We start from the raw sequence: 57,149 nt of genomic DNA on the forward strand, positions 1-57,149 counted from the left end.
GCCGAGCGCGAGAGCGAGGGGGAGGCCGGCCATGGCGGAGTCACCCGGTGAGGGCGGCGACCTTGTCCGCGAGCCCCGCTCCGCCGAGGAGAACGCCCCGGTAGACGGTCTTGCCACCGGCGTCGAGGAGTACGTAGTAGCTCTGCCGGGTGACCTCGAACCGCTTCCACACCTCGCCGTTCTCGTCGGACAGATGGGGGAAGGAACCGGTGCCCGTGTCGGAGACGAAGGCGCTCATGGCGGTGTTGTCGTCCAGCCCCGCGACGCCGACCACGTCGACCCGGCCCCGGAAGCCGGCGGCGACCCTGGCGGTCTCGGCGGCCTGCCCCCTGCAGGTGGGGCACCACGGTGCCCAGAGCCACAGCACCGTGGGCCTGCCCGCGAGCGACTTCGCGTCGAACGGCCTGCCGTCCACGGTGGTGGCGGTGAAGTCCAGCGTCTCGGGCACCGTCGCCCCTCGCGAACCGCTGCCGCCGTCCTGGGAGCCGGCCGGCGAACCGGCCGGGGCGGACGCCTTCGACGGTGCGCCGCCCGCGTCGACGGCGGACGCGGAGCCGTCGTCCGAGCCGCAGGCGGTCAGAGCGAGGAGGGCGGCGGCGAGGGCGGCCGGGAGGAGGGTGCGAGGGCGCAACGAGGGCTCCTGTAGGTCGTGACTGGTGGTGAGGGTAGCCGTGGCGGGCGGGGAGAGCGGCGGGCCGGAGCCTTACGGTTGCATGACGTCCGCCGGAGCGGCTCGGCACGAAGAAGGCACGACCCCGCTGATCGCGTCCGTCCGTGGTCGTCCGCGTCCGTCCGCGGCCGTCCGCGGTCGTCCGGCCCGCGCAGCCTTCTCGCGGGAGGGGCCCGCCGGCGTGCCGGGTCCGCTCCGCCGTGTCCGGTTGCCGGAGACGGGCCGGGATGGGTTCATGGACCTGTCGCCCCGGAACGGCCCGCCGGACGCCCGCCGTGCGCCCGCCGGACGCCCGCCGGACGCACGGCGGCGGACCGCACGGTGTGCGCTCCGCGCACCGCCGGCCCGGGGACCCGGAGCGGCAGGTGACCGGCACGCCGACGAGAGCGAGAAGGGCCATGGCGTTCGACGAGGGACTGGCGGAACGCGTCCGCGCATCGCTCGGTACGGACCCCGGCATCACGGAGAAGCGGATGTTCGGCGGGCTGGCGTTCCTGCACGAGGGCAACATGGCGGTCGGGGTGATCGGGGACGAGCTGATGGTCCGAGTGGGCCCCGACGCCACCGAGACCGCCCTCGCACGGCCCGGAGCAAGGCCCTTCGACTTCACCGGGCGCCCGATGCGGGGCTGGGTCGTGGTGGCCGCGTCCGCCGTGGCCGAGGACGACGCCCTGGCCGACTGGGTGGGCCGGGGGTACGCCTTCGCCGCGAGTCTGCCGCCCAAGCCGCCCGGCGGACGGCACGCTCCCTGACCCACGGCCCCGCTACCGAGGCCTGCGCTCGGCGATGAGCAGCCCGTAGCCGAGAGCTCCGTCCGCGACCGCCGCCCGGGCGGCCGCCAGCACGGCGGGGGCGGCCCCGACGTCGAGACCGGCGGCGGACAGCCGGTCCGGAGCCGTCATACGCAGCAGGTTCAGCCTGGCCTCGATCCGGTCGGTCATCCGCAGCACCGCCCCGTCGTGTCGCTCGGTACGCACCGTGCGCAGGCCCGCACCGGCCAGGATGCCGGCGTACTCCCCGAGCGGCCGGGCGTCGGCGACGCAGGCGATCCGGGCGCCGAGGCCGGTGAGTCCGGCGGGCAGACGGGCGGGGTCGGCCGTGACGTCGGTGACGCCGAGGCGGCCGCCCGGCCGCAGGACGCGGGCGAACTCGGCCGCCGCGCGCGCCTTGTCGGGGAAGGTGCACAGCGCGCACTCGCACACCACGGCGTCGAAGACGGCATCGGCGTACGGCAGCCGTTCCGCGTCCCCGGCGGCGAACCGCACCCGGCCGGCCAGGCCGGCCGCCCGCGCGGCGTCCCGGGCGAGGGCGGAGTGCGCCGGCGCGTAGTCCACCCCGTCGACGACGGCGCCGTAGGCGTCGGCCAGCAGCAGGGCGGTGGTGCCGCGGCCCGAGGCCACGTCCAGCACCCGCGCCGCGGGCGGCAGGCCGAGTCCGTCCGCGAGGCGGCGGGTCAGCGCCGCGCCCCCCGGATGGTACGACTCCCCGAGCAGCAGGACGGCGACGTCGGAGGAGTACGCGGCGGCGCAGCACGCCTTCAGCTCCTCACCGCCGGGCGACCCCGTCATGACCCTGGTTCTCCTTCCCGGCCGGGGACGCCGGCGGTCTTCGAACCGTACGGAGTCGTCGTCAGGCGGCCGGCGAGCGGCACGGCGTTCGGGGCGACCGGGGCGACGGGAGTGCCGGACAGCTGCGCGCGGACCTGCTCGCGGTAGCCGACCGAGTTGTACGCGCAGAAGGGGATGAGGCGTCCGTCGGGGGTGATCTCCTCCACGCAGCACTTCATCAACTGTCTGACGTTGAGGGTGTAGGGGTCCTGGAAGTCCTGTACGACGATCATGAACGCCCTGTCGGCGAGGTCCTTCACCGCCTCAGGCAGGTCGATGCCGCAGGCTCCGGCGCAGTCCAGGGCCTCGGCGGTGGCCCGCAGCTTCTCCTCGGTGGTGGCGGTGCCCATGAACGCGGAGGCCGACCACAGTTTCTCCAGCGCCTCGCGGACCGCGGGGTCCGGCATGACGCGGTTGGTGACGTAGTCGAGGTGGTCCTCGACGTTCAGCAGGCGCGGGACGGGGACGACGGTGCGGTCGCCCGGCTCGCCGTCGACCAGGCAGTAGGTGACGGAGCGGCAGGCCGGGAAGCAGCAGGGCACGGGGAAGAAGTCGCCCTTGGCGAACCACCGGGGGCGCTGGGCGCTGAGCAGCCGGATCACGTCGGGGTTGGTGAGCCGCTGCAGGGGGTCGAACGGTACGTGCCGGCCCGAGTGGGTGACCGGCTGGAACGCCACCGCACGCACGGCGGGGTGGTCGATCCCGAACTCGGTGATCGCCCCCAGCTCGTGCTCGTTCAGCCCGCGCTCCACGGCGGCGACCAGGGTGACGGTCAGTCCGTGCTCCGCGCAGTTGTCCAGCGCCCGCTGCTTGAACGAGCGCAGGTCACGTCCCCGGAGCACCAGGTGCGTCCGTTCGTCGAAACCGTCGAACTGGAGGTAGACGTTGACCGACCTGCCGTGCCGCCGGTTGCGCCGGCCGAGTTCGGCGACGAAGCGGTGGTCGGTGGCCAGGCGGATGCCGTTGGTGTTGAGGGTGACGTTCCTGATCGGGCGGGCCTGGGCGAGGTCGACGAAGTCCAGGATGTGCCGGTGGATGGTGGGCTCCCCGCCGGAGAACATCACCACCTCCGCCTCGCCCTCGCCGGCCACGAAGGCGTCGAGCATGCGTGCGCACTGCTCGCGTGTGAGGGAGTAGCCGTCACCGTGGTGGCCCGAGTCGGCGAAGCAGACCGGGCAGTCCAGGTTGCAGCCGGTGTTGACCTCGATGATGCCCAGGCAGGCGTGCTGCTTGTGCTCCGGGCACAGCCCGCAGTCGCTGGGGCAGCCGTCCCGCACCTCGGTCTGGAAGGCGAGGGGAAGGGTGCCGGGCTTGTTGAACCGGGCCGAGCCCAGGTACTCCTCCGCGTCCCCGTAGACCAGGGCCTCGAACTCGCCGTGCTCGCGACACCTCTTGCGCAGATAGACCTTGCCGTCGCGGATGTTGACCTGCGCGTCGACGGACGCCTTGCACAGGGGACAGACGGACCTGGTGAACTCCACGAACACCTCGTCGCGGTCCGTCCTGCCCCGGGGCGCGGGCGCCCCGGTCTCGCGGGCCTCTTCCATCAGGGAACCTCCCTCTCGCTCAGCCGCGCGCCGCGCGCCGCTCGGCCTCTCGCCGGACGGCGGCCAGCGTGGCGGCGACGGCCGCCTCCCAGCGGGGCGCGACCACCCCGCCCCACCAGCGGCCGAGGCCCCACAGGTCGGTGCCCAGCTCGCCGCGGTACATCAGGCGCGTACCCGTCGGCTCCTCCGTGAGTTCGAACGTCTCGGTGACCGCCGGCACCGGACCGCGCACCAGACGGAACTCGACCCGCTCCGGCCGCACGAACCGCACCGTCTCCACCGTCGTCGCCGTCAGCCGCCCGCCCGCGACAGGGGTGCGGTGCGCCGCGAGCACCAGGTCGCTGCCCCGCTCCAGCACGGTGACCTTCTCGCGCACCGCCCGGGTCGTCCGGCCCAGGTAGGGTTCGGCGATCACCTCGAAGACCGTCTCGCGCGGTGCCGCGACGTCGACGCCGCGCGGCCCCAGCGGGCGCGTCCGCCGGCCCGCCCCGAGATCCGCCGTCACGGCTCCGGTCACCACCCCCAGAGCACCCGCCGCCGTGCACACGCCTGCCGCGGCCGCCGCCGTGAGCGCACCGATCCGCACCATCGCCGCCACCTCTCCACCCGTCCGTCCCGGTCTCCCGACGACTCTCCCCCTGTCTCTACCGTCTTCCCCCTGTCTCTCCTACGAGGCGGGGCCGGGCCGTCGCACATGGCCGCGGGCGCGCTCCCCCCACCCCCGGCGCGCCGGGCCTACCCTGAGAGGCATCCCCGCGGAGGAGAACGGAGGAGCGTGGAGTCGCTCTCAAGGACCACCGACAGCCGGGCCGCCACGAACGCGCTGCTCGCCGGGTTGCGTGAGCACGGCCGCGGTCCGGGCACCGTCGCGCGCTTCCTCGCACGCGCCGCGCACCGGTCGCTGCGCCAGGCCGTCCGCCGCCCCCGCGCCCTGACCGAGCTCACCGCCCTGCACGGACTGCTGTACGCGTGCGCGGCCGGCCGACGGCCCGGGCGGCGCTGGGTGGCCGCCGGCTGGGGTCTCGCCGCCTTGCACCTGGGGCTGCTGGAGCATCGCACCCGCCTCACCTCCGCGGACGTCGTGACGCTGGTGCGCGCGAACCTTCCCGCCCTGCCCGGCGGGGCCGGCCGGGCCGCCGGAGTCCTGGCGGTCGGTCTGGACGTGACCGACGGGCGCCTGGCCCGCCGGCAGGGCACGACGACCCCCTTCGGCGACTACGCCGACACCCTCGCCGACGCCGCGTTCTGGACGTGGTTCACCCTGCGCCACGAGCCCCGCCGCGCCGTCCGGGTCGCGGCCGTCGCCGCCTGGGTGCTGCCCGTCGTCGCCGTCACCGGCCTCGCGCTCCACCGCGGCGCCATGCCCGAACGGCCCCGCCCGGCGTGGCTGCGTCCGGCCGCCGCCCTCCAGATCGTCCTCGCCGCACGGCACGCCGTCCGCCGCCGCTGACCGGCAGGGACGCCGCCGGCGCTCGGCCCGCTCTCCGCCCCTGGCCTGTCAACTGCCGCTGCACCAAAGGGGGATGGGGCCGCCGGTGCCGTCCGGCGGACGGATCCGCGACTCTTACGTGAGTGTGACGCCCCGCCGGTACGGCTTGTCCCGGCGGGGCGGCGGCTTGTGGACTGCGTTGCGTTGCCGTCAGGCAGCCGGACGCGCCGACGCGCGGTCCGATCCCGGGCGAGAAGGGTGCGCGGCTGTGAGTCAGCAGATATGCAGCGGAACCGCGGGAGCGGCGGAGCAGCGGGTCGGGGAGGCCGGCGAGCGGGTGGCCCGCGCCGGGCGGGCGCCGGCTCCACGGGCGCTGCCCGCCTTCGGCCGGGGCCCCGCCGTCGGCCTCACCTGCGACCAGGTCCACCGGGCGATAGCGGCCCGGGCGGCCCTCCGGCCGGACTCGGTGGCGGCCGAACACCTCGGGGAGTCCATCACCTACGGGGAGCTGGAACGCCAGGCCGACCGCCTGGCCTCGGTGCTGGCGGGCGCCGGAGTCGGTCCCGGCCAGTACGTGCCGCTGTTCACCAGCAGGGGCATCCCCCTGCTGGTCGGACTGCTGGCCGTGCTGAAGACGGGAGCCGCCTACGTACCGCAGGACGTACGGGTCTGCCCGGCCGGACAGCTGCGGCACATCATCGCGGTGACCCGGGCCCGCGTGGTGCTGACGACGGCGGAGCACGCCCACCTGGTCCCGGCCGCCGACGGTGTGCGGGTGACGGCCGTCGACACCGTGATGGCCCGGCCCGCCGACGGGGACGGCCCGCCGTTCGTCCCCGTCCGGCCCGCGAGCGGGGACGACGCCTGCTACGTCCTGTTCACCTCCGGCACCACGGGCACGCCGAACGGCGTCGTGGTGACGCACCGCAACGTGTGCAACCTGCTGCTGACCGAACCGGGCGACCTGGGCATGGGACCGGGCACCAGGGTGGCGCAGATCCTCAGCATCGCCTTCGACATGGCCGCCTGGGAGATCCTCGGCGCCCTCACCCACGGGGCGACCCTGGTCATCCGCGGCAAGGACATCGCGGCAGCGGTCCGCCGGGCCGACGTGGTCATCTCCACGCCCACCATCCTCAGCGACATCGACCCGGCGTCCTGTCCCTCGGTCAAGGTCGTCGCCGTGGCGGGGGAGCCCTGCCCGCGGGCCCTCGCCGACCGCTGGGCCGACCACTGCGCCTTCTACAACTCCTGCGGCCCCACCGAGACCACCATCGTCAACACCATGCAGCGGCACCGCCGCCGCGCCCCGCGACTCACCATCGGCCGGCCGACCCCCAACAACACCGTGTACGTGCTCGACGAGCGCCTGCGCCCCGTACCGGCCGGCGAGACCGGCGAGATGTGGGCCGGCGGCGACGGTGTGTCCGCCGGATACCTCGGGGACCCGGCCCTCACCCGGGAGCGGTACCTGCCGGACCCGTTCCTCGGGCCCGGCCGCCTGATGTTCCGCACCCGCGACCTGGGCCGCTGGACCGCGGACGGCGAACTGGAGATCCTCGGCCGCACCGACGACCAGGTGAAGGTCCGCGGATTCCGCGTCGAACTCGACGCCGTCTCCGCCGTCCTGGAGGCGCTGCCCGGATGCCGGCGCGCCGCCACGCTGAAGGTCGACGACCGCACGCTGGTGTCCTTCGCCGCGGGGACCGGACTCGATCCCGAGGCCGCCCGCCGGGCCGTGGCCCGCGCGCTGCCGTACTACTGCGTACCGGAGACGGTCCGGGTCCTGGCCGACCTGCCCCGCACCAGCCGCGGAAAGATCGACAAGGCGGCGCTCCTGCACCTGGCCGAGCACCGGGTCCCGGAGACCGGACGATGAGCGCGCCGCAGCCGCAGGTCCTGCCGCAGGACGTCCGCCTGCCCCCGCCCGCCCCGCTCGTCCGCCGGATCTGGAAGCACCCCCGGCTGATGCACCACAACCGGCTGGCGGCCCTGGTCGTGGCGGCCGACCTGGTGGTGCTCGGCGTCCTGCACGCCCGGGGCGCGGTGGACGCGCACACCCTGGGACGCCTGGCGCTGACCGACTTCACCCTCGCGGTCCTGGTCCGCCAGCAGTACGTGATCAACCTGCTGTTCCGGATCGCCGTCGCCGCGCCCCTGCACTGGCCGCTCAGGATCCGCTGGACCCTCGGCAAGGTCTACCACTTCGGAGGTCTGCACGTCGGGGGCGCCCTGGCCGGCACCGTGCTGTTCCTCGCCCAGACCGCCGCCCTGACGGCCGAAGGCGCCCCGGCGGCGGTACTGGCGGTCTCGTATCTGCTGGTCGCCCTGCTGGCCGTCGTCGTGGTGATCGCCCTGCCGCCGGTACGGGCCCGCCGCCACGACCTGTTCGAGCGGACCCACCGGTTCGGCGGATGGGCGGCCCTCGCGCTGTTCTGGGCCCAGTCGTTGCTGTCGCTGCGGGCGGCGGGCCGGTCCCCGCTGACCGATCCGGCCGTCTGGCTGCTCGCCGTGGTCACGTTCAGTGTCGCCCTGCCCTGGCTGCGGCTGCGCCGGGTCCCGGTGCGGATCGAACGGCCCTCCGGGCACGTGGCCATCGCCCACTTCGACCACGGTGAGACGCCGTTCGCCGGCTCCTCGACGGCCATCAGCCGCAGCCCGCTGACCGAGTGGCACTCCTTCGCCAACGTACCCGCGCCCGGCCGGCGGGGGTTCCGGCTGACAGTGTCCCGGGCGGGCGACTGGACCGGCGCCTTCATCGACGACCTGCCCTCCCACGTCTGGGTCAAGGGCATCACCACCGCGGGTGTCGCCAACATCGAGACCCTGTTCCGCAAGGTCGTCTACGTCGCGACCGGCAGCGGGATCGGGCCGTGCCTGCCCCATCTGCTCGCCGCCGAGGTGCCCTCCCTCCTGGTGTGGGCGACCCGCAGTCCCCGGGCGACGTACGGTGACGCGCTGGTCGACGAGATCCTCACCGCCCAGCCCGACGCGGTCGTCTGGGACACCTCCGAGCACGGCAAGCCGGACATGGTGCGCCTGGCCTACGCGGCCTACCGCGACTTCGGCGCCGAAGCCGTGATCTGCATCTCCAACAAGAAGCTGACCTGGCAGGTCGTCCACGGCCTGGAACGGCTCGGCATCCCCGCCTACGGCGCCATCTGGGACTCCTGAGAGGAACCGCACGGACATGACCGACCGTCAGTACCGCACCCTCCGCGTGGACCGCGACGACCGGGTCGTCACCGTCACCCTGGACAGACCGGCCGTGCTGAACGCCCTGAGCAGTGAGCTCCTGGGCGAACTCGTCGACGCCCTGACGCCGCTGGACCGTGACCCGGAGGTCGGCTGCTTCGTGGTCGCCGGTTCCGAGCGGGCGTTCGCGGCCGGCGCCGACATCTCCGAGATGGCGTCCCGGACGGCGCCCGAGATGGCCGCGGACGACTACTTCGCCGGCTGGGAGGCGTTCGCCGCCCTGCGCACTCCGAAGATCGCCTCGGTGGCCGGGTACGCGCTCGGCGGCGGCTGTGAACTCGCCATGATGTGCGATCTCGTCATCGCCGCCGACACCGCCGTGTTCGGACAGCCGGAGATCCGGCTCGGGGTCATCCCGGGCATCGGCGGAACGCAGCGCCTGACCCGCCTGATCGGCGCCGCCCGGGCCATGGACATGATCCTCACCGGTCGCACCATGGACGCCGCCGAGGCCGAGAGGGCCGGCCTGGTCTCCCGGACCGTACCCGCGGACCGGCTCGCCGAGGAGACCGCCGAGGCGGCGCGGACCATCGCCGGGCACAGCAGGCCCGCCGTGCTCGCCGCCCGCGAGGCGGTCCAGCGGGCCCTGGAGACGGGCCTGCGCGACGGGCTGCTGTTCGAGCGCCGGGTCTTCCACGCCCTGTTCGCGACCTGCGACCAGAAGGAGGGCATGCGGGCGTTCCTGGAGAAGCGGGACCCGGTCTTCACCGGCCGGTGACCACCCGCCCGCACCGGCCGGCGGCCCGCCCGCCACCGGACCTTCGCGCCTGACCCGAGGCCGTACCGGTGCGGGGCGGGACGGGCGCCGAGGACGACGGCAGCCGCCTCGGGGCCGACCGCGGCGCCCTCCCTCGCAGCACGCCCTAGGTGACTGGTGTTAATCGTGTGAGCTCGCGTCGGTTCTTCAACGTGTGCCAGGCTGCTTGGTGTTGGTCGCTGGGTGTGGGGAGAGGTTGAGCGATGGCAGTGGGCCGGACCCCGATGCAGCCGGGGTTGCTCTCCTCCACGGCGGGTTTCTGCGAGGGTCGGCTGGCGCCGAACTCGATCTACGCGGTGCTGCACCGCGAGTGCCGGGCGTTGTTCCCCGATGAGATGTTCGCCGATCTGTTCGCCGAGGACGGCCGCAGGTCGGTGCCGCCGGTGATCGTGGCGGTCGTGATGGTCCTGCAGCGCCTGGAAGGCTTGTCCGACCGTGAAGCGGTCGAGCGGTTCGCATTCGATGTCCGCTGGAAGTACGCCGCCGGCGGGCTGGACTTCGATCATCCCGGGTTCGTGCACACCGTCTTGGTGGACATGCGCGCGCGGCTGGCCGCGTCCGCCCGCCCGGACCGGATCTTCGAGCGGACGGTGGACGTGGCCGCCCAGGCCGGGCTGGTGGGTCGTCGGCGGGTGCTGGACTCGGCTCCGGTCTATGACGCCGTGGCCACGCAGGACACCATCACGCTGATCCGCTCGGCCGTCCGCGGCCTGCTGCGGGCGGCCGATCACGGGCTGCGGGCCGAGCTGCGGGCGCAACTGACCAGCGGCGATGCCTACACCGACACGGCCAAGCCGGTCATCGACTGGACGGACGCCGGTGAGCGGGAGGCGCTGATCGATTCGCGGGCCCGGGACGGGTACGCGCTCTTGGCCGTGCTGGAGGGCCGGGTGCTGGAGCCGGAGGCGGACCAGGCCGCGCGCCTGCTGGCCACCGTGCTCGGCCAGGACCTGGACCAGGACGGTGACGGAGTGTTCCGGATTGCCCGGAAGGTGGCCACGGACCGGGTCATCTCCACGGTCGATCCCGAGGCCCGGCACGGGCACAAAACCGTCAACCGGTCCTTCGACGGCTACAAGGGGCACGTGGCCGAAGACCCCGACAGCGAGGTCATCACCGCAACCGCAGTCACTGCGGGCAACGCCGGCGACGCCGAGCCCGCCGCCGAGCTGCTGGCCGACGTCCTGAACGCGCCCGCCCCGAACGAAGGGGCCGCGGGTGAGCGGGCCGAGGTCTACGGCGACGCCGCCTACGGGACCGGACCGCTGCTGGCCGAGCTGGACGGGGCCGGCGTCGAGGTGATGGTCAAAGTGCAGGCCGCCAACGCGCCCGGCGGACGGTTCTCCAAGGACGCCTTCACCGTCGACCTGGGGGCGGGGCAGGTCACCTGCCCGAACCAGGTGACCGTCCCCATCCGCCCGAAGTCCGACGGCCGTGGGGCGGCCTGCTTCAAGGCCGCCTGCGCCGCCTGCCCGCTCGCGGCCCAGTGCACGACCGCCAGGGACGGACGCGTCATCACCATCGGCCCGCACGAGGAACACCTGGCACGCGGCCGGGCACGCAGCGCCGACCCGGCCTGGCTGGCTACCTACCGGGCCACCCGGCCCAAGGTCGAACGCAAGATCGCCCACCTCATGCGGCGGCGACACGGCGGACGCCGGGCCCGGGTGCGGGGGCGGGCCAAGGTCGCCGCCGACTTCTCCCTGCTGGCCGCCGCCGCCAACATCGCGCGGCTCGGCGTGCTCGGAATCATGTCCACAGCCGCTGGAAACTGGGCCATCGCCACCGGCTGACCGGCCAGCAAGGCCCAGGGCACACACGAACGACCGCACCCGGACGCACCAAACCCTCAACAGCCTCAAGACCAGGCCACGGGCCGCCCGGAGCACCGCCCCGGCGACACGCCCCTGACGCCCCAGTGACGACACCGCACGCCCAGGAAGCCCCGCTTAACACCAGCTACCTAGGGCGTGTTTCGAAAGTCCCGCCTGCCTGGCGGCGTCTGGCACGCACGCTCGCCGCGTTGTCGGGCTCGCCCCGATACATCCAGTATCGGGGCGACCCTCCGCCTTGCGATCGCACGCACCAGACGCCGCCAGACCTGCCCTTCGGGCAGACGACGCTACTTTCGAAACACGCCCTAGCGGGCGCGCCCCTCGGCCGGCCGGCCGGCCGGAGTCGCCGACGGCCGGCCGGTGTCGGTCTGCTGCAGTTCGACCAGGAGCTGGTTCTGCCCGGCCAGCAGTTCGGTCAGGATCCTGCGGGCCGCGCGAAGCAGTTCGGCCACGTCGCCGCCCGCGAGTGCGTAACTGACGGTGGAGCCCTCGCGGATGGACACGACGATGCCCGCGCGGCGCAGGACGGCCAGTTGCTGAGAGAGGCTGGACGGCTCGATCTCGATGTCGGCGAGCAGGTCCCGCACCGGGAGAGGCCCGTGCTGCAACAGCTCCAGGACCCTGATGCGCGCCGGGTGCCCGAGCATACGGAAGAACTCCGCCTTCGCTTGATACAGAGGGACTCGCATGTCGCTCTTCCTGCCGTGTCCGGATGGCTGCCCACGGCGCGGCCGCGCCCGAAGCGGCCGCGCCGTGGGTTCCTCGTTGCTCATGTTCCCTCGGCCCGGGCGACTTCCGTTCGCGAGTTGGGGCCTTTCCCATGTGATGACTTGAAGAAGTCTTCACATGGTGGGCAGAAGTCGGCCCGGGCGCGGGCAGGTCAGACCTCGAGCTGGGACTCGACCCGCTTGAGCTGATGGCGGGCCATGGCCAGATTCGAGTTGGACCTGTCGATCACGAGGTAGAGGAACAGGTCGTTGCCGTTCCGGCCGGTCACCAACCGGATGAGGTGGTACTGCCCTCCGAGCGTGATCAGGATGTCCTCGATCTGGCTCTTCAGGCCCAGGTGCTCCATGGTGCGGACCTTGGCCCGGATCACGTCCGTGTTCCCGGCCGCCGCGACCATCAGGTCCAGGTCGTTGCCACCGCCCAGGGTTCCGAGAGCCATGCCGCTGGTGTAGTCGACGACGGCCGCTCCCAGCGCGCCCTCGACCCCGGTCATGAGCTCCTTCAGCGACACTTCCACGCTCGCCATCGGCGCCTCCCCTTGATTGCTGCAACGGGAACCGGCTTCTGGTCCCCGCCTCGTGACCAGCACCGTAGGCCGACCGAAGGGGCATCAGGCGGATCTGCCCGACAATGCCCCACAGTGATCGATAAGTTGTTTATACGATCATCTCGGAACGGGGGGTGAGGCTTTCGGGAAGGGACGGGCGCGGTCCGGTTGCGGGGGGCGGGTCTCGCGCACCGGGCAGCGGAACCCGTGCGGATGTGATGCCCGGTCAGGGGGGAGCGCCGGCCGCAAGGTGGACTTGGCGCTTCCGTCGGTGTGTGTTCACGTCGCGTTCGTGACGTGATCGTCGATCGCACGTACGTTCTCGCCCACTTGTGCTTTCTCTGTGAGGAACGGGATCGATGAGGTCTGCGACGGAACGGCCGTGGCCTTCGGCCTGCGGGGCGCCGCCCACAGCGCCGGCGTCCCGGACGGCAGCACCGTCACCTACCGCGAGGCCGGCCCGGCCGCGGACCTCTCCTTCGTGGCCGGCAGCGACACCGTCAAGGAGCTGCCGACCCTGCACGACCGCACCGCCCCCACCGAGTGGGTGTTCCCGCTGGCCCTGACCGGGCTGACCGCCACGCTGGACGACTCCGGCACGGTGCTGCTCACCGGCGCCGAGGGCATCGTACGCGCCGCCGTCCTGGCCGGCTGGACGGAGGACGCGGGCACCGACCCCGACGCCCACCAGGGCGAGGTCTCCAGCGGCGTGCGCTACGTGCCGAACCTCATGAACACACCCTCTGGATGGAAGAATCTGGGCACCGTCGTGGACTCCCGAACCGGGATGGAGGTCCCGACCCGATGACCACGCCGATCCGACCGACAGCTCGTTGAGGTCAGTTGAGGAGTGCCGATGCACCGGGCCGTCGAAGAGATGCGACGGATCATGCCGCCGCCCGAAGCCGGTGACCCGGTCGACTGGGACAGCGTGCGGCCGCCTGAGTACGAGTCATGGCGGGACGAGGAACGCCGCCTGCTGGCGGAAGAGGACTGAGGGGGCGTCCTTCTCCGCGTGGCGTCCACCCGGGGGAGGGTGCCTGCGGCGGCCGTTCTCCCGCTGACGGGGCGGCACCAGCCGGTGATCCGTACGGGGTGCCGCGGTCGGCGGCATGCTCTGCACGGACGCCTCACCCGGCGCCGCGCACGGGGTTGCCACCCGCCGCGCGGCCGTGCCTGGCGGACCGGGCACCAAGGTCCGAGGGTCCGCCCGGTGCGGCCCCCAAGACCGCGGTGTCAGCCGCTCCGGCGGGCGTAGGCGCGGGCGGCGCGCGCCCGGTCGCCGCAGCGGGTGGAGCACCACTGGCGGCGTCCGTGGCGGAGCAGGTAGCGGTTGCAGGGGGCGGAGCCGCAGGCGGTCAGCCGCTGGGCGTCGGGGCCGGTGAGGAGGTCGGCGGCGTCGGCGGCCAGCGCGGCGAGGGCGTGGTCGACGATCTTCGTGGTGGGGTGGGGTGCCGCGCGGTAGGGGCCGGTCCTGTCGTCCCACCGCAGCACGGCGGCGGTGGAGACGCGGGTCATGGCGTCGTTGACGGCGGTGAGGGCGGCGGGAAGGGCGGGAACCTCCGCGGCGTAGGCGGCCAGCAGGGACCTGATCTGTTCGCGCAGTGAGCGCAGTTGCGCCGCGCACATGTCCTGCATGCCGATGTCCACGGGGGCGAGCCCGTGTCCGGTCAGCCAGCGGTTCGCCTGCGCGGGAGTGCCCAGGAGGTCGACCGTGTGACCGCCGGGCAGCGCGACCGCGCTGTTGGCCAGAGCGAGGGAGAGGTGTTCCTCCTCCCCCTGCGCGGGCGGCAGTACGGGTTCTTCCATCACCGGCTCATCCATGGCTCTCATGTTAAGGCTTGCGCGTATCCGTGAGAAGCGACTACGGTCATCTCACGGTTCAAGCGACTCTATCCGTGAGGTGTCTTTCGTCGTGTCCTCCGCCGCGTCTTCTCTCCCGGCAGTTCCCGGTCAGTTCCCGGTCCGTGTCCTCGGTGGCCCGACCGCCGTGTTCGAGTACGGCGGCCTGCGCTTCCTGACCGACCCGACCTTCGACGGCCCCGGTGACTACCCTCCGCGCCTCGCCAAGACGGCCCCCGCGGCCGCCACCCCCGCCGAAGTCGGCCCCGTCGACGTGGTCCTGCTCTCGCACGACGAGCACGCCGACAACCTCGACATCTCCGGCCGGGCCCTGCTCGCCGATGTCCCCCTGACTCTCACCACACCCGGTGGCGGACAGCGGATCGGCGGGAACGCCAAGGGTCTGCACGACGGGGAGTCCGTCGTGCTGGAGCGCCCCGGCGGCGGCACGCTCACCGTGACCGGCGTCCCGGCGATCCACGGACCCGGCCCGCGCGAGGCGGTGGAGAGCCTCCTCGGCCAGGTCGTGGGCTTCGTCCTCACCGGTGAGGGGCTGCCCACCGTCTACGTCAGCGGCGACAACGCCTCGCTCGACGCGGTCGAGGAGACGGCCCGCCGCTTCGGCCCGGTGGACACCGCCGTCCTCTTCGCCGGCGCGCCGCGCATCCCCGTCCTGTTCGACGGCCGCTGCCTCGTCCTGGACAGCGCCCAGGCCGCCGAGGCCGCGCGGATCCTCGGGGCCCGCCGTGTGGTCCCGGTCCACTACGACAGCTGGGCCCACTTCACCGAGGGGCGTGAGGACCTGGCGGCGGCCTTCGCCGCCGCGGGGCTGGCCGACCGCCTGGACTGGGGCCGGCGCGGCTGACCCCGGCCGGACGGCTCGGGCCGGCCGCCGTGCCGGACCCTGTGCGGCGGCCGGTGCCGGGCTCCGTGCGCGCCGGCTCCCCGGCCGGGCGGAAGGGGGTCCCGGCCCGGCCGGCGGTGGCGCCCCGAGGCGGGCCGCCCGTGCCGGGTGAGCCGTGTCTCACCGTCGCGGCGTTGCTATGCAACGAGGTGCATAGCAGGATGGCGGGCATGGCGCTCGACCACGCGATCCTCGTCTCCCTGCTGGAGAAGCCGGGTTCCGGCTACGAGCTGGCCAGACGGTTCGAGCGGTCGATCGGGTACTTCTGGACCGCCACCCACCAGCAGATCTACCGCGTGCTCAAGCGCATGGAGAGCGACGGCTGGGTGGACGTCCGGGACGTCCCGCAGTACGGGCGGCCGGACAAGAAGGAGTACTCCGTCGCCGGGCCCGGCCGGGACGCGCTCTCCGCCTGGCTCCACGAGCCGACCCAGCCCGAGAGCGTGCGGCACGACCTGGCGGTGAAGATCCGGGGCGCCGCCTTCGCCGACCCGGCCGTTCTGATCGGCGAGGTCGAGCGGCACCGGCAGACGCACACGGACCGCCTGGCCCACTACCTCGCGGGCGAGGCCCGTGACTTCGGGACACCCGCGGCGGACGGACCGCTCGACGCCGAACGGGAGCTCCAGCACGTGGTGCTGCGCGGCGGCATCGCGTACGAGCGCATGATGATCGCCTGGCTCGACGACTGCCTCGCCACCCTCGCCCGCTTCGGCCCCGCTCGCTGACCGGCCGAGCAGGCGCACCGGGTCCCGTGTCCGGACCCGCCCTCACCCCTCCCAGCCGAAAGGCGGCACTCATGGCCGATGCGCTGCTCTTCAACCCGCGGACGTACGACCCCGCGCACTTCGACCCGGAGACCCGCAGGCTGCTGCGCGCCACCGTCGACTGGTTCGAGGGGCGGGGCAGGCGCCGGCTGACCGAGGACTACCGGAGTCGCGCCTGGCTCGGCGACTTCCTCGCCTTCGCCGCCGAGGAGGGACTCTTCGCGACCTTCCTCACGCCCGCCTCCGCCGCGGGCGCGGGCGAGGGCGACAAGCGCTGGGACACCGCCCGCATCGCCGCCCTCAACGAGATCCTGGGCTTCTACGGCCTCGACTACTGGTACGCCTGGCAGGTCACCGTCCTCGGCCTCGGTCCCGTCTGGCAGAGCGGAAACCCCGCCGCCCGTGAGCGCGCCGCGGAACTGCTCTCCCGGGGCGAGGTGTTCGCCTTCGGCCTGTCCGAGAAGGCGCACGGTGCCGACATCTACTCCACCGACATGCTGCTGGAGCCCGACGGCGCGGGCGGCTTCCGGGCGACCGGCTCCAAGTACTACATCGGCAACGGCAACGCCGCCGGTCTCGTCTCCGTCTTCGGCCGCCGCACCGACGTCGAGGGCCCCGACGGCTACGTCTTCTTCGCCGCCGACCGCCGCCACCCGGCGTACCACCTGGTCAAGAACGTCGTCGACTCGTCGAAGTACGTCAGCGAGTTCCGCCTGGAGGACTACCCCATAGCCCCGGAAGACGTCCTGCACACCGGCCGCGCCGCCTTCGACGCCGCGCTCAACACGGTGAACGTGGGCAAGTTCAACCTGTGCACCGCCTCGGTCGGCATCTGCGAGCACGCCATGTACGAGGCCGTCACGCACGCGCAGAACCGCATCCTCTACGGCCGTCCCGTCACCGCCTTCCCCCACGTGCGGCGCGAGTTGACCGACGCGTACGTCCGGCTCGCCGGCATGAAGCTGTTCAGCGACCGCGCCGTCGACTACTTCCGCACCGCGGGCCCCGACGACCGCCGCTACCTCCTGTTCAACCCGATGACGAAGATGAAGGTGACCACCGAGGGCGAGAAGGTCATCGACCTGATGTGGGACGTCATCGCCGCCAAGGGCTTCGAGAAGGACAACTACTTCGCCCAGGCCGCCGTCGAGATCCGCGGCCTGCCCAAGCTTGAGGGCACCGTCCACGTCAACCTGGCGCTGATCCTGAAGTTCATGCGCCACCACCTGCTCGACCCGGTCGCCTACGAGCCCGTCCCGACCCGCCTCGACGCCGCCGACGACGTCTTCCTCTTCCGGCAGGGGCCGGCCCGCGGCCTCGGCTCGGTGCGCTTCCACGACTGGAGGCCCGCCTTCGACGCGTACGCCCACCTGCCCAACGTCGTACGGTTCCGCGAACAGGCGGACGCCCTGTGCGAGTTCGTGCTCACGGCCGCCCCGGACGAGACGCAGAGCCGGGACCTCGACCTCCTCCTGGCCGTCGGACAGCTCTTCGCGCTCGTCGTCCACGGACAGCTGGTCCTCGAACAGGCGGCCCTGACGAGCCTCGACGAGGACGTCCTGGACGAGTTGTTCGCCGTCCTGGTGCGGGACTTCTCCGCGCACGCCGTCGAACTCCACGGCAAGGACTCCGCGACCGAGGAGCAGCAGAGCTGGGCGCTCGGAGCGGTCCGGCGCCCGGTCGTCGACGGGGAGCGCTCGGGCCGCGTCTGGCAGCGGGTCGAGGCCCTGTCGGGGGCGTACGAGATGGCGCCCTGACGCCCCGGCGCATCCCCGGACCGGCCCGCCGGGTACGACTGCTGCCGTGCCCGGCGGGTCGGACCGCACCCTGCCGTCCCGCCGTGCTGCCCGCCGGGGCTCACTGCCCGGGGGTCAGCGGGTGAGGGCCAGGAAGCGCTCCACCGCCGTCCGGGCCTGGGCGCGGACGGCCTCCCTGCCGGGCGCCCGCTCGCCCAGGAGGACGCGGATCTGGAGGTCGCGGACCGTCAGGCCGTAGAGCAGCTGGAACGCCTCCTCCGGGTCGTCGATGCGGAGGTGTCCCTCGTCGGACAGGCGGCCCAGGAAGGCCGCGACAAGAGGGCCGGTCGCGTGGCGGCCGTGCCGCAGCACCAGTCCGGCGAGTTCCGGCGAGGTCATGGCAGCCCGGTTGAGGGCCACCGAGACGTCACCGACGAGCAGCGTCAGCAGGTTCTCGGCGACGGAGGTGAGCACGGCCTGCGGGTCGGCCGGAGTGCTGATCGCCCGTGTCACCGCCGAGTTCACCTGCTCGGCCTGCTGCTCGATGAGCGCGGCGAGCATCCCCTGGCGGCTGCCGAACCAGGTGTACAGGCTCTCCTTCGAGGAACCGGCACGGCGGGCGACGGCCTGCATCGTGGTGCCCGCGACCCCGTGTTCGCGCAGCTCGGCGAGTGCCGCGTCGAGCGCGGCCTGACGCCGCAGCTCCCCTTCGCCCGACCTGGGGCGGCCCCGGCGTGGGCGATGCTCCGCAGCCATGTGAACCTCCGGTGTTCCCAATATCCGAACCGATGGGTACGATTAAAAGCGTACTCACTGGTTCGATTCTAGTCGGCTCTGGAGGCCCTCCATGTCGCAGCCTCTGTCCCTTCCCTCACCGCGCACGACGTCCGCTCCTGCGGCCGCCAGGACCGCGGACGGCGCCCGGCGGGCCCGTGGTCCGGTACTGGCCGCGGCGACGCTGGCCATGGGGCTCATCGCGGGCTTCTTCTACGCCTACGCCTGCTCGGTCATGCTCGGCCTGGCACGGGTGGACGACCGTACGTTCATCGACACCATGCAGTGGATCAACGCCACGGTGCGGAACGGGTGGTTCGCCCCCAGTTTCTTCGGTGCGCTCGCCCTGACCGGGGCGGCCGTGGTGCTGCACCTCCCGCGCGGCGCGAGGCCGGTCCTGCTGTGGACCGCCGCCGCCTTCGTCCTGTACGCGACCGCCTTCGGCATCACCTTCGGGGTCAACGTCCCGCTCAACGAGGACCTGGCCGCAGCCGGCGACCCGGCTTCCCTCGGCGACGCCGCCGCGGTGCGGGCCGCCTTCGAGGAGCGCTGGGTGGCCTGGAACACCGCCCGCACCGTCGCCTCCGTCGCGGCGCTTGCCTGCCTGCTCCGCGCGCTGGTCCTGCACGGCCGCACCACGCGACGGCAGGGGCGGACCTCCTCGGGCGACCGCCCGGCCCGATGAGCCGCTCGGCTGCCGCCCCACAGCAGGCGGGGCTCCGGGAACCGGACGGCCCCTCCGGCGGGTCGCACCGCGACTCCCGCCGCAGCGAGCCGCCGAGGCCTGCGTGCGCGTGCTCGGTCACCTCCCGCTCGCATGCTCGGGGCGACACCGGCGCCGAGGTGTTCTTGGCAGCGGGCAGACGCAGGGTTAACGTGCCTCGACCGCGTTCTCCCGTAGTTCTCCCGCAGTTCTCCCGTACCGTCGATCCGTCTGTCGACCTGCCGTGAGAGGACCTCCATGTCCGCACGTCGTAGCGCGGCGGTGACCGCCACCCTGGCCGCCGCCGCACTGGTCTCCCCCCTGCTCGTCGCCGGCCCCGCCACCGCGAGGGCCGAGCATCCGAGCTGGTCCCACCGGGGCGACGCACTGGCCAGAAAGCTCGTCAAGCAGTCCACGGCCGTGGGCGCCTTCCGCCATCTGAGGGTCTTTCAGGCGATAGCCGACCACAACGGCGGTACCCGGGTGGCCGGTTCGAAGGGCCACCAGCAGTCGGCCGCCTACGTGGAGGCGCTGCTCAGGGCCGTCGGCTACAAGGTGTCACGCCATGAGTTCGACTTCGTCTTCACCGACGAGATCGCCGAGTCCCTCTCGGTGGTCTCGCCCGCGCCGCGCGACATCCCGATCCAGCTGATGACGTACACCGCCAGCGGCCCCGAGGAAGGGGTGACCGCGGACATCGCCGTCGCTCCCGTGGACGCCGACAACACCCACGGCTGCGAGCCGGGCGACTTCGCCGCCGGCGCCTTCACCGGCAAGATCGCGTTGATCAAGCGCGGCGGCTGCACCTTCGCCCTCAAACAGGCCAACGCCCACGCGGCGGGCGCGGTCGGCGCCGTCGTCTACAACAACACCGCGGGCACGCTCAACGGCACGATCGGCGACCCGGCGCTCGGCAGGATCCCCACCGGCGGCATCACCCAGGCGGACGGCGAGGCGCTGGCCGCCGAGGCGGCCGACGGCCCGGTGCGGGTCACGCTCGACATACGCGAGCTCCGGGAGAACCGGAAGACCTTCAACGTCGTGGCGGAGACTCGCGGCGGCGACGCGGCCGACACGGTCTTCCTCGGAGCGCACCTGGACTCGGTCTCCGACGGCCCCGGGATCAACGACAACGGCTCCGGCTCGGCCGGCATCCTCCAGGTCGCGCTGAAGCTGGCCAAGTCCCAGCACAAGATCGAGAACAAGGTGAAGTTCGCCTGGTGGTCGGCCGAGGAGTTCGGACTGCTGGGCTCGGAGGACTACGTCGCCTCGCTGACGGAGGAACAGAGGAAGCAGATCAAGCTCTATCTGAACTTCGACATGATCGCCTCGCCGAACGCCGCCTACTTCGTCTACGACGGCGACGACTCGGACGGCACCGGCGCCGGTCCCGGCCCCGAGGGCTCGGCCCAGCTGGAGAAGGGGATCAACGACTTCCTCGACTCGAAGCACATCCCGCACGAGGGCACCGACTTCACCGGCCGCTCCGACTACGGCCCGTTCATCGAGGCCGGCATCCCCTCCGGCGGCACCTTCACCGGTGCGGAGGGCATCAAGACCGAGGCACAGGCGGCGAAGTTCGGCGGCCGGGCGGGCGTGGCGTACGACGTGAACTACCACGCCCCCGGCGACGACATCGACAACATCGACATGCGTGCGCTCGACGTCAACGTCGACGTCATCGCCGACGCGGTCGGCCACTACGCGTACGACCTCGGGCCGCTCACCCGGCCGGTGGACTCCTCCCCGACGGACGGGAGCTCCGGAAGCGGCGGCGGCCTCCACGACGGCCACGATCGCGCGGCCGAGTAGGCGGCCCGCTCACCCGCCCGGTGCGGCCCCGTCACGAGGCCGCACCGGGCCGGACATCCGCACCGGGCGAGGAGCCCGTCCCTTCTCAGCGCCGGGCACCGTCCCGGTGGCCGCGGCGGCAGCCGTGGGGCGGGCCCGCGGCGTCACCGCCTCGGGCCTGCCCGCCTCGGGCCTGCCCTCCTCCGGCCGGCCCGCCGCTTCTCCGGCTCGGAGCGGGGCCGTCCGGGGCGGAACCCGCGTCGCCTCGCCCGGGCGGGACCACACGGCCGGGATCACGCGGCCGGGCGAGGGAACGGCGCCGGTCCGGCAACCCTGCCCCGGCGGGGTTCGGTCCCGGCTGCGACGGACCTGGTCCCGAGTGTCCTGTCCCAGTCAACTGTGGGCAGGGCGGGGGTCTGATCTGCGGTGCCTACGGTTGAGTGGGACAGAGCGGGTGGTTGGTGTCCCGATCAACGGTAGGCAGCCGCAGCCGTGGTGTCTGTCGAGGGGGCCGGTCAGGTCAGTTTGGCACTGTGAGGCTGTAGCGGAGTTTCGCCTTGGAGTTCCCGCCGAGGCGGTCGTAGAAGCGGACGGCTCCTTCGTTCCAGACGGGTGTCTGCCACTGGATCTCGGTGAGGCCGAGGTTGCGTGCCTCGGCTGTCACGGCATCCATGAGCAGTGCACCGAGACCGGAGCCCCGGCTGTCGGAGTTCAGGAAGAGGCAGTCCATGTGGAGGAATTCGCGGCCCTCCCAGGTGGAGAGTTCGGGCGTGCAGGTGGCGTAGCCGACGACCTCTCCGTCGGGCAGCTCTGCCACCAGGCAGCGCAGCCGTGGTGTCGGGGTGTCGAAGAGCAGGGCTCTGAGTCGGTGCGCGAGGTCGGGGGCGGGTGGCGAGGCTTGTTCGTAGGCGGCGTGCTCGGCAGCCAGTTCGGCGATGCGCGGCAGATCGTCGGGGCGTGCATGCCGCACGTTCGGGGCGTTGTTCACTTGATGGTTCCGGTCAGGGTGTCCGCACCCCAGGCGGCAAGGCGCTTCGTGATCGGGCCGCTGCCGTCGAGGACATGCAGTGAGAACGCGTCGCGTTCGTGGGCCAGGACGGCGGCTTCCCAGACACACGGGGCAAGGCCGGTGCGGCCCGGGCGGAGCTGGTCTGGGTGTCCGGCCGGTCCGGTGAAGATGGCCAGGTCGGACATGTACCCCTCGATCCAGCTGTGTACCAGGACGTAGTCGCCGTCGCCGCCGGCATGCATGATCAGGACAGCGAGCCCGAGCGACCCGCGGGTGCGGCCGAGCTCCAGGTGTGCCGCGGCGATCCGCAGGGCGGCGGCGATGTCCTGTTCCGTCACCGTGCGGCCTGGAGCCTGAAGGGAGTAGGTCTTCACCAGGTGGCCGCCGACATCTCGAGTGCCTGCACTCCGTGCGGTGCGCTCGTGGTGCCCCTGGGCCAGGGTGAGCAGTGCTTCCGTGTCCACTGCCGCCGGCAGTTCCTCGCGATCACTCATTCGTCCATCATGCAGTACGCGTTTTCGACCGGATCCTCGAACCGATTCAAGGACAGTCGTCAGAGGCTGGCCGGGCGCTACGAAGAAGGTAATGGGCAAGAGGCCCTCGACCGGTCTGGCTGTGGCCTCGATGCTTGTGCTCCGCCACTCGGTGTTGAGGGGGGAAGGGGCCGGCGCGGACGAGGACGCAGCCGCCGGCGAGCTGCTTGTTCGGTGCTGCGTCCCTTGTGGCCGGGAAGGTGCTGGACGGACATCGAGGCCACCGAGCCCAGCGTCCGCTCGACATGCGGCTGAAGGAGATCCCCAGCGACTGACAGGCCGAGCGGAAGGTGTCGGAGATGTAGGCCTTGCCCCGGTCACAGACGATCGTCTCCGGCGTGATCACCGGAACGGCCGCCGCCTGGGCCAGCCGCTCGTCCAGAACCATGAGCGAGGCGTGCGGCAGCACCGAGCGGGACATCCGCACAGCATCCGCCCAGCCCGGCCGCATCGGCTCCGGCGTCATCGCCCTCGCCGGCAGCAGCGCGGCGTCCACGGCCTTCGTCGACGGCCGCAGCACCGCCGCGGCCGGCGTGCGGGTCGCGATGTCCACGATGCCGGTCGGTTCGACGGTGTCCACCGTGCCGTCGTCGTGAACGACCAGCACATCCAGTGGAGTCGAGTCGATCTCCATCACCTCGCCCGGCCGGGCCGCGGTCAGCCGGCCGAACATGCCGTCCGGCTGCTTGGGCAGCGAACGGCGGGTGGGCCGAACCCCATGTGTGACGGCCGGAGGCGACCGTCTTCAGCAGCCGGTGGAAGGCTGTGCGCGACGGCAGCGGCACCATCCCGGGTCCGTGTTCGGCCTCCGGCTCGCGTTCCATCCGGCGCCGCGGCACCTGTGCGGAGACCGTGGACCGGCCTGCCGCAGGTCGCCGACCAATACCAGCGGCACCAGTTGCCCTGACCTCGGAAAGCCGGGAACCGGCGCTCGGGCCGTACGGACTCGAACCGGGCCGGCCACAGACGTCCCGAAGATCCGTGCTCATGGATGCCGGTCGCGCCGACGTACTCCGGCTCGACCGGCATCCGCCGACACCTCGCGCACACCCATCCAGGCCTCCGGTACGGCGCCGACCAGCCGCTTCGACCGTGGAATCGCCGTGACCGCCGTACCTGCACAAGACCGGCACTCTCCGCAAGCTGCCTACACACGACCCGGACGCAGCCGCACATGCCTGCAGAAGTGCGGGACTGCCCACACATCGCAGAGACAGGACACCGAGCGCGTTCCTACCGCTGAGTAGTTACGTGCGTGCGCAATCGTGATGCTCAAATCCAGCTCAAATCTGATGACGCTGGTCATCCCGGCTCCCTACTGTCCTCCGCAGCCGAGGAGGACGGAGTCGTACGGCGATGACCGGAGCACCGGGGCCGGGGAGGCGGGGGCTGCCGCGCACAGCGCGGCCGGCGGTGCCGGACTCTCCGTAGGTCCCTCACCTTCCCCGGAACCGGCGCGGATCGGGCTTCCCGCCATCCGCGACGAACCGGATGTCTCTCGTAGAGACGGAAGTTCTCCCGGCGAGGTTGCGCGCGGACCCCTCCCCGGTGCTGCGCACCGTGGCGCCGAGACCTCGCGTCGACGATCCGGCGGCACGGGCCTCGTCGTGCCCGCGACCTCGTACGTGATCCCGCCCCACGGCATCGCCCTGATCACACACCTGATCAACAAAGGAAGTTCACCATGAAGCTCCACAGAGTTCCCGTCGCGGCCGCGGCAGTGCTGGTCCTCTCCGTGACCGCGACGGCGTGTATGGGTGACGATGATCAGGGCGCCGGTTCGGGGTCCCACAGCGGCGAGACGATCAGGATCGGCATCAAGTTCGACCAGCCGGGGCTGGGCCTGAAGGAGCCCGGCGGAGAGTTCTCCGGCTTCGACGTCGACGTGGCGAGATACGTGGCCGAGGAGCTCGGCTACGACCCCGCCCTGATCGAGTTCGTCGAGACCAAGAGCGCCGACCGCGAGAACGCGCTGACCAGGGAGGACGTCAAGTTCATCGTCGCGACCTACTCGATCACCGACGAGCGCAGGGAGAAGGTCGACTTCGCCGGCCCGTACCTGCTGGCCCACCAGGACCTGCTGGTCAAGGCCGGCTCCGACATCAAGGACGGCCGCGACCTCGACGGCGGGAAGCTGTGCTCGGTGGCCGGTTCCACCTCGGCGCAGAACGTCAAGAACGACATCGCGCCGAACGCCCAGCTCAAGGAGTACACCTCCTACTCGGAGTGCCTCGCCGGCCTGCAGAGCGGGGCCGTCGACGCGGTGACCACCGACGACTCGATCCTGGCCGGCTTCGCCGCGCAGAAGCAGTACGAGGGCCAGTTCCAGCTGGTCGGTCTGAAGCTGAGCAACGAGAACTACGGCATCGGTGTGAAGAAGGGCGACACCGCCACCGTGGAGTCGGTGAACAAGGCCCTCACGAAGATGGTCAGCGACGGTTCCTGGGGCAAGGCCGTGAAGGCCAACTTCGGCCTGATCTACCGCTACGAGCCCGCGCCCAGGATCGGCGTCGTCAAGGGCTGAGGCGGCCCCGCTCCGGGGGCACCCCGCCGGCGGCTCCCGAGGCCGGGAGAACCCTCCGCGAGGCGGGCGGCAGCACACCCCCGAGGTCCGGACGGACGCGGTGACGACACGGACGCGGTGACGACGGGGAGGGACCCGACGGCGACGAGGACGCCGGCCGGCGCCGGGCGTGAGGTCCGGGCGGAAGCCGCAGGGCCCCAGCGCCCGGTGCCGGTCTGCCGCGCCGCCCTGCCGCCCGCGCCGCCCCGTCGCCCGCGCCGCCCCGTCGCCCGGGCCGCCCGGCCCCGGCCGCGCGACGGTGACCCGGCGGCCGGGCGGAGGCCGCACCGGCGGTGGCGAGGCGCCCGCGGGGGGCCACCGCACGACGTGTCCGATAATCGGGTGCACACCGCGGCCGGCGGTGGGAGGCTCCCTGGATGCCGACTGTTGAAACCTCCCCTTCCGTGTCCCTCGCCTACGAGACGTTCGGCGACCCCTCCGACGCAGCCGTGCTGCTGGTGATGGGCTTCGGCACGCAGATGACCGGCTGGCACGAGGACTTCTGCCGTGCGCTGGCAGGGCGGGGCCGCTATGTGATCCGGTACGACAACCGCGACTGCGGACTGTCCACCAGGTTCGACGACCACCCCGTCGACCTGGGCCGCTTCATCGCCGCGGTGAGCGCGAACGACGTCGCGTCCGCCCTCGCGATGGCGCCCTACACGCTCCGGGACATGGCCGACGACGGGCTCGCGCTGCTCACCGCCCTAGGGATCGAGCGTGCCCATGTGGTCGGATCCTCGATGGGCGGCATGATCGCCCAGACGATGGCGACCAGCCGGCCCGACCGGGTCCTGACCCTGACCTCGATGATGTCCTCGACCGGCGAGCCCGAGTACGGCCGGTCCAGCGCCGAGGCGCAGGCCGTGCTCTTCAGCCCGAGGCCGTCGGACCGTGAGGGATACATCGCGGCGGCGGACCGGGAACTCGTGTGGGCCTCCAAGCGCTACGGCAACCCCGCGACGCTCCGTCAGCAGGCCGCCGAGAGCTACGACCGCGCCCACTACCCGGCCGGAGTCGGCCGCCAGCTGGCGGCGATGATCCTCGACGGCTCGCGCGCGGCGGCGCTCCGTGAGCTTCGGCTGCCCACCCTGGTGATCCACGGGCTGGACGACACCCTGATCGACCCCAGCGGCGGGAAGCGGACCGCGGAGCTGGTGCCCGGCGCGACACTCATGCTGGTCCCCGACATGGGCCACGACCGGCCCCGGGAGCTCTGGCCGACGATCATCGACGCCCTGACGGCACACACCGCCTGAGCGCCGGACGCCCTGCGGAACGACGCCCTACCGGCGCCGTGCTCCGCGCCGCAGGCACCCTGCGCCCGCGGCGCGGAGGCCGGGCCGTGAGCCCGCTCCACGGAGGAAGGCGCAAGGCCTGCGGCGGCGGTCAGCCGGCTCCTCCCGCGATGTGGGCGGCGCCGGCGGCGTCGGCGGCGAAGAGATCACGAAGGCCGCGCGCCGCGCCGGACGCCTTCCTGCGCAGCCCCTCCGGGGTGGCGGCCCGCAGCGTCACGTTCGCCATGCGGTGGCCGGAGTCCTCCCGGGCCGCACCGGCCGTCGCCACCTCGTCGACACCGTCGACGCCGTCGAGCCCGCGGACCGCGGCCGCGGTCACCCGGGACCTCACCCGGCCGGCTCGGACCGGGAAGGGAGGGAAGTACCCCATCACGTAGTCGTCCGCACGCGCGCCGGGCGGCGACGGGGGCGTGCCGAGCGCGACGCAGAACGCGGACCGGACCAGATCCGTGCCCCCGACGAGACGGAGCAGCCGGTTGAGGTGCCCGCCCACCCGGCCGTTGACCTCGATGACGTCCACGCCGTGCGGGGTGAGCCGGACCTCGGTGTGGGTGACGCGCCACCGTACTCCCAGGGCCTCCAGGCAGTCCCGCACGTATCCGCAGACGGCGTCGTGCAGGTCCGCGGGCAGCTGGGATGCCAGGACGTCCCCGGTCACGCTGACGGCGTCGGCGCCGTCGCGGCCTCCGTGCGGGACGACCTCGACCGGCAGCTTGTCGAACACGGCGACCGTCTCGTGAGTGCCGCCGCCGCTCACCGTCTCCACCGAGACGAAGTCGGCGAGCCAGTCCGGCCGCACCGGATGAGCACCCCGCGGCAGCAGGGTCTCCAGGGTCAGTCCGGCCCAGCGGGTCCGTGCCGCCCGCTGGTACTCGACGTCCCGCAGGTCGCGGAGGAAGGCCACCCCGGACCCGCCGGCTCCGCGCCGGGGCTTGAGCACACACGGCAGAGCCAGTTCCGCGACGGCGCGGTCGAAGTCGCGCAGGCGGTCCACCCGGCGGCAGCGGACCCCGGTGAGTCCCGCCGCCAGCAGGCGCCGTCGCTGAACGCACTTGTCCCACGGGGACCGGACGGCCGGCGCCCCCGGCAGGTCCAGCGCCCGTGCCACGTCATCGGCGTCCTGGACATGCGCGTCGTGGAAGGTCGTGACCCCGGTGAGCGCCAGGGAGGCGGCGGTGCGGGCGAGTTGCGAGGCGGGGGACACCGCGACCGGGAAGAGCCGCTCCGCCGCGTCGACGACGTCGCCGTGGGCGCACGCGACGTCCTCGGTGAACAGCAGGACGGGTTCGCACACACCGGCGGCGGACCGTTCGATGTCGCTCAGGTCCGCGCTGCCCGCAGGCGAGTGGATGACCGCCACCCGGGGAAGATTCACGTTCCGGCCTCCTGACCGCCCCCTGACTCGTCGCCGGCCGGTGCGTGTCCGCTGCGCCGGCCCGGCGCTGTGCACTTCGAGCAAACGGGCTCGCGAGCACGGCCGGGATCCCCCGATCGGACCGTTCGCCGGCCGGTACCGCCTCTCCGAAGGGGGGATGCGGCCGGGCAGGACCCGGAGCGGCGTGCGGGGAGCGAGGGGCGCGTCACGCGTGCGGAGCACCGGTATCCGCCCGGCCCTGCGGCGGACATGGACACAGGCAGGGGACCGGACGGCGGCGCCGACACGCCCGGGGCCGGTCGGGCGGGGCCGTTCCACGCTCGCACCGAGCCCGTCGCGTCCACCGCCGGCCGGCCACCGCGCCGGTGGAACCGGCCGTCCCCCGACCGGAGGAGACACGGGAGGCCGGGCGGCCCTCGTCCTGCCCGGCGGACGCGCTCCGGCGGAGCCGCTCAGGACGCGCCGGGGGGCGTGAAGGCGGGGTGCGGCGCATCGGTCCCGCGCACCAGATACGTCGTCAGGAGACGCCCGCTCGCCCTCTCCGCCGCCGGACTGGCGGGCAGCGGCCACCGCAGCTGCCGGTACAGGTCGGTCCGGTACAGGTCGACGGCCGCCTCGACCAGGTCGGCGAAGGCGCGGGCCCGGGCGGGGAGCAGAAGGAGGCGGCTGACCGTGACCCCCGCGGCGCTCACCGGCAGGGCCCACGGGGTCCAGACCGTGAAGGCCGAGAACAGCAGTCCCCACAGGACGCCGGCGACCGCGCCGTCCAGAGCCGTCCGTGCCGCGATGAGGTCCTGCCTCGTCTGGCCGGGCAGAAGCAGCCACAGATGGGGCCAGACCGCCACCGGGTCCAGGCCGTACTTGTCCGCCGGGCGGCTCTCCCCGGCGCGGAGGATGTTGCCCACCCTGGTCGGCATGTAGCGGTCGGGCCGGCTGGGCCAGTCCCGGCGGCGGCGGTCCAGCTGCTGGAACCGGGCCCGCTGTTCCGCCGTGGCGCGCTCTGCTGCGACCTCGTCCGCCAGCTGACGGAGCTCGGTGAGGACGCGCCGTGCCGACCGCCGGGTCCACCTCAGGAGCAACGGCCGCAGGAACGCCAGCGGCCGGGGAAGGTAGCCCTCGATCAGCCGCAGGGTTCCCTCGACCGCCCAGCCCACCGCCACGCTGCTCGCGACCACGCAGAGGAGCAGGGCGAGGAGCGTCGCGATCTGCCCCGCGGCGGACTGACGCTGAAGCCAGGCACCGCGGTCGGCGAGCCTGTCCCAGCCGCCATGGCCGAGCAGCCAGGCGAGCAGCCCGCCCGCCCAGAAGACCAGCGCCGGCCCGGCCGTGCCCGCCCACCGGTCGGCGAGCTTGCCGCCGACCGACTCCCAGAACGTGCCTGTCACGCGGGGCCGGCTTCCGCGCGCCGCAGGCGCGCGCCATGGGTGGGGCACTCGGGGATGTGTTCACCGACGTCGAAGCGGTACCAGATGACGTCGCCCTCGGGGCAGTGGAACCGGTCGACGTCGACGATCTCGCCGTCGCCCAAGAGCCGCACCTCCCGGACGCGGGGCGGGCGGTGCGCCGGATCGGCGAGAACGGCCGACGCGAAGGCGCGCAGGGTCGCGTCGGCCGAGAAGGCGGCCGCGAGTGCCTCGTCGACGTCGTCGCCGTGCACGGCCCGGACCAGCAGGGAGGCGAGGAGCTGGTCCATCTGCTCCGCCCGGTCGGCCCCGAGGAGCATCCCGAGGTGTCCGCGGACTGTCCTGGCGGTGATCAGAAGGTCGTCGCTCACATTCATCCACCCCCGGACAAGTCAATCACAACCCTGTGTGTCCGGCGAGGAGTTGAGGGACGATGGCGACATCGTGCGTGGAGTCGTCCACCGGGGGAGGAACCGTGACCGGACCCGGCCGTCGTGTGACGGTGCAGTACGAGCCCGCGGCGGTCGCTCCGGTGCTCGCCGACATGCTGGCGCTGGGTCCGTACGACGTCGGCGACTTCGTCGCCGCCCACACCCTGCTCCTCGACGGCTACGACATGGCCGCGGCGGTCAGGCTGGCCTGCGGGCTCGAACCCCGTGCGGACCTGGACCCCCTGACAGCCGGACAGTGGAGCAACATGGGCCTGCTCCATCTCTACCGGGGGGAGAGCGAGGAGGCCGTCCGGGCGCTCGACCGCGCGCGGACGCTGGGCGGCCGGGAGGAGCGGACCGTCGCCGACATCTACCTCGGCTCCGCGTACCGGGCCCTGGGAGACGACGCCGCGGCGGTCTCCGCCCTGGAACGCGCGGTGGCCGCCGGAACCCGGGAATCGGGCTTCGCCGCCCAGGCGCTCGCGATGCTGGTGGTGAGCGACGAGCCGGAGCGGGCCGTCGAGCTGCTGTCGTTCGCGGCTCGCGAGGAGGGCGCCTCCGGCGGTCAGGCGGCGTTCGATCTGGCCGTGCTCCTCGCCGACCGCGGTGACCGGGCCGGAGCGGAACGGGCGTACCGGCAGGCGATCGCGCAGGCCGCTCCCTCCACCAGGGCGTGTGCCGCCAACAACCTGGGCAATCTGCTCAGCAGGACCGGCGACCCGGAATCCGCGGAGGCGGCCTTCCGGATCGCCATCGCCGAGGGGCTGGCGGACTCGGCGGTCAACCTCGGCCTGATGTGCGCCGAACTCGGCAGGGTGAGCGACGCGCTCGCCGCGTACCGCACGGCCGCGGACATGCCCGACTCCGATCAGCAGGCCCGGGCCCTGACCAACATCGGTGAACTGTTCCTCACCGCCGGACGCTTCGAGGAGGCGGAGCACGCCCTCGAAGCGGCCCTCGCCACAAACCACCCCGAGCACGCATGGCGCGCCCGGTTCGATCTCGGCTCGGCGCTGGCCAACCTCGGGCGGCGCCGGGAGGCGCGTCGCCACTGGGAGATCTGCGTGGGCGCTCCCGTGCCCCGGGTGGCGGAGACGGCCCGCGTCTGTCTGGCCGATCTGGACCGCGGCCTGGTGCCGAGCCGGCCGCAGGACGAGACCTGCTCCCCGGTGCCGGAGCCCGGACAGCTCGCCCGGTCACTGGCGGAGCAGCTGTGCGGCACGGAGACCTGGACCGATGCGCGGGCCCTGCTCCTGGCCCACCCGGAGAGCATGCGGGCCGTGGCGGAGGTACTCGCCCGGAACGCGGCGAAGGCCGAGGCGGAGGGGCAGGACGGCGGCGCGCGGGCCTGGCGCCAGCATCAGCATCTGGTGGAAGTGTGCCTGGAGAAAGGCATCGACGGGGCCTTCGCCGAGAAGTCCGGTGTCGCGGGCATGGCGGACGACGCGATGGCCGTACGGTGCCTGGCCCTGACGGAGGCCGTCAAGAGCCACCGTGCCACCGGGACACGGGCCGAGAGCGCCGCGCGGGCAGTGTCCGGGCTGCTGGACGATCCCCGATGGCCGTGCGCCACCGAGGAGTTCAGGGTGCGGGTCCTGGTGCTGGCCGCCGAGGCGACGACCCTCGGCGGACGCGATGTGCCCGATGCACTCCGCCGGCGGATCGTCCACGAGATGCGGGAGCTGTGGCGGCGCTGCCGGCCCCGGTTCCTGGATCTGCTCCCCTACAACCTCGCCGCCGCGCTGCTGACGCACCGTAGGAGCGCCGTGTCCCTGGCGGACGCCGACGAAGCGGTGCAGCTGCTGGGGAACCTGGAGTTCGCGCAGGACGCGGCGCCCGACGCGCAGGCCCTGGTCCACAGCCTGCTGGCGGCGGCGCTCGCCCACCGGGCCCGTGCGCGTGGTGCAACGAGGGGGCGAGCCGAGGACTTCGACCGTGCCCTCGCCCTCGCGGAGGCCTCGCTCGGGCACCTCGCCGCGGCCCGGGAACTGGGCCGGGACGACCGCTCCCAGGTCCGCGGCAGCGTGCGACGGGTGCTCGACCTCCACTACGGGGCGACGCGCGACCGGAACTCCCTCGACCGGGCCATCGCACTGGGCCGCGAAGCAGTCGAGGACTGCGGTCCGTCAGGCCGGCTGACGGCCGTCCACCACCTCGCCCTGCTGCTCCTGGACCGGCGCGACGTGGGGGACGCGGCGGCCGCCGTCACTCTGCTCGGTGAGGCGGCACAGCTGGCGCCCGGCGGCAGCGAGCTCCATGAGCATGTCGTCTACCTGCTCTGCGAGACGCTCCTGGAAGAGGGCTACGCGGCGGGGGAGAACGCCCTCCCGGTACGCCGGGTCCACGCGCTGATCGCCGACAGGCTCGCGGAGGTCGACGGCGCCACGTGCGGCAGCCGCTGCCGCACGGCCATCCTGCTCGTCCGTCTCTTCGAACACACCGGAGACGTCGCCCTCGTGCACAGGGCCGTGCAGATCCTCCAGGCGACACGCGAAGCCGGGGCCGGCACAGGCGACGCGGCGCTGGCGGCTCAGGTCCACGGGTTCTGCCTCGGCGTGCTCTACGAGGCGACGGGGGACGTCGCCGCACTCCACCGTTCCGTCGCGATCCTCCGGGAGCTGACGGCCGGGAACCCTCCGGAACCGCACCTCGTCATGCAGTACGGCAACGCGCTCTACACGCTGGGGATCGCGACGGGCGAACTCCTCTGCTTCGACCAGGCGATCGAGGTTCTCGGGGCCGGCCACGAGGAACAGGCCGACCCCGAACTCGCCAGGCAGCTCGCCATCGCCCTGGAGAACCGGGGCCACCAGCTCCACGACATCGGCTCTCTCCGGCAAGCGGTCTCCCTCTACCGCAGGCTGCAGGAAGCGACCCACCCGCGGTCGGCCCTGCGATGGCGCCGCGCCGTCGACCTGGCCACCGCACAGCTCAGACTCGACGATCTGGCACCCGACCCGGCCATGCTCGACGAGGCGATCACCTCCCTGCGCGACGCGCTGCACGGCCGCCCCACCCCGCAGGTCGGCACACGTCCCCTGCACAACCTGGCAGCCGTGCTCATGCGCCGGTACGGGCGGACCCGCGCCCCCGAGGACCTGGACGAGGCCATCACCCTGGCCGAACGGTGCGTCTCCCACGAGACGACGGCGTCGGCGCTGCTGCCCGGATATCTGGCCACCCTCGGTGAGGCGTTGACCCTCAGGTACTCCCGGGACGGCTCGCAGGAGGATGCCGCGCGGGCGTCGGCAACCCTGCGCTCGGCCTGCCGGACCGCGGTCGAGCAGGGCTTCCCGCTCCGACGAGGAGCCCAGGTCTGGGCCCGATGGGCCGGTGACCGCGGCGCCTGGGCCGAAGCGGTCGAGGCCGCCGTGCTCGGCCTGGCCCACCACGAGACCTCGGTACGCACCCAGCTGGTGCGCGCCCACAAGGAAGCCGCCGCCGCCGAGCTGGGCCGGCTCAGCTGCCTGGGCGCGTACGCCTACGTTCAGCTCGGCGACACGGCCTCGGCCGCGGTCATCGCCGAGCGCGGACTGGCCGCGATGCTGTCCGAGGCCCTGGAACGCGAACCCGCCGACCTGAGCGGGCTGGAGGACGCCGGCCGCGGCGACCTCGTTCGCCGCTACCACGATCACGCGCACGCCATCGCGGAGCTGGAGGCGCTCCTCGGCACCTCGCACGAGGGCCTGCGCCGGCCGGGCACCCCCGCCACGGCGGGCCGGTGGGCGGAGCCGCTCAAGAGGCGTCGCGAGGAACTGCAGACGCTCATCGACGAGATCCGCGAGGTCGAGGGATTCCGCGACTTCCTCAAGCCGCCGGGTCTGCAGGACATCCGCGCCGCAGCCGAGGTGCGGCCCCTCGTGTACCTGCTCGCCACGCCCTGGGGTGGTCTGGCCCTCACCATCGAGCGTGGCAAGGACCGCCCGGGGCACGTCGGACTGCCCCTGAACAGCGCGAACGCCGACCTTCTCGCCGCGGGCCTGCTCAGCGCTGCGGGGCCGGCCGCGCTGCCCGCCCTCGGCGTCATCAGCGCCGCGCTCTGGACGGCCGTGATGAAGCCGGTCCTTGAGGAGATGGCCGGGCACCGGGCCATCACGCTCATCCCGGCGGGAACGCTGTCGTTCCTGCCGTTCCACGCCGCGCGGGCGTCCGCGGACCTGCGGCCCGCGCCGGGCGACACCTACGCCCTGGACCTGGTCCGCGTCACCTACGCGCCCAATGCCAGGGCACTGTCCCGAGCGGTCCGGCGCGTTCGCGGTGCGCCGGGTCCGGCCGCCCGGCTGCTCGCCGTGGACGATCCGGAACCGGACACGGCGCCGCTTCGCACCGATGCCGAGATGACCGCCGCGCTGCGGCGCTTCCCCGACCACGTCCGCCTCCGGGGCGGCGAGGCCACCGCGGCCCGCACACTGGAGCACCTGCCCGCCTGCGACGTGCTGCACTTCGCCTGCCACGGAGTCGTGTCACACCTGCGCCCTCTGGAGAGTTCGCTGCGGCTGTCCGGCGGGCAGCACCTCCGGCTCGGCACCCTCATGGACACCCGGATCGATGCCAGGCTGTGCGTGCTGTCGGCCTGTTCCACCACGGTCTCCGGGGTCCAGTCCTCCCATGAAGCGGTCAGTCTGTCCTCCGCGTTCCTGGTCATCGGCGCCGCCGGTGTCGTCGCCGCGCAGTGGCAGGTGCCGGACGAGGCGACCAACCTGCTCATGGCGGCCTTCTACGCGTACTGGGAGGACGGCACGGAGCCCTCGACGGCGCTGCGGCGGGCGCAGCTGTGGCTGAGGGACAGCACGAACGAGAAGCTTCGGCAGCGCTTCCCCGACGCCGTGGGCCCCGGCCCTTCCGGGAGCGTCCCCCGGCTGCTGTGGGCGGGGACGCAGCCCTACGCGCACCCGTACTTCTGGGCGGGCTTCACGTACACGGGCCACTGAGCGAGCCGGCCGCGCCCAGACATGCGGACGAGTACGGCTGCGCCGGCCCGGTGGCCCGCCCGGCCGGGCCCGGTCGCTGCCGACTTGCCTTGGAGTGTGCTCCAGGTCGTAGCGTCGTGGACACCGCGTGAGGCCCGCTGCCCGGCATGCCTCACGGGGTGCGGGCGGCGGATTCCGCCGCCGGATGGAGGACTTCGTGCCGTTCGGCCGAAGAACGAGGATGAGAGAGGCTGGGACACGGCATGCAGAAGCGCAGTCTGCGGGATCTCGAGGTATCGGCGATCGGCCTCGGGTGCATGGGCATTTCCGCCTTCTACGGGTCCGCCGACCAGGAGGAGGGGATCGCGACCATCCGGCGCGCCCTCGACCTCGGCGTCAACTTCCTCGACACCGCGCAGGTGTACGGGCCGCTGACCAACGAGTCGCTGGTCGGCGAGGCGATCCGGGGGCACCGCGACGAGTATGTGATCGCCACGAAGTTCAACCTCCGGATGGACGGTGCGGTACCCGGCGACATGAGCACGGTCGGCCCGCAGGACGGCTCCGCGGAGCATGTGCGCAGCTCGGTCCACGGTTCCCTGAAGCGTCTGGGCACCGACCGCATCGACCTGTACTACCAGCACCGGGTCGACCCGAACGTGCCCATCGAGGAGACGGTCGGCGCGCTGGGGGAGCTGGTGGCCGAGGGCAAGGTGCGGCACATCGGGCTGAGCGAGGCCGGGGCGGACACCATCCGGCGTGCGCACGCCGTGCACCCGGTCACCGCGGTGCAGAGCGAGTACTCGCTGTGGTCGAGGGACGTGGAGGCGGAGGTGCTGCCCGTCTGCCGGGAGCTCGGCATCGGGTTCGTGCCGTACTCCCCGCTCGGCCGCGGTTTCCTGGCCGGCCGGTTCACCACCCCGGACGAGCTGGACGCGAACGACTGGCGCCGCGCGAACCCGCGGTTCCAGGAGGCCAACCTGGAGGCCAACCTGCGGCTGGCGGCGAAGGTGAAGGAGATCGCCGCCGAGAAGGACGTGACCCCGGCCCAGCTGGCCATCGCCTGGGTGCTGGCCGCGGGCGAGGACCTGGTGCCCATCCCGGGCACGAAGCGCCGCACCTACCTGGAGCAGAACGCCGCCGCGGCCGACGTCGTGCTGACCGCACAGGACCTGGCCCGCATCGCGTCGGAGCTGCCGGAGGCGGCGGGGGAGCGGTACGACGAAGCGGGGATGCGCACCCTCGACCGCTGAGCTCCGGGTGCGGGTGCGTCGCCATGGCGTCGGCCGGCCGCAGCGCCGCCGTGGCCGGCCGCACCGTTCCCCGGGGCCGGCCGGGGCGCCGCCGGGGCGCAGCGGACTCCGCCCGGCCCGCCCGGTACGCCGGCGTCGGCGCGGGTTCAGGCGACGAGCAGCCGGATGCCGCCGAGGGTGTAGCAGATCATGGCGACGAGCAGCGGGACTTCCCCGGGGACGGCGCGTGCCGGGGGCAGCAGGCGCAGGCCCCGGTCGTGTGCCGCGACGACGCCGAGCACGTGGCCGGTGACGACGGCGGTGACCTGGAGGGTGGCGACACCGGTGGGGGAGAGCGGCGGGTCCGCGGCGGCCGGCCCGCCCGGCCCGCCGGCCCCGACCGCCAGGGCGACGGTCCGCGGGCCCTCCGTCGTGAGCAGGGTGAAGTAGTGGGCGACCAGGTACCCGGCGGCGACGGGAATCAGCGAGTGCGCGAACGCCCCCAGGGGGCGGGGCAGCGGTCCGGCCACGAGACGGGTCGCGCCGACGGCCGAGGCGTAGAGCAGGGCGACCGCGGCCACCGCGGCCAGCAGGCCGAGCGTGGCGGTAGCGGCGCGGCCGATCGGGGACGTCTGCGCGAGGGCGGTCCAGGGCGGGGTTCTGCTGATGCCGTCGAACACCGTGCCGCCCAGCAGCACGCAGACCGTGGCGACCAGGCCGGGGGGAGCCGGCGTGGCGTCCAGGCTGCGCAACGGGGCGCGTACGACGAGCCGTCCGTCGGCTGCGCGTCCCAGCGGGGCCAGCCTGCCGAGCAGCGACGAGTAGACCTCGAAGGCGTCGCCGCGGTCGAACCAGCTGCGCCCGCAGACGGCTGCGGCGGTCAGCTGCACGGCGGCGTAGCCGAGGAGGAAGGCCAGCAGGGCGGCACGGGAGGCAGGCGCGGGGGAGGCGAGCTCCAGCCAGGTGAAGGCGAGCAGCCCGGCCGCGGCCGGCCAGTGGCCCAGGCGCCGGACCAGACCGGCCCGGTGCCCGGCGGCAGGCCGGCGCAGGGCACGGCACATCAGGGCGTGCAGCGTCCGCAAGGGGTTGAGCAGGCGCCATACCGGGCCGAGCAGCAGCGAGGCGGGGATCAGTCCGCACCAGAGGAGGACGTATACGGCTCCGGGGGCCGGATTGCGGCCGGGGTCGTCCGGGCCGTACAGGAGCCCGAGGAGGACGGCCGCGGCGGCGGCCAGACCCGCACCCTGCAGGGCGCGGCGCAGGACGGCGGAACGCGCCGCGCGCTGCAGGACGCCGGGCAGCGGGCGGCCGGCGTCGTCGCCGTTCCAGCGGGGCTCGGTCCACAGCAGGCCCAGCGCGAGGAACGAGAACAGCAGGGCGGCGAGCGCTCCGGCGTAGGCGTGGAAGGCCGGCACGGGCAGGTCGTGCCGGGTGCCGACGCCGTGGGCGAGGTCCGTCAGGCGGGTCAACGGACCGCGAGCTGGGTCAGCACCAGCCGGGAGCGGTGGGTCTCCACCTCGAAGAGCCCGGTCCGGTCCATCACCACGTACAGGGTGGTGGTGCGGCCCGCCCTCAGCCGGGCGGACCGCTCCGCACCGTGGACATGCAGCTCGTCGTCGGTGTCGCTGGTGACGCGCAGGGCGAGGGACTGGCCCTTGCGCAGTGCCAGGCGGCCCGGCGCGGGTGTGACCGCGCCGTTCTCGATCGTCACCGCCAGGGTGTGGTCCGGCTCGGGTGAGTCCTGCGGCGGCGTCCCGCTGCCCGGAGGGGCTCCGGGCAGCGGTGCGCTGTCCTGGACGGGGCGGCCGTCGACAGCCCAGGCGGTGTGGTCGTCGGCGACCAGCCGGACGGTGACGGTCCGGGCGCCGGGCGGCACCGCGCCGGCCGGCAGATGGTGCCATCGTCCGTACATCCGGGCGACCTTCCTGCCGTCGACGAGCAGGTGAGCGTGGCCGCTGCCGCGGACCGCCGCGCCGCCCACGCTGTCCGGCGTGAAGCGGAAGCGCCTGACGTCCGCCCGGATGTTCCAGCCGTCCTCCGCGTCGGTCCGGACGGTGAGGGTGACGGCGGGGGCCTCCTGGCGGGGGACCTGCCGCAGCCTGTCGTGCGGGTGGGCCCCGTCGGCCGGCAGCAGGCTGCCCGCCGGAGCGGTCGCGACCTCGTGGCCGGTCCCCGGCCGGTGGTGGGTCCGGGGCCGGTCGATGCAGGCCGTGCAGAGGGTGAGGAGGAGGGCGGTGTGCAGGGCGAGTGCCGTGACGCGGTGCCGGGTCCGGAAGGGGCTCATGCCGCGGCACCTTCGGCGGTGGCCGCGGCCGCGGACCTCCTGCGACGGCGCTCAGCCGGGCGGGGGGCCGCGGCGGCCACCGCCCAGACGACCCAGACCGCCCCGAGGAGACCGCGCAGCCAGGCCGGACTCAGGGGGGTCCACGGAATCATCAGCACCGCCTGGTCGAAGGCGTCGAGCAGGGTCAGCAGGCCCAGCGCCACCGTCGTCCAGCCGAACGCGGGACTGCGGCCGCGCAGGGCGAGCCCGGTGACGGTCCACCATGCCCCGATGAGCAGCAGTGCGGACGGGGGGACCAACGACGCCGACAGGGAGGTGGTCTCTCCCGCCACGTCGAGGGCCAGGCCGGCGGCCCCGGCCACGGCGGCCGCGGTGGCCCAGCGGTGCCGGCGCAGTCTGCGCCACCACAGCATGCCGCCGGCCAGCGCCAGGACGGCGGCCAGTGCGAGGGCGATCTGCACCTCGATGCGTTCGATGCCCGTGGCGCCGTACCAGTCGCAGCCGGCCGGGAGCCGCCGCGCCCTGACGTCGTAGTCGGAGCACACCATCAGCTGGGCGGTCTTCACGGGCTCGCCGAGCAGGCGGTGCGATCCGCCGGAGAGCTGCCCGGGCCGGTCTCCGCAGCTGGGCAGGGTCCGGGGGTCGCTGCCGGAGGCGTCGTCCTGCCAGCAGTTGCCCCGGCCCTGGCCGTCCCACCAGAAGTCCGTGGCGTTGGGGTGCTCGGTGCCGTCCCGTGCCGTGCCGAGGTGGTTGCCGTGGAAGCGGTTGTGGTGCGAGGTGTCGCTCTGGTGGGACCATGCGTCGTCGCCGCGGACGAACGCGGGAACGGCGTTGAGGTGGAAGCCGGTCCGCCGGTGGCCGTAGACCCAGTTGTCCTCGAACAGGTTCCGGTTGCCGCCGGCGACCATGACTCCCGTGCCCGGCGGCACCGACGTCTGGGGGCACACGGTTCCCTGCTCGTAGCCGCGTTCGGCGGGCGGCCTGGCGCAGGTGCCGTCGGCGACGTACGGGTAGTAGTCCTCGTTGTTGTCGTGGATCAGATTGCGTTCGAACCGGGCGTGGTTCTGCGGGAGCCCCGGGTGCCCCGGGAACACGCTGTCCATCGAGGCGCCGGCCGTGTTGTGGTCGAACTCGTTGTCGTGGGCCCAGACCGAGTCGCCGGCGGTGCCCGAGTAGCCGAGCAGGTTGTGGTGGCTGTGGCAGCCGGTGATCTCGATGGCGTAGCGCGGCACGTCGTAGCCGCGGCCGTCGTTGATGTCCGAGGCGCTGCCGGGGTAGATGCCGGAGTCGCCGTTGCCGTAGGACTCGCAGTCGCGGTAGAGCCCGTGGTCGCTGGCGAAGGTGAGGTAGCCGTACTCGTCGTTCCAGCGGGTGAGGACGCGGTCGATGGCGAACCCGTCCGTGGCGAGGATGTACACGGAGTTGAAGGTGGTGCGCTGGGCGGTGAGGTTGCGCAGGACGATGCCGTCGGAGGAGTCCGCGCGGATGGCGTTGAGCTTGCGGTAGCCCGCGTCCACCACCACGTCGAGCGGTCCGGCGCCGGTGCCTTCGATCTGCAGGTCACGCTTGCCGAGCACCGCGACCAGGTTCTGGTTGTGCGGGCACTGCTTCTGCTGGGCGAACGACAGCACCTGGTAGCCCAGGGCCGCGCGCGGTGCGTCGAGGCGGGCGCACGCACCGGTGGGCTCCGGCTGCGAGGGCTCCTCCTCGTAGCGGCCGGGCAGTACGGCGATCGTCATCCCGGGCCGGTCGACGGCGTCCACCGCCTGCTGGATGTGGCGGAACCCCTCCCGGGCGCACCGTCGGTGGAGCCGGAGGTTGCGTCGGCGCAGTTCCTCGGGAAAGCGGGCGATGCGCCGTTCGAAGGCGGCCGCGCCGAGTTTGCACACCAGCAGGTCCGGCTCCCCGCCACGGTACGCCGGGACACTCCCGGATCCGTCGGGGAGGACGACGTTCCGCTCCTCGTGCGCCGACGCCTCCGGCGGCGCGGTCATCAGCAGGGCCGCCGCCGCGGCGAGGACGATCGCTAAGTGACGTGCCCATGCCATCCTCATGTCCGGGAAGGTAGAGGAAACGCCGTGTGTCCGGAAGCCGATTAGCGGTCAAAGGGGTGCGGCGGAGCCTGTTCCCCTCGGACCGGGCGGTCCCGGAGGCGGGCCGGTCGGTCCGCCGGGGTGTGCGCGAGTCCGGCCGGACGGGCGTTTTGCCGGGCCCGGGGCTCTTCTGGCGAGGCGTCAGGGAGGGCTCCCGCGGCGCGGCGCGGAGAGCAGGGGCGGCAGGCGGGGAACGCCGCCGGCCGGTGAGCCTCCGGGCGCGGTCAGGCGGTGGCGTCCTGCGGGGGCGCGGCCGGCGCGCCGCCGCCGCTCCAGCGGAGGGCGACGTCGAGATGAGCGCCGGCGTTCGCGCCGGCCAGGACGGCACCCAGCCGGCCGTCCAGCACGACCCCGAAGGTGACCTCCACCTCGTCGGGCCGCTCGGCCAGGGACCGGAAGCCGCCGATCACCTCGGACGCGGCGGCGGTGATCGGCGCGAGTGCCTCACGCAGTGACGTCGCCGCACTCTCCAGCCGTGTGCCGAGCCCCACGGCGCCGGTGCCGGAGCGGGCGGGCGGGGCGACGAGGACGACGGTGCCGTCGGAGAGGGTGAACTGGACTGCGTCCGGCATGGCGGCTCCTGGAACCTGGAAGGCGGCTGCGGGTGATCGGGTCAGGTCGAAGGGCGGCAGAGCCGCCTGGTCAGGGACGGGTCCGGCCGGCCCATCTCCGACTGGACGTTGTCGAGGGAGTCCAGCAGTCCCGCCAGGTCCCTCTCCTCGCCCTGTGCGAAGTCCAGGACGGCTCGGTAGAAGGCGGCGGACACGTCCGGGTCCATGGCGTCGGCGGCCGTGAAGCAGACGGGGATGTCCGAGCGGAGTATCGCGGCCAGGTCCCGCTGTGTGGTGCTGTTCGTGTAGTCCGTCACGTCCTCGCGGGGGGACAGCGCGTAGCTCTCGGGCGTGTTGACCCAGGCCTGCTGGGCCTCGGCGCTCGCGAGGTACTCGATCAGCCGGTCGGCGCTGGTGTCGCCCGGGTCGCCGTCCCTCGTGAACTTGCCGACGTAGTCCGCGGACACCTGGAGCACCTCCTGCAAGGCCGTCACGGGCCGGTACCTGCCGCGCTCGACGTCGCGCTGTTCGAACGCCGTCGCGGACAGTGCGCCGTGGCTCAGGGAACACGTCGGCGAGGGCTTCGTCATGCCGGCGGTGGCCGTGCGGAACGGGAGCTCGGCGGCGCCGTCGAGGCTCTTGCCCACCAGCGCCCGCCAGGTGGTCCACGCGTTCCTCACCGCAGGCGAGTTCCACGGCGTGCCGCCGGAGAGCCAGCTCCGGTACGCGCCGACGCCCGCCTCGGCCAGCAGGATGTCCGCGATCCAGTCGGCGCCGGGCCAGCCGGAGGTCGGGCCGGACTCCAGGCCCAGGCACCACCGTTCGGGGCGGTCCCGGAAGCCGGACCAGTTCTTCGGCAGCGGCCCGGCGACGTCGGGGCCGTACCAGACGAGGCTCTTGACGTCCGCCTTGACGGGGACGGCGTAGACCTCCTCTCCGTCCATGCCCAGCCCGCGGAACGGCTCGGCGAACGTCCCGGTGTCGACGGCCAGGGGCCTGAGCTGCTTCCCCGCGTAGAGGTGCACCGCGGCGATGCTCGGCAGCACCGCCAGGTCCGGCGGCGCGTTCGCGGCCACCGCCGCGTCGAGCTGCTGGGTCAGATCCCGGGTGACCTGTACGTCGACCTCGATGTGCCGGTCGTTCTCGAACGCCCGGATGACGGAGTGGAACGCGTGGAACTCGTCGCCGGACCACGGGACCATGATCGTCACCCGCTTGTGCGACGCCCCGCATCCGGCCGCCGCCAGGAGCAGCGCGAGGACCAGGACACCGCGCCCGAGGGCGGCCGTCGTTCTTCTCATGAGCGGGGGAACCTGTACTCGGCGAGCCGGGGACGATAGGCGAGGTGGGCGAGCACTCCGGCCGTCGCGAGCAGGGGCAGCACGATCGCCACTGCTGCGTCCGGCGCCGGCGGATCGGCCGCCGCGGACCGGTCGAGCGAGCACAGCACGCCGGTGGTGACGCCGACCGCCGCGGTGGCCAGCCAGGCCAGGGCGAGGGCCGGGCTCGGGTAGCGGCGGTAGTGCCGGACGACGATGCGACCGCTCCACCACACGAGCGCCAGCATGACGGCCGCCGGGCCGACGAGCAGGGGCCAGAAGAGGGCGGGGTCCAGCCAGCGTGACGCGCGCCGCTCCGCCACGGCGTGCTCCTGAAGGACCCGCAGGTCGACGAGGGATGCCTGCAGGCCTCCGGTGAACCTCACGTGCTTCTCGTCGCTGCCCCGTTGCCGGCCCCGGGTCAGCTCCTCGCGGGCCTCGTCCATACCGGACTCGTCGCGCACCGCTGTGTGAGCACGTTGCACACAGGTGGTCAACTGCCCCTGCACGAACTGGATGTGGTTCAGACCGCGGCGGCCCGCGGCGTTGCCCTCGGCCGCCGAGGTGAGCAGGCTGCTCACCCGGGCGGTGGCGTTGGTGAATTCCGCGCCGGTGCCGATCAGATGCTCCGCGTGGGTGTCGGAGACGCTGTTGAGCGCGTCGTCTGCCTGCGCGGCCGCGTCGTAGGCGGCGTCGATGTCCTCGATGGCCGCGTCCGTGCGCTCGGCCGCGGCGGCCTGGTTCCCGGCCTGAGTCGACACCACCACGTACAGCAGCGCCGTCATGGTCACCGTCACCAGCACGCCGGTCCTGAGCCAGCGCAGCACCGTGACCGGGTGAACCTCCCCGAGCCGTGCGGGCAGGGACCTCCCCACCCCGCTCACCGGGCATCCACCGGGCCGTCGGGCACGCCTGGTTCCTCGAACCGGTACCGGCACTCCTCGCAGAACCTCGCCGAGACGGACACCGCCGCCGTGCCGCACCGCGGGCAGACGCGTACCTGCTCGGGGGCATCGCTCACCGGGGATCCGGCCGCCTCCGCCGGCGGGCCCGCCGTCTTCGTGGAGTCGACCCCGATCTTCTGGATCTGTGCGCGGGAGACGTCGCGCCGTACCCTCGGCCGGCCGTCGGGGCCGGTGGCCGCCACTGCGCGCAGCAGCTGCAGGCGCGGGAGATCCTGCAGGTCCTCCGCGAGGCCGGTGGCGAGGCGCAGTTCGTCGTCGGCGCGGGAGCGGTCGCCGCGCAGATGGGCGTCGGCGCAGGCGCGCATCGCCATGCCGAGTTCGCGTTCGTTCTCGACCCGGGTGAGGCCGGCCGGGCGGGGGATGCCGAAGCCGGGTGTCGACAGGCGCCGTACGACCATGGCCGCCGGCTCGCAGCACTGCGGCCGCGAGCCGTCGGGGCGTTCGGCGTGCAGGGTGATGCGTGCGGCGCGCAGCTTCTCGTCCGGGGTGAGGGTGTGCGGGTCGACGTGGAGGGAGACCTGGTACTGCCGGGTCTCCGGGGACCAGGAGCCCAGCGGAACGTGGATCTCGTCGTCGTGCGGACGGGCCGTCAGTTCGGCCTCGACCGGGCGGGTCTGGCGGACGAAGGCGAGCTGGAACCGGTGGTTGAGCCGCAGGCCCAGATAGACGCGGGGCACGAGGATGCGCTGCGCCTGACGCATGAGACGGCTGAAGTCCCCGGTGAGGTCGGTGATGGTGAGGACCGCCTCGGCGGTGCCGTGCAGCGCCTCGGTGATCCGCAGCAGTTCGGCGTAGTGCCAGTCGTCGCCCAGCCCGCGCGCGTCGCAGACGAACCGGTCCGCACAGGTCGCGAGGACGGCGGCCAGCTCGTCCTCGGTCTCGTGCTCGTCCTTGCCGTCCGTGTAGAGGACGGCGTGGCGCACGGCGCCCGGCGCGGCCGAAGCGAACAGCTCCCGGGCGCACTTCAGCCACTGGCCCATCGCCGTGCCGCCCTCGGCCGACTGGCCGGCGACCCGCAGCTTGGCGTCCTCCCGCGCCGCGGCGTCCACCCTGGCCAGACCCCCGCCGGCCGGGAAGATCACGTCGGCCGTGTGGTTGCCCGCGACCACGCCCAGACGCGTGCCGTCCCGCAGAGCGTCGATGGCCGCGCACATCGCGCGCTTCGCCTCGTCCAGCTTGCCTCCGTTCATGGACAACGACCGGTCCATGATGAGGATCTCGGCGCCCGGTACGTCGTGGGAGGCGTCTTCGGCGGAGTGTCCCGTGACCGTGACGAGGGCGTCCGCGCGCTGCTCGTCGTAGGCGAGTTCCGGGACGGCGTCCAGCTCCAGTGCGAACCTGAGCCCCCGAAATGACCTGTCCCCCACCGGCACCACCCGATCGCGTCGCCGCGCACCCGTCGGACTGTGATGAACCATCTACTCAGCGTATGAAGAGCTTAGTGCTCCGTCGGCTCCTCCGGGACGGGAACGACCCGTTCCTCCTCCGCGTCGTCCGGCCCGTCGCCACCGCAGCGGGGGACGCAGCCGGTTCGCCAGGTCCACCAGCGCCACGTACTCGCGTTCGGTGGGGGCGTGCGGGCCCAGTTCGCGGATCGCGTGCGACAGCCGCTCACGGTCCCGGTCGTGCCGGAACTCCGCGTACCGGATCTCGGCACGCAGCCCCGCCCGCGCGGCCCGGTCCACGTCGAGGTCCGCGAGTCCCGCCTCGGCGCGCTCCCGGTCCTCGGCGGTCGGTGCCGGGCAGACCGGCCCGTCCAGGGTCATGACGCTGAGACGTACGGCTGCCACCTGCGCCTCCCGTTCGTAGCGGAACTCCTGTGCCAGCCGTACGGCGGTGGCCACGGCTTCTGTCCGCTCGCCGGCCAGCAGGTGGATCCGGGCGAGGCCGAAGCCGGCCGCCCCGAGCGCGGGGGTGGTGCCGAAGACCGCGCCGTAGTGCGAGCGGGCGGCGGCGAGGTCCGCCCGCAGCTCGGCGCACAGGCCGAGGGCGAGCTGCGGTACCAGCTCGCCGGGAACGGCCCTGCGCGCGGTGGTGAAGGCCGAGGTGGCCGACCGTGCGTCCGCGCGGGCCAGGGCGATCAGGCCGGAGTACCAGGCGTGCAGCCAGTGCCAGTCCGGCAGCCCCGCCGCAGCGAGCGCCCGCTCCGCGAGGTCCGGGGAGCGTCTGCGCAGGGCGCTCCGGCTCTCGGCCAGAGCGCGTCTCGTCGAGTCCGCCACGTCCGGGGCGTCCGGATCGGACAGCGGGGCCGGGAGCGCACCGATGATGTCGCCGGGCGCCGGCGACGCGAACGGCGCCTGCATGGCCAGTGTCGCGTCCTCGCCGGGCCGTGCCCGGACCCAGTGGTCCAGCGGCCGTGCCGCGCCGAGCCCCCCGTGCAGCGGCTCGGTCATCGGGCCGAACAGGGCGGACGAGCGCGCCACCTGACGAGGTGCCGGCGGCGCCGCCACGACCTGCCGGACGACCCCGCTGAGCTGTTCGGCGAACTGCCGTGCCGACACGAACCGCCGCCAGGGCCGCTCGGTGTCCGTGGCCCGTTCCAGCAGCAGGTTCAGTGAGTCGATGCCCGGGGCCGAGCGGTCCGTCCAGCGGGCGCGGCACACCTCCAGCAGGGTGGCGCCCAGGCAGTAGAGGTCGAAGCCCGCTGTCGGGCGCAGGCGTTCGGGGTCGCCCGGCGGCGGTGCGTACGCCGTGGTGTAGGCCGTGACCGGGCCCTCCTGCCGCACTCGGCGTACCGCGCCGAAGTCGATGAGCCGCACCCGGTCCAGCGGGCCCGACGGGCTCTGCTCCCGGAACCGTACGATGTTCAGCGGCTTGACGTCGCAGTGCAGCAGGCCCCGGGCGTGGAGGTAGTCCAGCGCCTGGAGGACGCGGACGCCGTGCGCGAGCAGGGTCTCCAGCCGGTCTCCGTCGCCGGCCGCCAGGGGGGCACCCGGGACGTACTCGAGGACGAGATGCGGCCCCTCGTCCTCGAAGCCCAGGATGCGCACGATGTTGTCGTGCCGGAGGCCGGTCAGGACGTCCCGCTCGTGCAGGGCGGTCCTGGCCACCGACCGGTTGAGGGCCTTGAGGACGACGTGGGTGGCGAGGTTGCGGTCGTGGGCGAGGTAGGCGGCGCCGAACGCCCCGGAACCGAGGACGCCTTCGACGTCGTAGCGGCCGGCGATGGTGAGGGCCTGGGGCCGGCCGAAGTCGAACCGGTGGCCGCAGGCCGCGCAGTAGCCCTCCGTGCGGCCCGGCGCGCCGTCGCGGCCGCGGCCGACCGGCTGCCCGCAGGCCGCGCAGTGGCGGTGCTCCTCGGCGACGGGGCCGGCCGACGGTGTCGGCGGGTCCGGCGCGTCGGGGCCGGGATCGGAGTCGACGAGGCCGAGGCCGTACCAGGGGTCCGGCCGTACGGATGTCACGCCGGTACCGGGATCCGCCACCGGCTCTGGTGCGGGGACTTCCACGGCGGCGTGGCCCTGTGCCAGCGGCTCCCGGTCGCAGGCGCCGCAGAAGTTCTGCCCGTCGATCTCTCCGCGGCCGCAGTCCGGCCGATTGCACCTGTCCACCGTCACTCCTCCTCGATACGGCGATTGACCTCGTCGACGTACCGGCCCACCGACCGGCGGGCGGCCCTGAGATCGATCGGCACGGTGTGCAGCGCGCGGGCCGCGGGGGCGTGGAGTCCGGCGAGCCGGGGGTCCTCCTCGCCGAAGTACCGGGCGGCGCGTACGCGGTGCAGTTCCAGGGTCGTGCGGAGGTCCTGATGGGCTCCCACCAGCCGGCGCAGGTCGCGGCCGAAGCCGGCGACCTCGGCACGGGCCGCCACGGCCCGTTCGTGGACCGCGGTGAGCTCCGGACCGGGCTCCGTGGCCCGCGCGACGGCCAGTCGCACCCGCAGCCGGGGCGCGGTGCGCGGCGGCATCCGCGGCGCGGCGAAGAAGCGTACGCCCCACTCCCGTTCCAGCGCCTCCGCGGAGTCCTCCTCGGCCGCCAGGCGTCCCACGGCCTCCCGGACAGCGGCGGCGGTGACGCCTCCGACGGCCGATCCGCGGATCGGCTCCGGGTCGAGGGAGACGTCACGGGTGAGGTCCTCCGGGGGCACGCCCTCGAAGCCCAGTACCAGCCGCAGGCCCCGCGACCGGGCCCGTTCGGCCAGCGGGGCGAGCAGATCGGCCGCGAGAGCCTGCGGGTCCCGGGCCCGGTCGACGCCGCCGATCACCAGACAGGCCGGAGGTCTGCGGCGCAGCAGTTGCCAGGCCACCGTACGGGCGTCCCCGCCCGGGAGCCCGAACCGGCGGGCGAGGTAGCCGCACACGTCCGCGACCGATCTGCCGCGCGCGTCGTACGCGGCGTCGATGGCGCCCAGCCCGAGGACCGTGTCGCCTGGCGTGCCGGTGAGTTCGGCGTCGGAGACGGTGGCCCTGGCCGCCGGGTCCGACGTGCGGACGAGGCGGACGAGCCAGGAGTCGCCGACCGCCGTCGTGCCGCCGGTGCCGACGACGACGGTGCCCGACCAGTTGCCGTGGAGCAGCCGGGTGAGCTCCTGCGTCAGGGCCAGCCGCAACGGGTCGCCGAGGACGTCCCCGGCCTGTCCGTCGTGCGACGGGCCCAGCCGGTCGGCGGGGTCGCCGCCGGCGAACCCCAGCTCCTCGATCCGCGGCAGGTAGGTCAGCACCGTCTCGGTCGGGAGCATCCAGGCCGCCTTCGTGTCACCGTCCACGAAGTCGGCCACGACGATGCCGATGACCCGCCCGTCGAACTCGCCGCCGAGCGCCATCACGCCCGCGCCCGAATACCCCTGCTCGATCCACGGATCGCCCGGCCGGACCCGCTTCAGCAGCCCCCACTCGCCCTGCCGGCCCCCGGACCCGGCGAGCTGTGCGTCGGTGCCCATCCCGAACGGCTCGGCCCGGGGGAAGCCGTACACGCGCACGGCGCCGCCGGAGACGGGTGTCTTCCACAGCATCGTGCGGGTGCCGCATCCGGCCGGCCCGTCGAGCTCCAGCAGCGCCACGTCACCGCGCTGTGTGCCGTTCTCGTGGACCCATGTCCCCGGGGCGACCCGCGCGTGCCGGGTCCACTCCGGACGGCACGCCACGCTGCTGATCCGCACCTGCCACGCGGTGCCCTCGGGGCCCGCTCCGGTGTGCCGCACCACATGCGCGCAGGTGAGCACATGGTGGTCGTCGAGCAGCACACCGGCGCCGCAGGGGGTGCCGTCCAGGTCGTCCACCCTCACCCGCCACGGACTGTCACTGTGGTGATGCAGCGCCATGGGGCCCACGCTATGACAACGGGCGCCGCACGAGGCGGAGTTGCCGCAGGACGGCGGCAGGGGCGGCCGCACCGGTGGACGCGGGTTCGCGGACCGCGGCGTGCGGCCGGCCTGCCGCACCGTGTGCGGAGGGCCGGTCAGATCACGCCGTGCCGCGCGGCGACCGCGAGGGCGTCGCGCCGACGGCTCACGCCCAGCTTCCGGTAGATCGCCCTCACCTGTGTCTTCACCGTGTTGAGGGAGACGTGGCGCAGGGCGGCGATCTCCTCCAGGGTCAGCCCGCGCGGCAGCAGCCGCAGGACGTCCAGTTCGGTCGGGGTGAGGGGCTCGACGTCGCCCGCGAGGTGCGGGGGAGCCCCCTCGGGCCGAGGCGGGGCGAACGAGGAAGGGCGGCGCGCGAACGTGTCCGCGGGAACGGAGGGAGCCGCCCCCGCGCCGCCGTCCCGGCCCGGGGCTGAATCCCCGCCGTCCCTGCCGTCCCTGCCGTCCCCGCCGGCCCCGCCGGCCGCGAGCACGGGCGGGAGCACGGGCGGGAGGACGAGGCCGGAGGGGGAGTCCGGCCGCACCGCGTGGGTCTGCGCCGCCCGGGCGTATTCCTCGGCCCTCTCGGGGTCTCCGGCCTCGGCGTGCCAGTCGGCGGCCGTCCGCAGCAGGCGGACGACCTCGTCCCAGCCGTGGCGCTCCGTCAGTTCCCTGGAGAGCACACCCCGGATCAGCGGGTTGGGCAGGCGGTAGGTCCACTCGTCGTCGCGGTCCAGCAGGTCGTAGTCCGTGGCCAGCATGCGCAGGATGCGATGGGCCTCCGTCCGCCCGGTCAGCGCGCGCACCAGTGAGGCGCTGAAGCCGGTGAGGACGCTGGTGCGCAACAGGACGTCCTGGTGCTCCACCGGCAGCGGCTCCAGCATTTCCGATATCAGGAAGTCGGAGCAGGAGCGGACGGCCTGCGACCAGCCTTCCAGGCAGGACTGGTGACTGGTGTCGCGTACCGGGTGCACGGCGGCGTAGCGGACGGCGAGCGCCCATCCGCCGGAGCACTCGATGACCCGGGTCATGCGTTCCTCGCCGGCGTCCGCGCCGTGTTCGCGGAACAGGGCGGCTGCCTCGTGCGGGGTGAAGGCGAGGTCGGAGCCCCGGATCTCCGTCAGTTCGCCCAGGGCACGCAGTTTGTGCAGGGGGAGTTCGGGCTCTCTGCGCGAGGCCAGTACGACACTCAGGAAGCCGGGGGCGTAGCGGGTGAACTGCAGCAGCGCGTTCAGCGCCGGTCCGGTGCGCAGTTCGTGGATTCCGTCCAGCACCAGGACGATGGGTGCCTGGAAGTCGGTGACCGCGTTGAGCAGAGCCGGCACGTTGAGGTCGCCGTCCGGGTGCTCAAAGGTGCGGCGTGCGGCGGTCCCGGAGGACGTCACGCCGATCCGGGCCAGGGCCGCCTCGAGATGGGCGAACAGCCGCGTGGCATCGTTGTCCTCCGCGTCCAGGGTCAGCCACGCGGTGTTGCTGCGCATGCTGACATCGGAGCGTGCCCAGGAGGACAGGAGCGCCGTCTTCCCCGCACCCGGGGGTCCGATGACGACGGTGAGGCGGCCCCCCACCCCGGTGGCGAGTCTCCGGTACAGCCTGGGCCGGTCGAGCAAGGGGCCCAGGAGGGGTGGTGCCAGCCTCGCGGACACGATCGGCTGACCGAGTGGTGCTGCGTCCTTGTCCTTCTGCCCGACCATTGCTGCCTCTCCTGCATGCCTAGCGGCGATCAGGGCCAGGCACCGTGATCACCGCTGCGGCGGCCGGTCTGCCGTACCCCGAATCCGCCGACACTCTCATCTCCGGGCAAACATAATGCAGGCGCCGTCACTCCGCGCCCGTTCCGCACTTTTCATTGTGCAAAGAAAGGAGGGCGGTGTTCCAAGTCGCCATTTCCGTTCAAGATTCACCCATGTTTCAAAGGAGACGCACAGGAAATGCCGCTTTTTCCCCGCCGCTTGATACCTCTCGGGCCGGTCGATTGCCGAAAGGTGAATATCCTCCATGTGTCACTCCTTGTCGTCAGGCATGCGGCCTGCGTCACGCTTGTGCACCTGCTGCCCGCTCGGGAGGCGGTGCAAGGGGATTCCGGCGGCCGGTGCGCGTACCGGGAACCTCTCCTCGGCCTTCGGTGAACCGCAATTTATTGAGCTTTATCTGAGGTGCATGGCCCCCACAACAGGTCCCGAACCCGGCAACGCGGGACAATGTCCCTGCCCAGCCTCGAAGCCGTCGGGGGAATTCCTCCCCGGTGCGGGTGTGGAGGAACGCCGAAGGGTGCGATTCCGCTGAAAAGTCCTCTCGACCCGGGAAGTTGATCGATCATCAGCTCCGGGTGGAGGTGGCCGCCCCGGATGCCGCCGGGAGGCGCCGGCCGCGGGGGACCTGCGAGGAGCGGACCTGCGAGGAGAAGTCGTAAGGGCCTTGCCGCGGAGCCGGGGAGCGGGCCGGGCGGCTGCGCGCGCAGACCCGGACCCCGGTCCGGCGCGCCTCCCGGTCCGGCGTGCTCCCCGGCCTCATGTGCTCCCCGGTCCGGCGTGCTCCGCGGGCGCCCGCGCCCCGGGTGCCCGCTGTGCCCCTCCGTACCCCGGGCCTGCCCCTCGTACCGCCGGCACGGCCGCCGCCTCCGCCGCCCCGGTACGCACGTGCCCGCCCGCAGCCGGGTGACGGCCGTCACCCCGCGAGGGTGATCGCCGGCCGAGCGCTTTTCACCTTCGTCGTGTGATGTCCCGCCAGCCGCAGAGGAGTTGTCTGGAGCCACCCCACCGTCTCACGCGAAGGAGGCCGACAGTGCGGGACGACGGCCACGGCAGCAGCCGCGACAGTGGCGCACCGGACGGGCTAAGGAGAGTGGAAGCGGTCAGCGGGCCGGCCGTCCGGCCGGTGCGCGGCTCCGCCCGGCTGCCTCCGCTCCCGGGCGAGCCGGGCTACTCGGTCTTCGTCTCCTCGATCGGAGACCCCACCGTGCTCTGGTCCGACACGCCCGCCCGGCCCCAGGGGCTGGACGGTGCGGGCGGCGGTACCGACCCCGAGCGGGCACGGCTGATCAGCGTGGCCGAAGCCGTCGAGCGCTACACCAACGCCTTCTACCAGCCGCACATGGTGCGATGGGCCTCGGCGGACGAACTCGGTGACGAGGCGGTCGCGCTGGAGGCGCTCCCGCGCTGCTCGGCCACCGAACTGGCGGACGAGGCCAACTGGCTGATCGACCCCGACCCCTCCCTGCCGCAGCGCTGGGTGCGCGGCTGGTCCCTGACCAGGAGCCGCCCGGTCTGGGTTCCCGCCACCTACGTCTGGCTGTTCACGGCCCACGAGGCGATCGGCGAGCGGATCGCCAACCCGATCTCCACCGGCTGCGCCGTGCACTCCGACGTCCGCCAGGCCCTCGTCAACGGGATCTGCGAGGCGGTCGAGCGGGACGCCATCTCGCTGGTGTGGCTCCAGCGTCTGGAACTGCCCGAGATCGACGTCGCGGACGACCCGGCGTTCACGGCCCAACGCGACCTGGTGCGCGACAGCTTCGTGGAGTACCGCTTCTACGACGCCACCACCGACGTCGGCGTCCCCACCGTGTACGCCGTCGTGCTCAGCGACCACCACGACTCCCTGAGCCAGCTGGTCATGTGTGCCTCGGGACCCGATCCCGTCGACGTGATCCGCAAGATCTACCGCGAGGCGGCCTCGTCGAGGATCGCTCTCCAGGCGCCGCACCAGGTGCCCGCGGACCCCCGGGACTTCACCAGCGTGCTGCACGGCGCCCTCCACATGGGACGTCCCGAACGGCGCGAAGCCTTCGACTTCCTCCTCCGGCGCCCCCGCCCCACCCGCACACCGGCCGACCTGCCGCGGGCCCGGGCCACCGACCCGGCCGGGCAACTGGCGTGGCTGGTCGACCGGCTGGACTCGATCCGCGCGGAGGTCATCGCCGTCGAGCTGACCACCTCGGAGGCGCGCCACGCGGGACTGCGCTCGGTCCGCGTCGTCGTGCCGCAGCTGATGCCCCTGTCCTTCGTCCACCGCAACCGCTACCTGGCCCACCCCCGGCTCTACAACGCCCCCGAGGCCATGGGGCTCACCGCCCGTCCCGAGCCCGGGCTCAACCCCCACCCCCAGCCCTTCGCCTAGGAGAACCGTGCCGCTCACCAGAGAACCCACCCACGTCCTGTGGACCGGGGCGTTCGGCCGGAGCGTGGCCGACCACCTGTCCGCAACGGCCGGCTGGCGCTCTTCCCCCGCCGACGTGCTCGGGCACCGCTCCGCCGAGTGGTCCCCCGCCGGGTTCCGCGTCGTCGCCCTCTGGCGCCACGAGCCCGCGCTGCTGGCCCGGGTCGCCCGGCTCCACACGGCCTGGGGGACAGCCTGGCTCCCCGTGGTGCAGGAGTACCCGGTGATCCGGGTGGGACCGCTCGTCGTGCCGGGCGAAGGGCCCTGCTACTCCTGCTACCTGCGGCGCAGGGCGCAGCACGACCAGGGACGCGAGGTGTCGCGGGCGCTGGAGACGTCGTTCGAGGCGGCGCCCGAGAACGGAGTCACCGGCCACACCGACGCCCAGGCGATGATCGCCGCCGGCGTCGCGGCCGACCTGGTGTCCCGCCACCGGGCGGGCCGCGACACCCTCCCCGGGCACGTGGTGTTCTTCAACGTGCTGACCCGCTCGCTGTTCGCCGACACGGTCGTCGGGGTCCACGGCTGCCCGGAGTGCGGACCTCCCGTCGCCCCCGACGACGGCTGGCGCAGGCTCTCCGAGGACCTGGCCGGGTCCCTGGCGGCGGAGCCCGGGGGTGCACGGTGAACGCGCTCGCGAGCGACCCCCGCCGGCGCGGCACCCCCGCCGCCGTACTGGCCGCCGCCGTGCAGGGCGATCCGCAGTTCCGGGTGCCGGAACGCCCGCAGCTCTGCCGGGGGCTGCACATCGTCGACACGCCCGACGGAGTGGTCGTCGACGGCGCCGCCGAACGCCAGCATCTGCGCGGGGCGTCCGCCGCCGTACTCCGGCGGAACCTGCTCCCCCTGCTCGACGGCACCCGGGACCACGCCGCCCTGGCCGAGGCCACCGGCTGGAGCCGCCACGCCGTCGGCCAGGCCGTGGCGACGCTCTACTTCGGCGGCGTCCTGGAGGACGCGGCCCACGCGGTCGCCCTGCCGGAGGGGACGGGGCCGTCCCCGTCCGCCGCGATCTGGATGTCCCGGACCCTGGACTGCAGCCGCGTGCACGCCCATTCCAGCCTGATGGCCCGGGCCGCCCTGCGGGCACAGGTCCGCCTCGCGGTCCGGGAGTCCTGGCGGGGCCCGCTGAGGGCGGCGCTCCTGGACCTCGGCATCGCCGACGTCGCCCAGGCCACGCCGGACACCGCGGACGCCCTGGCGAACGACACCCTGATCGTCGTCGACCTGGCCGCTCCCACCGGGACGGTCGACCGGATGGCCGAGGCCGCCGCGGACCGCGGCCTGCGGCTGCTGCTGGTGGACGAACGGGACGGCCGCGTCCTCGTCGGCCCGCTGGCCGACCCCACGGCGACGGCCTGCGCGCGCTGTGCCCGGGCCGCGGTGAGCCCGGAGCGCGACGCCCTGCTGTGGACGTCGGCCCCCACACCGTCCTCGCTGGTCGCGGCCGGGCTGATCGCCGAGGAGCTCCGGGCGCTGCTGCTGCGCAACGAACCGGCCCAGTCCCTCGGCGGGCAGGTGGTCGTGGACCTGGCGGACGCGAGCACCGGCCTGTACAAGCTGACCCCGGACGCCGGCTGCCGCACGTGCTACCCCACGTCCGCCGAGCGCACCGGCCCCCCGCCGGCCGCACCCCTGCACTACGAGCACGCCGTCGGCTTCCCGCCCCGGCACCTGGTCAACCCCAAAGCCCACCAGCACCACTTCCGCCCCGAGAACGTCGGACTGCAGTTCGAGCACCTGCGGTACCCGAGCAACCCCCGGCGTCCGCTGCCCGACATGGACCTGGCCACGCTCCAGTCCCTCGCCGCCGCGGACGAGCGGGCGCCCTGGCCCGTCGCGCTCGCGGCCGTACTCCGCTTCACCGCCGGGCTGCGCGCACCCGGCGACGCCGGCGAGACCACCGACCCGGGCCGGGTCAACCGCTGGTCCCCCAGCGGGGGCAACCTCGGCTCCTGCCACGCCTACGCGGTGCTCCGCGGCGTACCGGGGCTCCCCGACGGCGTCCACTACTACGACGCGGCGGCCCACGCCCTGACCGCCATGCACCCCCACACCGAGCACGTGTCCACCCTGCTGGCCGCCCTGGGCGCGCCGGCCGAGGACGCCTCCGGCGAACCGGACGTGTTCCTGGTGCTCGCCTCCGACATCGGACGGGTCGCCCGCAAGTACGGACCGTTCTCCTACCGGGTCGGCAACCTCGACACCGGCTGCGCACTGGCCCAGCTCGCGCTCGTCGCCGCGGCCACCGGAACAGCCGTCGGCCTGCTCGACCCCGGCCCCCTCCAGCCCCACCGGGAGTCGGTGACCGGCGCCAGCGGTCCCGCACTCCTCACCGCAGCCGTGCGGCTCCGTCAGGAAGGGAGCGGTTCATGCCGCTGATCGACATCGGTCGTCTCACCGAGGACCTGCTGACCTCGCCTCCCGCCACCGCACCGCCCGGAGCACCCGCGGCGCCGGTGCCCGCGCCCCGCGTGCCGGCACCCGTGCCGGGCAGCCCGGTGAACGCCCTGCGCCGACGGGGAGCCGTGCGCGCCTGGTCCGCCGAGCCCCTCGACGCGACGCTGCTGACCCGGGCCCTGCGGTACGCCGAGGAGCAGGACGCCCGCCTGTGGCGGCCGGCCTTCCCCGGACTGCCGGCACCCGTCGCCGCCGTCCTCGCCCACGACGTCACGGACCTCCCCCGGGGCATCCACCGCTACGACGCGGCCCGCCGGGCACTCACCCCGGAGCCCGGCGAACTGCCGCCGCTGCAGGCCCTGGTGCTCCAGCTGGAGTTCGCCGAGGCCCCGGCCGTGGTCGTGGTGCACGGCGACCTCGCGGCGGCCGCGGCACGGTACGGCGCGACCGGCCACCGCCTGCTCCTGGCCCGGGGCGCGGCCTTCGCGCACTCGGTGTGGCTGGCCGCCCTGTGCGACGGCGCCGTCGGTTCCGTCTTCGCGGGTGTGCTGAGCGCCGCCGGCCGGACCCACCTCGGCCTGGACGGGGCGGGCCGGGCCCAGCTCCTCGGCCTGGCCCTGGGCCACCCGAGGCGGCCCGTGCCGCCCGAGGACGGCGGCACGCGATGACCGCACCGACGGCCGGCGCGACCGCCGGCCCGCCGCCCTCCCGCTGGCTCGACACCGAACACCCCGCCGCCCGGCCGGACATCGAGATCGCCGAGGGCCTCAACGGCGAACTCCTCGCCTACGACCCGGTCAACGGCCACTACACCCGGCTCTCCCGCAGCGGAGCGGCCGTCCTCAGAGCGCTGGACGGCAGCATGACCGGACGGGAGTTCGCCTGCCGCGCGGTCCGCGCCGACGAGCCGGGTACCGGCGGGACGGCCGAACAGGTCGTGCTGGACTTCCTGGGCGAGCTGAGAGCGGCCGGGCTGCTGACCGTTCCGCCCGCCCCGGGGCAGGAGCAGGCGGCCGTCCGGTTCGCCCGCCGCAGTCACCTGCCGCGCCGGGCCCTGGTGGGTCCGGGCGTGTCCGCCGCACTGGATCCCGTGGCCGCGGTACTGCACCGAGCGCCGCGCGTGTTCGCAGGCCTGTGGGCGGTGGCGGCCGTCGGCAGCCTGGTCGCGGCCGGCGCGGTCGTCGCCTCGCCGGCCGCGGCCGAGGGGCCGCGCCTGTCCGGCCTGGGCCCGGGATGGGCCCTGATCGCCGGGTCCATGATCGTGCAGACCGTTCTCCACGAACTGAGCCACGCCGTGACCTGCCGGTTCTACGGTGTGAAGGTCAGGGAGATCGGCATCGGACTGCTCTTCTACCTCGTGCCCGCGGCCTACGTGGACCGCACCGACGCCTACCGGCTGCGCACCCGCGGCCCCCGGGTGGCCATCGCCCTCGCCGGGGTGGCGCTGGACGTGCTGTGGCTCGGCGGCTGGTCCGTGCTCGCGCTCGCCGGCCGCGGCGGCACCGCCCACCTCGCGGTCGTCATGGTCTGGCTGCAGCTCGGCCTGCTGCTCGCCAACCTGAACCCGCTGCTGCCGACCGACGGCTACCACGCGCTGGAGTCCGCGTCGGGCGCGGTCAACCTGCGCTCCCGGGCCCTGACCGCACTGCGCTGCCGGGTCCTGCGGCAGGCGCCGCCGAGCTGGCTCGCCGCCCGCAGCCGCTCCCAGCGCGTCCGGTACCAGCTGTTCGGGCTCGTCTGCCTGCTCTACGCCCTGCTCGTCGCGGTCTTCGTCACCCGGTCGCTGGTCCTGCTCGCGGGGTGGTCGCAGTGACCCGGACCGCGCTCGGGAGCGACCTCGTGGACACGGCGGGCCCCGCACCGGCCGAGGGCCCGGCCCTGGACCGGGTGGCCGGGCTGCCGGCGCAGTGCGTGGCGCCCCTGGCCGCCGAGCCGCTCGCACGACTCCTGGACGACCTGGCCGCGGCCCGCGCGGACCTGCACACCCTGGGTCCCCGGGTGTCGGAACTGCTGTACGCGGCCGTGCCGCTGATGGGCTCGGCATCCGGCCGCCGGGCCGCCCTGCGATGGCGCCGGGCCGCGCACGCGGCCACCCCGGTACCGGTGCCCCCCGCACTGGTCGCCGAGGTGACCGGCGCCCTGCACGGCACGCCGGAGGACTGCTCCGCGCTGCACCGCTGGGCGGACCGCGCCGAGCGGCTCCGAACGCACCGGTCGGACCTGCGGCAGGCGGTGGCCGGGACCCGGGCGGCGCAGGAGCGCGCTCTGCGCGCCCTGATGGCGGAGCCGGTGGTGGCACGGGGCCTGTCCGTGCTCTCCCCGGTGTTCTTCGCCCGGACGGCCAAGGACCGGAAGCTGGACCGCGGTGAGCGGGTGACCGCCTACGGCTACGCCGTCCGCACCGCGCTCAAGGCCAGTCCGCTCTCGTCGTTCACGGACGTGGTGGTGCCC

The 57,149-nt window shown here is 73.6% G+C and carries 48 protein-coding genes (2 of these 48 only partly in view); 23 read left to right on the forward strand and 25 right to left on the reverse strand.

What is annotated here, in order from left to right:
- Together AC5K6T_RS14620 and AC5K6T_RS14625 are read right to left on the reverse strand one after the other, a co-directional pair.
- On the reverse strand, positions 1–33 hold the start of the coding sequence (locus tag AC5K6T_RS14620) for a cytochrome c biogenesis CcdA family protein (RefSeq protein ID WP_493209049.1). It extends 831 nt beyond the left edge of the window; 33 of the gene's 864 nt are visible here — the first part of the coding sequence; the start codon lies at positions 31–33; the stop codon falls past the left edge of the window.
- A gap of 7 nt (positions 34–40) precedes the next feature.
- A complete protein-coding gene (locus AC5K6T_RS14625; RefSeq protein ID WP_493209051.1) occupies positions 41–631 on the reverse strand; it encodes a redoxin family protein in 591 nt (196 codons plus the stop codon).
- A 437-nt stretch (positions 632–1,068) separates the two neighbouring features.
- Between AC5K6T_RS14625 and AC5K6T_RS14630 the strand changes: the two genes are divergently transcribed.
- On the forward strand, positions 1,069–1,422 hold the full coding sequence (locus tag AC5K6T_RS14630; RefSeq protein WP_493209053.1) for a TfoX/Sxy family protein: 354 nt from the start codon (positions 1,069–1,071) through the stop codon (positions 1,420–1,422).
- A 12-nt stretch (positions 1,423–1,434) separates the two neighbouring features.
- On the opposite strand, the gene AC5K6T_RS14635 is transcribed toward AC5K6T_RS14630, so the two are convergent.
- Genes AC5K6T_RS14635 through AC5K6T_RS14645 form a run of 3 tightly spaced genes read right to left on the reverse strand, consistent with a single transcriptional unit; the run spans position 1,435 to position 4,413 of the window.
- Positions 1,435–2,238, reverse strand: a complete 804-nt coding sequence (locus AC5K6T_RS14635) for a class I SAM-dependent methyltransferase (RefSeq protein ID WP_493209055.1) — start codon at positions 2,236–2,238, stop codon at positions 1,435–1,437.
- Entirely contained in the window at positions 2,235–3,824 is a 1,590-nt protein-coding gene (locus tag AC5K6T_RS14640; RefSeq protein ID WP_493209056.1) for a radical SAM protein, read from the reverse strand. Before AC5K6T_RS14640 ends, AC5K6T_RS14635 begins: the two co-directional genes overlap by 4 nt.
- Positions 3,825–3,843: 19 nt before the next feature.
- Positions 3,844–4,413, reverse strand: coding sequence for an SRPBCC family protein (locus AC5K6T_RS14645; RefSeq protein ID WP_493209059.1), 570 nt, complete (start codon positions 4,411–4,413; stop codon positions 3,844–3,846).
- Positions 4,414–4,599: 186 nt separating this feature from the next.
- Between AC5K6T_RS14645 and AC5K6T_RS14650 the strand changes: the two genes are divergently transcribed.
- The 5 genes from AC5K6T_RS14650 (at position 4,600) to AC5K6T_RS14670 (ending at position 11,058) form a co-directional block, all read left to right on the forward strand.
- Entirely contained in the window at positions 4,600–5,274 is a 675-nt protein-coding gene (locus AC5K6T_RS14650; RefSeq protein ID WP_493209061.1) for a CDP-alcohol phosphatidyltransferase family protein, read from the forward strand.
- A 316-nt stretch (positions 5,275–5,590) separates the two neighbouring features.
- Entirely contained in the window at positions 5,591–7,132 is a 1,542-nt protein-coding gene (locus AC5K6T_RS14655) for an amino acid adenylation domain-containing protein (protein ID WP_493209364.1), read from the forward strand.
- Positions 7,129–8,427 (forward strand): ferredoxin reductase domain-containing protein, encoded by a 1,299-nt coding sequence (locus AC5K6T_RS14660; RefSeq protein ID WP_493209062.1) that lies wholly within the window; start codon positions 7,129–7,131, stop codon positions 8,425–8,427. The genes AC5K6T_RS14655 and AC5K6T_RS14660 overlap by 4 nt, the downstream gene beginning before the upstream one ends.
- 16 nt (positions 8,428–8,443) lie before the next feature.
- Positions 8,444–9,226: an enoyl-CoA hydratase-related protein gene (locus tag AC5K6T_RS14665; protein ID WP_493209063.1), complete on the forward strand. Its 783-nt coding sequence runs from the start codon at positions 8,444–8,446 to the stop codon at positions 9,224–9,226.
- A gap of 242 nt (positions 9,227–9,468) precedes the next feature.
- A complete protein-coding gene (locus tag AC5K6T_RS14670; protein WP_493204997.1) occupies positions 9,469–11,058 on the forward strand; it encodes an IS1182 family transposase in 1,590 nt (529 codons plus the stop codon).
- Positions 11,059–11,405: 347 nt separating this feature from the next.
- On the opposite strand, the gene AC5K6T_RS14675 is transcribed toward AC5K6T_RS14670, so the two are convergent.
- Together AC5K6T_RS14675 and AC5K6T_RS14680 are read right to left on the reverse strand one after the other, a co-directional pair.
- Positions 11,406–11,789 carry an ArsR/SmtB family transcription factor gene (locus tag AC5K6T_RS14675; RefSeq protein WP_493209065.1) on the reverse strand — a complete coding sequence of 128 codons (384 nt, stop codon included), beginning with the start codon at positions 11,787–11,789 and terminating at the stop codon, positions 11,406–11,408.
- A gap of 191 nt (positions 11,790–11,980) precedes the next feature.
- A complete protein-coding gene (locus AC5K6T_RS14680; protein WP_493209067.1) occupies positions 11,981–12,355 on the reverse strand; it encodes a roadblock/LC7 domain-containing protein in 375 nt (124 codons plus the stop codon).
- A 364-nt stretch (positions 12,356–12,719) separates the two neighbouring features.
- On the opposite strand from AC5K6T_RS14680, the gene AC5K6T_RS14685 reads away from it, so the two are divergent.
- Together AC5K6T_RS14685 and AC5K6T_RS14690 are read left to right on the forward strand one after the other, a co-directional pair.
- Positions 12,720–13,184 carry a hypothetical protein gene (locus AC5K6T_RS14685; protein WP_493209069.1) on the forward strand — a complete coding sequence of 155 codons (465 nt, stop codon included), beginning with the start codon at positions 12,720–12,722 and terminating at the stop codon, positions 13,182–13,184.
- Positions 13,185–13,232: 48 nt separating this feature from the next.
- Complete coding sequence (locus AC5K6T_RS14690) at positions 13,233–13,373, forward strand: hypothetical protein (protein WP_493209071.1); 141 nt, start codon at positions 13,233–13,235, stop codon at positions 13,371–13,373.
- A gap of 239 nt (positions 13,374–13,612) precedes the next feature.
- Here AC5K6T_RS14690 and AC5K6T_RS14695 read toward each other — a convergent pair whose 3' ends face one another.
- Positions 13,613–14,200 carry a CGNR zinc finger domain-containing protein gene (locus tag AC5K6T_RS14695; protein WP_493209072.1) on the reverse strand — a complete coding sequence of 196 codons (588 nt, stop codon included), beginning with the start codon at positions 14,198–14,200 and terminating at the stop codon, positions 13,613–13,615.
- A gap of 79 nt (positions 14,201–14,279) precedes the next feature.
- Here AC5K6T_RS14695 and AC5K6T_RS14700 point away from each other — a divergent pair, with 79 nt between their 5' ends.
- The 3 genes from AC5K6T_RS14700 to AC5K6T_RS14710 all read left to right on the forward strand — a co-directional run bounded on the left by AC5K6T_RS14700 (position 14,280) and on the right by AC5K6T_RS14710 (position 17,646).
- Positions 14,280–15,083, forward strand: coding sequence for an MBL fold metallo-hydrolase (locus AC5K6T_RS14700; protein WP_493209074.1), 804 nt, complete (start codon positions 14,280–14,282; stop codon positions 15,081–15,083).
- A gap of 209 nt (positions 15,084–15,292) precedes the next feature.
- Positions 15,293–15,850: a PadR family transcriptional regulator gene (locus AC5K6T_RS14705; RefSeq protein WP_493209075.1), complete on the forward strand. Its 558-nt coding sequence runs from the start codon at positions 15,293–15,295 to the stop codon at positions 15,848–15,850.
- A 71-nt stretch (positions 15,851–15,921) separates the two neighbouring features.
- Positions 15,922–17,646 carry an acyl-CoA dehydrogenase family protein gene (locus AC5K6T_RS14710; RefSeq protein ID WP_493209077.1) on the forward strand — a complete coding sequence of 575 codons (1,725 nt, stop codon included), beginning with the start codon at positions 15,922–15,924 and terminating at the stop codon, positions 17,644–17,646.
- A gap of 114 nt (positions 17,647–17,760) precedes the next feature.
- On the opposite strand, the gene AC5K6T_RS14715 is transcribed toward AC5K6T_RS14710, so the two are convergent.
- Entirely contained in the window at positions 17,761–18,381 is a 621-nt protein-coding gene (locus AC5K6T_RS14715; RefSeq protein ID WP_493209078.1) for a TetR/AcrR family transcriptional regulator, read from the reverse strand.
- Positions 18,382–18,472: 91 nt separating this feature from the next.
- On the opposite strand from AC5K6T_RS14715, the gene AC5K6T_RS14720 reads away from it, so the two are divergent.
- A complete protein-coding gene (locus AC5K6T_RS14720; protein WP_493209079.1) occupies positions 18,473–19,084 on the forward strand; it encodes an anthrone oxygenase family protein in 612 nt (203 codons plus the stop codon).
- A gap of 276 nt (positions 19,085–19,360) precedes the next feature.
- Positions 19,361–20,914, forward strand: coding sequence for a M28 family metallopeptidase (locus AC5K6T_RS14725; protein WP_493209081.1), 1,554 nt, complete (start codon positions 19,361–19,363; stop codon positions 20,912–20,914).
- A gap of 499 nt (positions 20,915–21,413) precedes the next feature.
- On the opposite strand, the gene AC5K6T_RS14730 is transcribed toward AC5K6T_RS14725, so the two are convergent.
- From AC5K6T_RS14730 to AC5K6T_RS14740, 3 genes are read right to left on the reverse strand one after another with little or no spacing between them, the layout of a single operon-like run.
- Complete coding sequence (locus AC5K6T_RS14730) at positions 21,414–21,881, reverse strand: GNAT family N-acetyltransferase (protein ID WP_493209082.1); 468 nt, start codon at positions 21,879–21,881, stop codon at positions 21,414–21,416.
- The gene (locus AC5K6T_RS14735; RefSeq protein ID WP_493209084.1) at positions 21,878–22,396 is read right to left on the reverse strand and encodes a hypothetical protein; all 519 of its coding nucleotides are present in this window, start codon (positions 22,394–22,396) and stop codon (positions 21,878–21,880) included. Before AC5K6T_RS14735 ends, AC5K6T_RS14730 begins: the two co-directional genes overlap by 4 nt.
- A 46-nt stretch (positions 22,397–22,442) precedes the next feature.
- Positions 22,443–23,108 (reverse strand): hypothetical protein, encoded by a 666-nt coding sequence (locus tag AC5K6T_RS14740; protein ID WP_493209086.1) that lies wholly within the window; start codon positions 23,106–23,108, stop codon positions 22,443–22,445.
- A gap of 1,011 nt (positions 23,109–24,119) precedes the next feature.
- On the opposite strand from AC5K6T_RS14740, the gene AC5K6T_RS14745 reads away from it, so the two are divergent.
- Positions 24,120–24,959, forward strand: coding sequence for a glutamate ABC transporter substrate-binding protein (locus AC5K6T_RS14745; RefSeq protein WP_493209087.1), 840 nt, complete (start codon positions 24,120–24,122; stop codon positions 24,957–24,959).
- A gap of 416 nt (positions 24,960–25,375) precedes the next feature.
- Positions 25,376–26,257, forward strand: a complete 882-nt coding sequence (locus AC5K6T_RS14750) for an alpha/beta fold hydrolase (RefSeq protein WP_493209088.1) — start codon at positions 25,376–25,378, stop codon at positions 26,255–26,257.
- Between the two features lie 130 nt (positions 26,258–26,387).
- On the opposite strand, the gene AC5K6T_RS14755 is transcribed toward AC5K6T_RS14750, so the two are convergent.
- The 3 genes from AC5K6T_RS14755 to AC5K6T_RS14765 all read right to left on the reverse strand — a co-directional run bounded on the left by AC5K6T_RS14755 (position 26,388) and on the right by AC5K6T_RS14765 (position 29,445).
- Entirely contained in the window at positions 26,388–27,671 is a 1,284-nt protein-coding gene (locus tag AC5K6T_RS14755) for an ATP-grasp domain-containing protein (RefSeq protein WP_493209090.1), read from the reverse strand.
- 452 nt (positions 27,672–28,123) lie between these two features.
- Positions 28,124–29,056, reverse strand: coding sequence for a hypothetical protein (locus AC5K6T_RS14760; protein ID WP_493209091.1), 933 nt, complete (start codon positions 29,054–29,056; stop codon positions 28,124–28,126).
- Entirely contained in the window at positions 29,053–29,445 is a 393-nt protein-coding gene (locus AC5K6T_RS14765) for a hypothetical protein (RefSeq protein WP_493209093.1), read from the reverse strand. Before AC5K6T_RS14765 ends, AC5K6T_RS14760 begins: the two co-directional genes overlap by 4 nt.
- A gap of 104 nt (positions 29,446–29,549) precedes the next feature.
- On the opposite strand from AC5K6T_RS14765, the gene AC5K6T_RS14770 reads away from it, so the two are divergent.
- Positions 29,550–34,436, forward strand: coding sequence for a CHAT domain-containing protein (locus AC5K6T_RS14770; protein ID WP_493209095.1), 4,887 nt, complete (start codon positions 29,550–29,552; stop codon positions 34,434–34,436).
- 242 nt (positions 34,437–34,678) lie between these two features.
- The gene (locus AC5K6T_RS14775; RefSeq protein ID WP_493209096.1) at positions 34,679–35,668 is read left to right on the forward strand and encodes an aldo/keto reductase; all 990 of its coding nucleotides are present in this window, start codon (positions 34,679–34,681) and stop codon (positions 35,666–35,668) included.
- A 146-nt stretch (positions 35,669–35,814) separates the two neighbouring features.
- Here AC5K6T_RS14775 and AC5K6T_RS14780 read toward each other — a convergent pair whose 3' ends face one another.
- The 10 genes from AC5K6T_RS14780 to AC5K6T_RS14825 form a co-directional block, all read right to left on the reverse strand.
- Positions 35,815–37,107 carry a hypothetical protein gene (locus tag AC5K6T_RS14780; protein WP_493209366.1) on the reverse strand — a complete coding sequence of 431 codons (1,293 nt, stop codon included), beginning with the start codon at positions 37,105–37,107 and terminating at the stop codon, positions 35,815–35,817.
- 5 nt (positions 37,108–37,112) lie between these two features.
- Positions 37,113–37,931, reverse strand: coding sequence for a hypothetical protein (locus AC5K6T_RS14785; RefSeq protein ID WP_493209098.1), 819 nt, complete (start codon positions 37,929–37,931; stop codon positions 37,113–37,115).
- A complete protein-coding gene (locus AC5K6T_RS14790) occupies positions 37,928–39,985 on the reverse strand; it encodes a right-handed parallel beta-helix repeat-containing protein (protein ID WP_493209100.1) in 2,058 nt (685 codons plus the stop codon). The genes AC5K6T_RS14785 and AC5K6T_RS14790 overlap by 4 nt, the downstream gene beginning before the upstream one ends.
- Positions 39,986–40,248: 263 nt before the next feature.
- Positions 40,249–40,596 (reverse strand): CU044_2847 family protein, encoded by a 348-nt coding sequence (locus tag AC5K6T_RS14795; protein WP_493209102.1) that lies wholly within the window; start codon positions 40,594–40,596, stop codon positions 40,249–40,251.
- Positions 40,597–40,637: 41 nt separating this feature from the next.
- Positions 40,638–41,876: an extracellular solute-binding protein gene (locus AC5K6T_RS14800; RefSeq protein WP_493209103.1), complete on the reverse strand. Its 1,239-nt coding sequence runs from the start codon at positions 41,874–41,876 to the stop codon at positions 40,638–40,640.
- Entirely contained in the window at positions 41,873–42,778 is a 906-nt protein-coding gene (locus AC5K6T_RS14805) for a hypothetical protein (RefSeq protein ID WP_493209105.1), read from the reverse strand. The genes AC5K6T_RS14800 and AC5K6T_RS14805 overlap by 4 nt, the downstream gene beginning before the upstream one ends.
- Positions 42,775–44,277 carry a vWA domain-containing protein gene (locus tag AC5K6T_RS14810; RefSeq protein WP_493209107.1) on the reverse strand — a complete coding sequence of 501 codons (1,503 nt, stop codon included), beginning with the start codon at positions 44,275–44,277 and terminating at the stop codon, positions 42,775–42,777. Before AC5K6T_RS14810 ends, AC5K6T_RS14805 begins: the two co-directional genes overlap by 4 nt.
- Positions 44,278–46,410, reverse strand: coding sequence for a serine/threonine protein kinase (locus AC5K6T_RS14815; protein ID WP_493209108.1), 2,133 nt, complete (start codon positions 46,408–46,410; stop codon positions 44,278–44,280).
- A 2-nt stretch (positions 46,411–46,412) separates the two neighbouring features.
- Entirely contained in the window at positions 46,413–48,119 is a 1,707-nt protein-coding gene (locus AC5K6T_RS14820; protein ID WP_493209110.1) for a trypsin-like serine peptidase, read from the reverse strand.
- Positions 48,120–48,256: 137 nt separating this feature from the next.
- A complete protein-coding gene (locus tag AC5K6T_RS14825) occupies positions 48,257–49,834 on the reverse strand; it encodes a helix-turn-helix transcriptional regulator (protein WP_493209112.1) in 1,578 nt (525 codons plus the stop codon).
- A 1,150-nt stretch (positions 49,835–50,984) separates the two neighbouring features.
- Between AC5K6T_RS14825 and AC5K6T_RS14830 the strand changes: the two genes are divergently transcribed.
- The 6 genes in view from AC5K6T_RS14830 to AC5K6T_RS14855 are tightly spaced (at most 7 nt apart) and all read left to right on the forward strand, a layout consistent with a single transcriptional unit that may run on beyond the window.
- Positions 50,985–52,259, forward strand: coding sequence for a YcaO-like family protein (locus AC5K6T_RS14830; RefSeq protein WP_493209114.1), 1,275 nt, complete (start codon positions 50,985–50,987; stop codon positions 52,257–52,259).
- A 7-nt stretch (positions 52,260–52,266) separates the two neighbouring features.
- Positions 52,267–52,926 carry a TOMM precursor leader peptide-binding protein gene (locus AC5K6T_RS14835; protein WP_493209116.1) on the forward strand — a complete coding sequence of 220 codons (660 nt, stop codon included), beginning with the start codon at positions 52,267–52,269 and terminating at the stop codon, positions 52,924–52,926.
- The gene (locus AC5K6T_RS14840; protein WP_493209118.1) at positions 52,923–54,680 is read left to right on the forward strand and encodes a nitroreductase family protein; all 1,758 of its coding nucleotides are present in this window, start codon (positions 52,923–52,925) and stop codon (positions 54,678–54,680) included. The genes AC5K6T_RS14835 and AC5K6T_RS14840 overlap by 4 nt, the downstream gene beginning before the upstream one ends.
- A complete protein-coding gene (locus tag AC5K6T_RS14845; protein WP_493209119.1) occupies positions 54,671–55,366 on the forward strand; it encodes a nitroreductase family protein in 696 nt (231 codons plus the stop codon). Before AC5K6T_RS14840 ends, AC5K6T_RS14845 begins: the two co-directional genes overlap by 10 nt.
- A complete protein-coding gene (locus tag AC5K6T_RS14850) occupies positions 55,363–56,511 on the forward strand; it encodes a PqqD family peptide modification chaperone (RefSeq protein ID WP_493209121.1) in 1,149 nt (382 codons plus the stop codon). The genes AC5K6T_RS14845 and AC5K6T_RS14850 overlap by 4 nt, the downstream gene beginning before the upstream one ends.
- Positions 56,508–57,149: the start of a hypothetical protein gene (locus AC5K6T_RS14855; RefSeq protein ID WP_493209123.1), read on the forward strand. The gene runs 1,818 nt beyond the window's last position; 642 of the gene's 2,460 nt are visible here — the first part of the coding sequence; its start codon is at positions 56,508–56,510; its stop codon lies off the right edge, out of view. The genes AC5K6T_RS14850 and AC5K6T_RS14855 overlap by 4 nt, the downstream gene beginning before the upstream one ends.

It is taken from the genome of Streptomyces sp. B8-7, from assembly GCF_058833805.1.

What these genes read in the sequence shown, in the direction of transcription:
- AC5K6T_RS14630 (WP_493209053.1), top strand. Translation starts at nt 1,069, where the DNA reads ATGGCGTTCGACGAGGGACTGGCGGAACGCGTCCGCGCATCGCTCGGT.
- AC5K6T_RS14635 (WP_493209055.1), bottom strand. Translation starts at nt 2,238, where the DNA reads ATGACGGGGTCGCCCGGCGGTGAGGAGCTGAAGGCGTGCTGCGCCGCC.
- AC5K6T_RS14640 (WP_493209056.1), bottom strand. Translation starts at nt 3,824, where the DNA reads ATGGAAGAGGCCCGCGAGACCGGGGCGCCCGCGCCCCGGGGCAGGACG.
- AC5K6T_RS14645 (WP_493209059.1), bottom strand. Translation starts at nt 4,413, where the DNA reads ATGGTGCGGATCGGTGCGCTCACGGCGGCGGCCGCGGCAGGCGTGTGC.
- AC5K6T_RS14660 (WP_493209062.1), top strand. Translation starts at nt 7,129, where the DNA reads ATGAGCGCGCCGCAGCCGCAGGTCCTGCCGCAGGACGTCCGCCTGCCC.
- AC5K6T_RS14665 (WP_493209063.1), top strand. Translation starts at nt 8,444, where the DNA reads ATGACCGACCGTCAGTACCGCACCCTCCGCGTGGACCGCGACGACCGG.
- AC5K6T_RS14670 (WP_493204997.1), top strand. Translation starts at nt 9,469, where the DNA reads ATGGCAGTGGGCCGGACCCCGATGCAGCCGGGGTTGCTCTCCTCCACG.
- AC5K6T_RS14675 (WP_493209065.1), bottom strand. Translation starts at nt 11,789, where the DNA reads ATGCGAGTCCCTCTGTATCAAGCGAAGGCGGAGTTCTTCCGTATGCTC.
- AC5K6T_RS14680 (WP_493209067.1), bottom strand. Translation starts at nt 12,355, where the DNA reads ATGGCGAGCGTGGAAGTGTCGCTGAAGGAGCTCATGACCGGGGTCGAG.
- AC5K6T_RS14690 (WP_493209071.1), top strand. Translation starts at nt 13,233, where the DNA reads ATGCACCGGGCCGTCGAAGAGATGCGACGGATCATGCCGCCGCCCGAA.
- AC5K6T_RS14695 (WP_493209072.1), bottom strand. Translation starts at nt 14,200, where the DNA reads ATGGATGAGCCGGTGATGGAAGAACCCGTACTGCCGCCCGCGCAGGGG.
- AC5K6T_RS14705 (WP_493209075.1), top strand. Translation starts at nt 15,293, where the DNA reads ATGGCGCTCGACCACGCGATCCTCGTCTCCCTGCTGGAGAAGCCGGGT.
- AC5K6T_RS14710 (WP_493209077.1), top strand. Translation starts at nt 15,922, where the DNA reads ATGGCCGATGCGCTGCTCTTCAACCCGCGGACGTACGACCCCGCGCAC.
- AC5K6T_RS14715 (WP_493209078.1), bottom strand. Translation starts at nt 18,381, where the DNA reads ATGGCTGCGGAGCATCGCCCACGCCGGGGCCGCCCCAGGTCGGGCGAA.
- AC5K6T_RS14720 (WP_493209079.1), top strand. Translation starts at nt 18,473, where the DNA reads ATGTCGCAGCCTCTGTCCCTTCCCTCACCGCGCACGACGTCCGCTCCT.
- AC5K6T_RS14725 (WP_493209081.1), top strand. Translation starts at nt 19,361, where the DNA reads ATGTCCGCACGTCGTAGCGCGGCGGTGACCGCCACCCTGGCCGCCGCC.
- AC5K6T_RS14735 (WP_493209084.1), bottom strand. Translation starts at nt 22,396, where the DNA reads ATGAGTGATCGCGAGGAACTGCCGGCGGCAGTGGACACGGAAGCACTG.
- AC5K6T_RS14740 (WP_493209086.1), bottom strand. Translation starts at nt 23,108, where the DNA reads ATGTTCGGCCGGCTGACCGCGGCCCGGCCGGGCGAGGTGATGGAGATC.
- AC5K6T_RS14745 (WP_493209087.1), top strand. Translation starts at nt 24,120, where the DNA reads ATGAAGCTCCACAGAGTTCCCGTCGCGGCCGCGGCAGTGCTGGTCCTC.
- AC5K6T_RS14750 (WP_493209088.1), top strand. Translation starts at nt 25,376, where the DNA reads ATGCCGACTGTTGAAACCTCCCCTTCCGTGTCCCTCGCCTACGAGACG.
- AC5K6T_RS14775 (WP_493209096.1), top strand. Translation starts at nt 34,679, where the DNA reads ATGCAGAAGCGCAGTCTGCGGGATCTCGAGGTATCGGCGATCGGCCTC.
- AC5K6T_RS14785 (WP_493209098.1), bottom strand. Translation starts at nt 37,931, where the DNA reads ATGAGCCCCTTCCGGACCCGGCACCGCGTCACGGCACTCGCCCTGCAC.
- AC5K6T_RS14790 (WP_493209100.1), bottom strand. Translation starts at nt 39,985, where the DNA reads ATGAGGATGGCATGGGCACGTCACTTAGCGATCGTCCTCGCCGCGGCG.
- AC5K6T_RS14795 (WP_493209102.1), bottom strand. Translation starts at nt 40,596, where the DNA reads ATGCCGGACGCAGTCCAGTTCACCCTCTCCGACGGCACCGTCGTCCTC.
- AC5K6T_RS14800 (WP_493209103.1), bottom strand. Translation starts at nt 41,876, where the DNA reads ATGAGAAGAACGACGGCCGCCCTCGGGCGCGGTGTCCTGGTCCTCGCG.
- AC5K6T_RS14810 (WP_493209107.1), bottom strand. Translation starts at nt 44,277, where the DNA reads ATGGTTCATCACAGTCCGACGGGTGCGCGGCGACGCGATCGGGTGGTG.
- AC5K6T_RS14820 (WP_493209110.1), bottom strand. Translation starts at nt 48,119, where the DNA reads ATGGCGCTGCATCACCACAGTGACAGTCCGTGGCGGGTGAGGGTGGAC.
- AC5K6T_RS14825 (WP_493209112.1), bottom strand. Translation starts at nt 49,834, where the DNA reads ATGGTCGGGCAGAAGGACAAGGACGCAGCACCACTCGGTCAGCCGATC.
- AC5K6T_RS14845 (WP_493209119.1), top strand. Translation starts at nt 54,671, where the DNA reads ATGCCGCTGATCGACATCGGTCGTCTCACCGAGGACCTGCTGACCTCG.
- AC5K6T_RS14850 (WP_493209121.1), top strand. Translation starts at nt 55,363, where the DNA reads ATGACCGCACCGACGGCCGGCGCGACCGCCGGCCCGCCGCCCTCCCGC.